The following is a 55,326-nucleotide window of genomic DNA, read 5'->3' as shown; positions in this document are numbered from 1 at the left end:
TCACGTTGGAACGCTTCGTCAACGACGTCAATGGCGTCTGGCAGGAGGCTGTGGTCTGCGACGGCAGCCGGCTGATCCTGTGGCACGGCGAGGACGTGCCGCCGGGCGATGGTCCGGCGGGCGCGATGACGTCGTCGCTGCGGGTGGTGCCGTTGTCGACGGTCACCGAGGTGGGCTGCCGTCGCCGATTGATCCGGATGGACGCGGGCGCGGTCCGGGTCGACACGATCGACGTGTACCTGTTGCTCAGCTCGATGGACGAGGCCGGGCCGGGGGGCGAGTCGGCGTCGGCGCGTCATGACGCGCTGCGCTTCAGCAAGACGCTCGACGACGGCGGCGCCGGCCAGATCGCCCGGCTTGAGGAGTTCGCCAGGGTCGTCGCTTCGGTGGTGGGCCGGCCGCTGCTGTGACGGCGCCGCCGCTACGGACTGCTTCGCGGCGGTGGCTAGCTGGTCGGCGGCGCCTCTGGCCCGGCCACCGCGACGCCGTCGGCGGACCGCCGGACGTGGATGCACTCGCCGGGGCAGTCCCGCGCGGCGTCGATGACGTCCAGACGTAACCGTTCTGGCACGCCGACGGCGCTGCCGCCTGAGGTCAGCAGCTCGCCGGTTTCGTCCTTGACGTAGGCCAGACCGTCGATGTCGAATTCGAAGATGTCGGGGGCGTACTGGACGCAGAGCCCGTCGCCGGTGCACAGGTCCTGGTCTACCGAGACCTGTAGGTGGCTTTCCGACATCCTTTCCTCCTGTCCTGCCAGTCCGGCTTGCACAATCGTGATCTGTTCCCGTTGCGCTCGGCTACTTCGAGGCATTAATTCGTTTTGAAGCCTTTAGTCCGCTTTTAAGGCGGTGGTCTCTCTGGCCACCGGCAACGCCACCGCTATCCGCCGACCGTACCCGACCATCATCCGGGTGGCCCAACGGCGCCGTCTGCCCGGATCAAGGTTGTGGCACACCGAGTGTCGGGTCTGCTCAGAACAGCCCGGGACGGGCTAGTGTGAGACAACGAACGTTCAATCCCCCGGGGAGGTGGGACGTGGCACGCAGCGACGAACCAGATTCGCGCGCCGCGCGGTGGGAGAAGGAAGCGCACGACCTCTCCGCCCAGGTCGCGTTTCTTCAAGAAGAGCTCGCAATGGTCCGGCGCAAGCTGACCGAGAGCCCGCGACACGTCCGGCAGCTCGAGGAGCGCCTCGCGGCAACGCAGGCGCAGCTGGCCCGGACCGCGGAGAACAACGAACGGCTCGTGACCACCCTCAAGGAGGCTCGGGCTCAGATCGTCGCCCTCAAGGAGGAGATCGACAAGCTTGCCCAGCCGCCGAGCGGCTATGGCGTGTTCCTCAGCGCGTACGAGGACGGCACCGTCGACATCTTCACCGGCGGTCGCAAGCTCAGGGTCGCCGTCTCGCCGTCCATCGAGGTCGATGGACTCCAGCGGGGCCAGGAGGTCCTGCTCAACGACGCCATGAACATCGTCGACGCGCTGGGCTTCGAACGAGCGGGCGAGGTCGTGCTGCTCAAAGAGGTCCTCGAGGGCGGCGACCGCGCGCTGGTCATCAGCCACTCCGACGACGAGCGGGTCGTGTACCTCGCCGACAGCCTCACCGGCGAGCGTATCCGCGCCGGTGACTCGCTGCTCATCGAGCCGCGTTCCGCCTATGCCTACGAGCGCATCCCCAAGAGCGAGGTCGAGGAACTCGTTCTTGAGGAGGTCCCCGACATCGACTACACCGCCATCGGCGGCCTGCATTCGCAGATCGAGCAGATCCGGGACGCCGTCGAGCTGCCATTCCTGCACGCGGACCTGTTCCGCGAGCACCAGCTTCGCCCGCCCAAGGGCATTCTTCTTTATGGCCCGCCCGGCTGCGGCAAGACGATGATCGCCAAGGCGGTGGCGAACTCGCTTGCGAAGAAGATCGCCGAACGTCAGGGCAAGGAGAAGCACACCAGCTTCTTCCTCAACATCAAGGGCCCGGAGCTGCTCAACAAGTACGTGGGCGAAACCGAGCGGCACATCCGGCTGATCTTCCAACGGGCCCGCGAGAAGGCCGGCGAAGGCACCCCCGTCATCGTCTTCTTCGACGAGATGGACTCGGTCTTCCGGACCCGTGGCTCCGGCGTCTCCTCCGACGTCGAGACGACGATCGTCCCGCAGCTGCTCAGCGAGATTGACGGCGTCGAAGGCCTGGAAAACGTCATCGTCATCGGCGCCTCCAACCGCGAGGACATGATCGATCCGGCCATTCTGCGCCCCGGCCGGCTCGACGTGAAAATCAAAATTGAGCGTCCGGACGGCGAGGCGGCCAAGGACATCTTCGCCAAGTACATCCTCACCGGCCTGCCCCTGAGCGCCGACGACCTTGCCGAGCACGGCAACGACGCCGACGCCACGGTCGCCGCGATGATCGAGGCGGTCGTGCTGCGGATGTACGCCGAGACCGACGAGAACCGCTTCCTCGAAGTCACCTACGCCAACGGCGACAAGGAAGTCCTGTACTTCAAGGACTTCAACTCCGGCGCGATGATCCAGAACATTGTCGACCGGGGCAAGAAGATGGCTATCAAGGAGTTCCTCTCCTCGGGCCGTAAGGGTCTGCGCCTGCAGCACCTGCTCGACGCCTGCGTCGACGAGTTCCGCGAGAACGAGGACCTTCCCAACACCACCAACCCCGACGACTGGGCTCGCATCTCCGGCAAGAAGGGCGAGCGGATCGTCTACATCCGCACCCTCGTCTCCGGCGGCAAGGGCACCGAGGCGGGCCGCTCCATCGAGACCGCCAGCAACACCGGGCAGTACCTGTAGTCGAGAGCGCATGCGAACGGGGCCGGCGACAACGTCGGCCCCGTTCGCATGCGCCGGGTCCGACCAGCGGTGACCCATCTGATCTCAGGGGGGCACAAACCGCTCAGCGGGGTTTAGGCTCACAGCAGGGCCCTGCATCGAGCCGGGGCCCGACGACGCCGTCACGCGGCGCGTCGTCAGTCACCACCGGGAGGCAGTCAGTTGATCGGGAGCAGGCACCAGCACGGCGCTCGCGCCGCCCGACCGGGCCGGGCCGCCGCATGACCGTCCGCCGCATCATGGGGGTCGAGGTCGAGTACGGCATCTCCGTTCCCGGCCAGCCCGGCGCCAACCCCATGGTCACCTCGTCCCAGATCGTCAACGCGTACGGCGCCCGACCCGAACTCAACCGGGGCGGCCGTGCCCGGTGGGACTACGAGGAGGAGTCGCCGCTGCGCGACGCGCGGGGATTCACCTACGCCGGGGCCGTCTACGATCCGGCCGAGGCGCTCGCCGACGAAGATCTGGGTCTGGCCAACGTCATCCTGACCAATGGCGCCCGCCTGTACGTCGACCACGCCCACCCCGAGTACTCCACGCCCGAGGTGAGCAACCCGCGTGACGTGGTCCTGTGGGACAAGGCCGGGGAGCGGGTGATGGCTGACGCCGCCCGCCGGGCCGCCACCATTCCGGGCGCGCCGCCGATCCAGCTCTACAAGAACAACACCGACAACAAGGGCGCCAGCTACGGCGCCCACGAGAACTACCTGATGAGCCGGCAGACCGCCTTCGCCGACATCGTCACCCACCTGACGCCGTTCTTCGTCACCCGGCAGATCGTCTGTGGCGCGGGCCGCGTCGGCATCGGCCAGGACGGTGGCGGCGAGGGCTTCCAGATCTCCCAGCGTGCTGACTTCTTCGAGGTCGAGGTCGGTCTGGAGACCACCCTCAAGCGGCCGATCATCAACACCCGCGACGAGCCGCACGCCGACGCCGACAAGTACCGGCGCCTGCACGTCATCATCGGCGACGCCAATCTTTCCGAGATCTCCACCTATCTCAAGGTCGGCACGACGGCCCTGGTCCTCACCCTCATCGAGGAGAAGGTTCTCTCCGGCGACCTCGCCATCGCCGATCCGGTCAGCGAGCTGCGCGCGGTCAGCCACGATCCGACGCTCAAGCACCTGATGCGGATGCGCGACGGTCGGCGCCTCACCGCATTGGACCTGCAATGGGCCTACTACGAACGGGCCCGGTCCTACATCGACACCCGCTACGGCGCCGACGCGGACGAGCAGACCGGGGACGTCCTCGCCCGCTGGGAGCGGGTTCTCGACCGGCTCGGGCGTGATCCCATGATGTGCGCGGACGAACTGGACTGGGTCGCCAAGCTCCGGCTGCTCGAGGGCTACCGCGAGCGGGAGTCCCTCGGCTGGTCGTCGCACAAGCTCCAACTGGTGGACCTGCAGTACTCCGATGTCCGCCTCGACAAGGGCCTGTACCACCGGCTCGTCGCCCGTGGGGCGATGAAGAGGATCCTCACCGATGCCCAGACCGAACGGGCGATGGTTGAGCCGCCGGAGGACACCCGGGCGTACTTCCGGGGTCGCTGCCTGGCCCAGTACGCGCCTGAGGTCGTGGCAGCCAGTTGGGACTCGGTGATCTTCGACATCGGCCGTGAGTCCCTGGTCCGCGTGCCGATGATGGAGCCGGAGCGGGGCACCAAGGCTCATGTGGGCGCGTTGTTCGATCGGTGCCCGAGCGCCAAGGATCTACTGGAGGCGCTCTCCGGCCGTTGACGCGTCACCGGGCGGCGATGATGGCGAAACTCCCCATCCAGGGCAGGTGGATTCCTCGCCCCCACGCGGTAGGTTTTGAGGCAACGCGTCGACGGCCCGGGATGCTTGGGCTCCGGTGGTTGGCGGGTTCGGAATGCGGCGCGGGCGAATGTGGCGCGCCGGACAGGCGGTGGCTTCACCACCGCTGGGCGCTGAGGAGGGTCGATGGCAGCGAAGGACAGCGGCGGTCAGTCGCAGGAAGGCCGTTCGAGGCGGGACGAGGAAGTCGCTGAGGCGACCACCGAGACCAACCCGGAGATCGCTGAACGGCACGCCGAAATCACCGAGGACGTCGATGATCTGCTTGATGAGATCGACTCCGTGCTGGAGGAGAACGCCGAGGAGTTCGTCCGGGGTTACGTGCAGAAGGGCGGCCAGTAGCGGGCTGTTCGCCGCGCTGGGCGTTCGTGCCGTCCGCGTGATAGCCCGGCGTGAACACGTTGACCACGGTCCCGACACGGGCTGGGTCCCCGGGATAGGCTGCTCTCACTGCAACGACGGCCTCGGCTGGCTCCGCGACGACGCCGACCGCCTGACGAACGCGATCTCGTACCTGAAAGGAACAACGTGGCAGCGGGTCTCGATCCATCCTGGCGTCTTCCGGCTGTGTTCGCCGCGCCGGCTACGTCCTCCTTCACGGACTTCCTGACCATGTCCGCGCCAGAGCTGCTGCCTGGCCGCCGGCCCCTGCCGCTGGGCGACGCCGGCGACCTGGCCCCGCACGGCACCACGATCGTCGCGGTCGCCTACTCGGACGGCGTGATCATGGCTGGCGACCGCCGGGCCACCATGGGCAACATCATCGCCAGCCGGGACATCGAGAAGGTCCACTCCGCGGACGCGTACTCACTCATCGGTATCGCCGGGACCGCCGGCGTCGGCCTCGAGCTGATGCGTCTGTTCCAGGTGGAACTGGAGCACTACGAGAAGATCGAGGGCGCGATGCTCTCGCTCGACGGCAAGGCCAACCGGCTCGCCACCATGGTCCGCAACAACCTCGGCGCGGCGATGCAGGGGCTTGCGGTGGTGCCGCTGTTCGGTGGCTACGACCTCGACTCCGTGGACCCGAGTCGCAAGGGCCGGATCTTCAGCTTCGACGTCGCCGGCGGGCTCTACGAGGAGTCCGGCGGGTACGACGCGATCGGCTCCGGCTCCCTGTTCGCCAAGTCCGCGCTGAAGAAGCGCTACCGGCCGGGCCTGTCCGCCAGCGAGGCGATCCGCCTGGCGATGGAGGCGTTGTACGACGCGGCCGACGACGACACCGCCACCGGCGGGCCCGATCTGACGCGCAAGATCTTCCCGGTCGTCATGTCGGCTACGGTCGAGGGCACGCACCGGCTCACCGAGGCCGACACCGAGGCGGTCGCCCGGGCCGTCGTCGACGCCCGGATGGTGAACCCCGGCGGGTGACCGCCGCACGTCAGCGCATCCCGTCGTGACCGCAGTGGAGTAAGGAGCACCACCCGACATGGCCATGCAGTTTTACGCCTCGCCCGAACAGATCATGCGCGACCGGTCGGAGTACGCCCGCAAGGGCATCTCCCGTGGCCGGAGCGCGATCGTTCTCAGCCACGAGGGTGGCGTGCTGTTCGTCGCGGAGAACCTCTCCAAGGCGCTGCACAAGGTGAGCGAGATCTACGACCGTATCGGCTTCGCCGCCGTTGGCCGCTACAACGAGTTCGAGAACCTGCGCGCCTCCGGCGTCCGGATGGCCGACCTGCGCGGATACTCCTATGACCGCCGCGACGTGACCGGGCGCGCGCTGGCCAACGCCTACGCCCAGACCCTCGGCGCGATCTTCACCGAGCAGTCCAAGCCGTTCGAGGTGGAGATCTGCGTCGCTGAGGTGGGTCACGTCCCGGAGAAGGACGAGCTGTACCGGCTCACCTACGACGGATCGGTGCAGGACGAGCCCGGCCGGATGGCCATGGGCGGCCAGGCCGAGTCGATCGGCGCGGTTCTGCGTGACCGCCACCGCCGTGACATGCCGTTGCCCGAGGCCCTGCACCTGGCGGTGGAGGCGCTGTGCAGCGTCGGTGGCGAGAACGGGAACCCGCGGTCCCTCGCCGCTGACCAGCTTGAGGTGGCGGTGCTCGACCGTCGTCGTCGCGGTCGCACCTTCCGTCGGATCGTCGGCAACGCGTTGACGTCCCTGCTGGAGAAGCCCGCCGCGAAGCCTGAGGCCGATCCGTCGGCGGACCCGACGACGCAATCAGATCTCGGATCCGCGCAGCAGTGACCAAACCGCTCCAGAGGGCTAATGTCTCACTATGGAGCGTCGCATTTTCGGTCTTGAGACTGAGTACGGTGTCACCTGCACGTACCGCGGTCAGCGTCGCCTGTCTCCGGACGAGGTGGCCAGGTACCTGTTCCGCAGGGTGGTGTCCTGGGGGCGGTCCAGCAACGTCTTCCTGCGTAACGGCGCCCGGCTCTACCTCGACGTCGGCTCCCACCCCGAGTACGCCACCCCGGAGTGCGACTCGGTCGTCAACCTCGTGGCCCATGACCGGGCCGGCGAACGTATCCTCGAAGGGCTTCTCGTCGACGCGGAGAAGCGTCTACACGACGAGGGCATCGCCGGCGAGATCTATCTGTTCAAGAACAACACCGACTCGGCCGGCAACTCCTACGGTTGTCACGAGAACTACCTGGTATCCCGGCACGGCGAGTTCGGTCGGCTGGCCGACGTGCTCATCCCGTTCCTGGTGACCCGGCAGCTCATCTGTGGGGCCGGCAAGGTGCTCCAGACGCCCCGCGGCGCGGTCTACTGCCTCTCGCAGCGGGCTGAGCACATCTGGGAGGGCGTCTCCAGCGCCACCACCCGCAGCCGGCCGATCATCAACACCCGGGACGAGCCGCACGCCGACGCCGAGCGGTACCGACGGCTGCACGTCATCGTCGGCGACTCGAACATGAGCGAGGTGACGACGCTCCTCAAGGTCGGCAGCGCCGACCTGGTGCTCCGGATGATCGAGGCCGGAGTGGTCATGCGGGACCTGACCCTGGAGAACCCCATCCGGGCCATCCGGGAGGTCTCCCACGACGTCACCGGGCGGCGCCTCGTGAAGCTCACCTCGGGCGCCGAGGCGAGCGCGCTGGACATCCAGCGCGAGTACCACGCCCGGGCTGCGGAGTTCGTCCAGCGGGACAGTCAGGATCCGGTCGCGCACCGGGTCATCGCGTTGTGGGGGAAGGTCCTGGACGCGGTCGAGTCGGGCAACCTCGATCCGGTGGCCCGCGAGATCGACTGGGTGGCGAAGCTCAAGCTCATCGAGCGGTACCAGGCCAAGCACGATCTTCCGCTGGGCAACTCGCGCATCGCCCAGCTCGATCTGGCCTACCACGATGTGCGGCGGGGCCGGGGCCTGTTCGGGCTCATGGAGCGCCGCGGCGCCGTCGACAGGATCGTCGGCGACCTCGACGTCTACGAGGCCAAGGAGACTCCGCCGCAGACCACCCGGGCCCGGTTGCGGGGCGAGTTCATCCGCAACGCGCAGGAGAAGCGGCGCGATTTCACCGTCGACTGGGTGCATCTGAAGCTCAACGACCAGGCCCAGCGGACGGTCCTGTGCAAGGATCCGTTCCGATCCCACGACGAGCGCGTCGAGCGGCTCATCGCGAGCATGTGATCGACTGGTGTCGCGCCGCCCCGGACGTCACGCCCCCTGATCCAGCAGCGCGGCGGCGTGACGTCCGGCCGCGGCGGCGGCCAGGAAGTACCAGTAGTCCGCCTCCAGGCCACGGCCCATGGTGCGTAACGGAGCTGGGCTGGTGCGCAGCGCGGCGTCCAGGCCCGTGGTGTCGACCGCGACGATCCGGTGCGGCGGGCTCAGCCGGGCGGCGGCGGGCGCGACGAGCGCCGCGAGCGCCGCCGGCAGTTCGCGCGGCGTCACGAGGTCGGCGGGGCGGAGCGCCACGGTCCCGTAGGCGGTCAGGCTGTGGTGTGAGATGCCGAGGTGGCGGGGGCGTGGGTCGGCGTCGGAGATCCGCAACGATCCGACGGGGCGACCGCCCAGCACCGACACGGCGTTGACGGCCTCACCGACGGCGGCGCCGGAGAAACCCCAGGCGGTGCCGGCGCCGGCGTTGCCCGGCCCTTGGGCGACGATCGTCACCTCGGCGTCGAGCACGGCGCGGGCGGCGATGAGTGCGCTGTGCAGGTTCACCGCCTCCAGGTCGCCACCGAATGCCTGACCAGCGGTGACGACGCCGACGAGTCTGCCCGCGAGCGCGTCCAGGGATCTTGAGAACCAGGCGGGGAGCGCCCCGCCGTCGGTCATGACGTAGGCGACCCTGGCGTCGGGCCGGCCGGCGTGGACGCCGGCGAGGATCGGTGGCAGCGCGGAGTGCAGGTCGGCGAGCACCACCGGCATCGAGTCCAGGGCGGCGCCGCCGAGTGCTTCGGCGGCGAGCATGCGCGGCCGGTGCGGTGAGGCGTCCTCGTCGACGGCCAAACCGATCGTCTGGAGCGGGGTGTACCTGGCTTTGACCAGGTGCCCGTGGTCGCGGTCGGCGCCGAACGGCGGGTCGGCGGGGAGCCGGTCGGGCACCGCGACGACGAAGGCGTAACCGCCGGTGCCGAGGCCCATGTGCAGCGCCCCGGTGTTCAGCAGGACCTGGTCGCCCACCTCGGGCTCGCCGACCAGCGCCGGATAGGCCAATGCCCGCACCTGATCGCCAGCGACGCGCACCGCCAACTCGACCGCGCCACGCCAACGTCGTCGGACCGCCGTCACCTCGCCGCTTCGCCATCGCACCACGCACGGCACGGTAGCCGACCGACGGTAACCGGGCCGCGCCGCCGCGCCAGGGGCGACGTGGGCGCAGCGCGCTGCTAGCGTCGACGCCGTGTCGCGGACCCGCACCGAACGTCTGGTCAACCTGGTGATCTGCCTGCTGTCGACGAGGCGGTTCCTCACGGCTGCCCAGATCGCCGCGACGGTGCCTGGCTACGAGCACGACGCCCGTGACGAGCGTCAGCATGAGGCGTTCCAGCGCAAGTTCGAGCGGGACAAGGCTGAGCTCCGCGATCTGGGAGTGCCGCTGGAGACCGGCACGACCAGCGTGTTCGACACCGAGCCCGGGTACCGGATCGCCCGTCGCGAGTACGCCCTGCCCGAGGTGCGGCTGGAGGCCGACGAGGCGGCGGCCGTCGGCATCGCGGCCCGGCTGTGGCAGCACGCCGGCCTCGCCGCGGCTGCCACTTCGGGCCTGGCGAAGCTGCGCGCCGCGGGCATCGACGTCGACCCGCAGTCGGCGCCCGGGTTGGAGCCGATCGTCACGGTGGACGCGGCGTTCGCGCCGCTCGCCGCCGCCTCCCGGGACCGTCAGAGCGTCACCTTCGACTACCGGGCGCCGGCGGCGGACCAACCGCAGCGGCGACGCCTGCAGCCCTGGGGCGTGGTGTGCTGGCGGGGCCGGTGGTACGTCGTCGGCCATGACCTGGATCGGGCGGCGACCCGCTCTTTCCGCCTGTCCCGCGTGGTCGGCGAGGTGGTGTCGGTGGGGGAGCCACGGGCGTTCGAGGCGCCTGAGGTGGATCTGTTGAGTCAGGTGCGCCGTTGGTCTGGTCCGCCAGAGGTCTCCGGTATCGCGCGGGTGTCGGCGCGCCCAGGCCGGGCGGTGGGTCTTCGCCGGTGGGCGTCCAGTTGTGAGCCGGGCCCCGACGGTGATGTGCTGGAGCTGCGCTTCGGCGACGTGGAGTCGTTCGCCGGATACCTGTGTGGCTTCGGGCCGGATGTCCGGGTGCTGGGTCCGTCCGAACTTCGGGAGGCGGTCGTGTTGCGGCTCAAGGAGATGGTGGCCCGCGCCGAGGCGCCGGCCGGTGACGGCGCCGGCCCGACGCTCCCTGCGGCGCGCCGGTGAGCGCGCCGCGCGGCGGTCCGTCCGCCGAGCGTCTGGCCCGGCTGCTGAATCTGGTCCCGTACCTGCTGGCCCGCCCCGGCATCGCGATCGAGCAGGCGGCGGCCGACCTCGGCGTCACCGAGAAGCAGCTGCGGGAGGACCTGGAGCTGCTGTGGGTGTGTGGCCTACCCGGCTACGGCCCGGGCGACCTCATCGACATGGTGCTCGACAGCGACCGGGTGACGATCACCTACGATGCCGGCATCGACCGTCCGCTGCGGCTCACCCCGGACGAGGCGCTGGCGTTGGTGGTGGCGCTACGGCTGTTGGCGGAGACGCCCGGGGTCGGCGATCGTGGGGCGATCGAACGCGCGCTGGCCAAGATCGAGTCGGCGGCCGGTGAGCTGGCCGGCGCGCCGGTCGCCGTCAGCGCCGGGGCGCCCGACGAGCGGGCGGCGCGGGCCCACGAGGCGCTGCGTTCGGGCCGGGCCATCCAGATGACCTACTACACCGCCAGCCGGGATGCGACGACCCGCCGGATTGTCGACCCGGTCCGCGTTTTCGCCGTCGCCGGCCACACCTACCTGGAGGCGTGGTGCCGCCAGGCGCAGGCGTTGCGGCTGTTCCGGGCGGACCGGATCGACGAGTTGGTCCGGTTGTCGGAGCCCGCCCAGCCGCCGCCGACGCCAGCTGCGCCGATCGAGGGGGCGTTCCGGCCGTCGTCGCAACTGCCCCTGGTGACGCTGCGCGTCGGGCGGGGGGCCCGATGGATCACCGAGTACTACCCGTGCGAGCAGGTCGTCGAGAGCGCCGGGGACTGGCAGGTGTCGCTGCGGGTGTCGGACCTGCCGTGGGCCCGCCGGCTGGTCCTGGGTCTGGGTCCGCAGGTGACGGTGACGAGCCCGACCGAGCTGGTGGAGCTCGTACGGGACGGGGCCCGCGAGGCGCTCGCGGGCTACGCCACACCGTGACCGGCCGGCGCCATCGGCAGCGGCTAGGCTGACCGGGTGCGATGGTGGGTTGCGGTAGCGGTGGCGGTTGTCGGCTTGATCATCCTGGTCGCGGCGGTGATGCCGCTTCTGCCCCGCCTGGCGAGGTTACGCGCCGCCGTTCAGGGGCTCGCGGCGCGGCAGGAGCAGGCCGCGGCGATCCAGATGTCGGCCGAGCGCCTTGCCGTCCGACTCGCTGACGTCCAGCGTCATCCGGCCCTGGCGCGTCGACTGGACGGCGTCCCTTCGCCGGCCGATCAGCCGCCGGCCGGAGGGGTGCCTACCAGATGATCGGGAAGTACCATCGAGGGTGAACGCGCCCTCCCGTTCCTGAGCATCGGAGTTCACATGGGATCCCTTCGGCCCGCCCACATCATCGTTCTGGTGGTGGTTCTGGTGCTGCTGTTCGGCGCCAAGCGGCTGCCGGACGCCGCGCGCGCCCTCGGACGCTCGTTGCGAATCATCAAGGCTGAGACCAAGGGCCTGGTCGACGACAAGCCCAAGGACGACCTGGCTGAGAAGGCCGATGCCCAGGCCGCCCGTGAGCCGCTGACCCCTCAACCGCAGCCCTTCACCCAACCGCAGCCCCAGCCCGAGCCGCGTCCGACGTTCGTCGATCCGGTCGACCGCGTCCGCGACCGCCACTGACCAGCGCCGCCGCCCGCTATGCCGCTGCGACTGCGCCGGCGTAAGCCGGTCGGTTTCGCCCGCGCAGCCGACGGCTCGATGACGCTCATCGAGCACCTGCGCGAACTGCGAAACCGCCTCTTCAAATCGGCCGTGGCGATCGTCCTCGGCTTCTTCGTCGGCCTGTATCTCGCCGACCCGGTGCTCACCATCATCCGTCAGCCCTACTGCGACCTCCCGTCATCGATCATCGACGGGCAGTGCGCCATGGTCATGCTGGGCCCGGCCGACGTGCTGCTGCTCAAGCTCAAGCTGGCGCTCTGGTTGGGGTTGATCATCGCCGGACCGGTCTGGCTGTACCAGCTGTGGGCGTTCATAGCCCCGGGTCTGCACCGCCACGAGCGCCGTTACGCCTACGTCTTCTCGGGCATCGCCGCGCCGCTGTTCGCCGCGGGTTCGATCCTGGCCTACTTCGTGGTGGCGAAGGGCCTGGCGTTCCTGCTGGAATTCGCCGGCGACGACATCCGCACCACCCTGGAAATCACCAGGTACGTCGATTTCGTCATCAATCTCATCCTCATCTTCGGGGTGGCGTTCGAGTTCCCGCTGATGGCCTTCATGCTCAACGCCGTCGGTCTGGTCAGCGCCAAGAAGCTGATGTCGTGGTGGCGTGGGGTGGTGTTCGGTTTCTTCGCGTTCGCCGCCGTCGTGACGCCCACGCCTGACCCGTTCGGGATGACCGCGCTGGCCCTGTGCCTGTCGGCGCTGTACTTCATAGCCGTTGGCGCCGCGTTCCTCAATGACCGGCGGCGGGCCCGCCGCGCTGGCATGGCCGACGACGTCAGCGACGACGAGATCTCCCCGTTGGCCGAGGCGCCGGCGCCGGTCGAGCTGCCGACGCCGGTGGAACTTTCCCAGCCGGTCGGCGGTCCGCCGCCGTTGGAGCGGCCGAGCCCGATTCCGGCGCCCGCGCCGCTGGCCAGCCGGTACGACGAGACCACCTGATGCCGCCGGGCCAGCCCGACCGGCCGGTCCGGGTCGGTCAGCGGACCAGCGCGACGACCGCGTCGAGCCCGTTGGCGGCTCCGGGCTGACCGGCGGGCAGCAGCAGGCTCGTCAGGCCGGCGCTGGCCGCGCCGCCGTCGGTAGGCGTGTCGCCGACCATCAGCGCGCGTTCCGGATCGACCCGTAGTTGCCCGCAGGCGTGCAGGAAGCTCGCCGGGTCAGGCTTGAGCCGCCCGGTCTCGTACGACAACGACCATGCCTGGATGTGGTTGGCCAGACCCCACTGGTCCAGCAGCGGCCGGATGTCGAATCCGACATTGCTGACCACCGCCACCCCGATCCGGGCCGCCCGCAGAGCCGTCAATGTGGCAGAAGCGTCGGTGTACGGGGCCCAGCCGTCGGCGCGCAGGACCCGCTCGTACAACGCCTCAGGCAGGCCCTCGATGCCGCAGGCGACGCCGGAGCTGAGCCCGGTGTATGCGGCCCGGTGCGCCCGAGCGGACAAGTCCCGGTCGGCCCAGTCCATGGCCAGCGCCGGCGGCACCCGGTCCGGCGCTGGCCCGCCGGGGCGGCCGGCGGTGACGAGCCGGTCGGCCAGCACAGTGGCCTGACCCCGGTCGAGCGTCACCCCGCAGTCCCCGGCGGCGAGCTGGACCCAGCGGACCGGGTCCTCCACCTGGGCCAAAGTGCCGTGGAAGTCGAACAGGACCGCGTCGAAACGCCGGTCGGCCGGAGCGGGGAGGGCGCCAGCGGGAGCTTCGGGGTGATCCGACACGTACCGCACCCTACCGACTCCGGGCAGGAACCAAAACATGATCAATAGCCGGTAGGAACCGGGCGCGTCAACGCACTACGCTGGCCGGCATGGCCACCCCCGAGGATCCGCGCCCCACCGCGATCGACGAGCCTGGCCCCTCGGGCGACCCGCATCCGGACGAGCTGGTCGAGGCTTCGCCAGCGGAGCGTCACGCGGCGGCGCGTCGTCGGGCGGCCGAGGCCGCGCGGCTACCGGCGCTCGCCGACTTCGTGCCCCAGGTCGGATTCGACCTCGACGATTTCCAACGCGCGGCGTGCGAGGCGTTGGAGGGCGGCAGCGGTGTGCTCGTGTGCGCGCCCACCGGCGCCGGCAAGACCGTCGTCGGCGAGTTCGCGGTTCATCTGGCGCTGCGCCAGGGACGCAAATGCTTCTACACCACGCCGATCAAGGCCCTGTCGAACCAGAAGTACCACGACCTGGTCGCCAGGCACGGCGCTGACAAGGTCGGCCTGCTCACCGGCGACAACGCCATCAACGGCGACGCCCCGGTCGTGGTGATGACGACCGAGGTGCTGCGCAACATGCTCTACGCCGGCTCGTCGACGCTGACGGGTCTGTCGTACGTGGTCATGGACGAGGTGCACTACCTGGCGGACCGGCTGCGCGGCGCCGTCTGGGAAGAAGTGATCATCCACTTGCCGGAGTCGGTGACGCTGGTGTCGTTGTCGGCGACGGTCTCCAACGCCGAGGAGTTCGCCCAGTGGCTGGTCACGGTGCGCGGCGAGACCGAGGTCGTGGTCTCGGAGCACCGGCCGGTGCCGTTGTGGCAGCACATGCTTGTCGGGCGGCGGATGTTCGACCTGTTCCACGACTCGGACGCCGCCCGGAAACACGACGTGCACCCCGAGCTGCTGCGTCACACCCGGGAGATGCTGCGCCGGGTGGAGCTGACTCCGGCCCGCGGCCGTCCCGGGCGTCCGCGCCGCTGGCTCCCCCAGCCCAGACCCGACGTCATCGACCGGTTGGAACGCGAGGAGCTGCTGCCGGCGATCTTCTTCATCTTCAGCCGGGCCGGTTGCGACGCGGCCGTCCAACAGTGCCTCACCTCCGGGGTCCGACTCACCAGCCCCACCGAACGGGCCGAGGTGCGCCGGATCGTCGAGCGCGGCGCCGCGGCGATCCCGCACGAGGACCTGGCCGCGCTGGGCTACTGGGACTGGCTGGACGCCCTTGAGCGGGGTCTGGCCGCCCACCACGCGGGCATGCTCCCGGCCTTCAAGGAGATTGTCGAGGAGCTGTTCGTCAAGGGCCTGGTCAAGGCGGTCTTCGCCACCGAGACGCTGGCGCTGGGCATCAACATGCCAGCCCGTTGCGTGGTGTTGGAGCGGTTGGTCAAGTTCAACGGCGAGGCCCACGTCGAGCTGACCCCGGGGGAGTACACCCAGCTCACCGGACGCGCCGGCCGTCGCGGCATCGACATCGAGGGCCACGCCGTGGTGCTGTGGGGGCCGGAGGTCGACCCGCGGCACGTCGCCGGCCTCGCGTCCACCCGAACCTACCCGCTGCGCTCCAGTTTCCGACCGTCCTACAACATGGCGGTCAACCTCGTCGCCAGCGTCGGCGCCTTCCGCGCCCGTGAGCTGCTGGAGTCCTCGTTCGCCCAGTTCCAGGCCGACCGCTCGGTGGTGGGCATCGCCCGCCAGGTGCAGCGCAACACCGACACCATGGACGCCTACGAGTCGGAGCTGCGCTGCCACCACGGCGATTTCGCCGAGTACTTCGCTCTCCGGGTGGCGATCGCCGACCGGGAACGGGAGCTGGCGCGTGACTCGGCCCAACTGCGGCGCGTCGCGGCCGTCCAGTCGTTGACGAAACTACGTGCCGGCGACGTCATCCAGGTGCCGTCGGGGCGCCGCGCCGGTCTGGCGATCGTCCTGGACCCAGGCGCCGTCGCGTTCGGCGAGCCGCGCCCGCTGGTGCTCACCGAGGACCGGTGGGCGGGCCGGCTGTCGGTCGCCGACTTCCCCACGCCGGTGCAGGCCCTGGACCGGGTGCGCGTCCCCCGGCACTTCAATCACCGGGCCCCGGCCGCCCGCCGGGACCTGGCCGCGATGCTGCGCGCGGTCGACGCCCCCCGCCGCACCGGCCGCCGGGGCGGGCGCTCGCGTCCCACCGGCGAGGATGAGCAGATCCTGGCTCTACGGGCCCTCATGCGGGCCCACCCGTGCCACGCCTGCGCCGACCGGGAGGAGCACGCGCGGTGGGCCGAACGCCGGCACCGGCTGATGCGTGACACCGAGGCGCTCAGGTCGAAGGTCGCCACCCGCGCCAACTCGCTGGCCCGCACCTTCGACCAGGTCTGCGGCCTGCTGTCGGACCGCGGCTACCTGTCCGCCGACGGCGAGGTCACCGACGCCGGCCGGATGCTGTCGCGGATCTGGACCGAGGCCGACCTGCTGGCCGCCGAGTGCCTGCGGGCCGGCGTCTGGGACGGTCTGAGCCCGGCGGAGCTGGCCGCCGCCGTCTCAGTGCTCGTGTACGAGGCCCGCCGCGAGGGCGACGACCGGGTCTCGTTGCCGCGCGGCCCGGTCGCCGACGCCATCGACGAGACGCTGCGCCGGTGGGGCGGGCTGGAGTCCGCCGAGGCTGCCCGCGGCCTGGACCTGACCCGGGAGCCGGACCTGGGCTTCGTCTGGCCGATGTACCGGTGGGCGCGCGGCGAGGCGCTCGCGCCGGTCCTGGCCAGCCATGGGGACGGGGAGATGCCGGCCGGCGACTTCGTCCGCTGGGCCCGGCAGGTGATGGACCTGCTCGGACAGCTGGCCGAGGCCGCCGGGGCGTCGAGCGCGCTGCGCGCCACGGCCCGGGAGGCGATGACCGCGGTCAAGCGTGGCGTGCTCGCCTACACGTCGATGGCCTGACATCGGCCGGCGGTCAGCGGTCAGCGGTCGGTGGGCGGCGCGGCGTCGGCGAGCGCGTCGACGAGGCGTCGGCACGGGCCGGCCAGGTTCCAGCGTTCGGCCAGCGCCAGCAGACCCTGCTGGTCGACGGGCGCGGCGGGCAGCCGGGGCGCAAACGCCGGTAACGGCACGTCGCACGCCACCTGGGTGACCCGGGTGGCCACCGTGAGGTAGTCGCCGGCGGCCAGCAGCCTGGCGCGCAGGCCGGGGGCGAACGCCGACGCCGGGTCGGCCAGGGCGTCGATGATGCCGGCGACGCTGCCGTAGCGGTCGATGAGTCGGGCGGCGGTCTTCTCACCCACGCCGGCGACTCCGGGCAGCCCGTCGCTGGGGTCGCCGCGTAGCGCGGCGAAGTCGGCGTAGGCGCCCGCGGGCACCCCGTACCGGGCGTGGACGGCGGCCTCGTCGTACACCTCCAGCTTGGCCACGCCCCGGCCGCAGTAGAGCAGCCGCACCGGCCGGGCGTCGTCGACCAGTTGGAACAGGTCCCGGTCGCCGGAGACGACCTCCACCGGGCCGGGTTGCCCGGTGGCCAGTGTGCCCAGCACGTCGTCGGCTTCGAAACCGGCGACGCCGACGACCGGGACGCCGATCGCGGCCAGCGCCTGTTCGATGATCGGCACCTGTGGGCTGAGCGTGTCGGGGACCTGCTCAGCGTCGCCGTCGGCAACCCGGTGTGCCTTGTACGAGGGGATCAGGGCCACCCGGAACGCCGGCCGCCAGTCGGCGTCCATGGCGCAGACCAGCCGGTCGGGCCGTCTGGTCCGCACCAGGGTGGCGAGCATGTCGAGGAAGCCGCGCACGGCGTTGACCGGGGCGCCGTCGGGGGCCAGCGCGGCGGCTTCGGGGATGCCGAAGTAGGCCCGGAAGTACAGGCTCGGCGCGTCGACGGCCAGCAGCGCGGCGGTGGGTTCCACGACGGCGAGCCTAGCCGGGCCCAGGCATTTCCCTGATGCTGGCGGGGCGGTCGCCGGGTGAGTCTGTGCGGGCCGCCGCGGCGTTTCCTCGACGCCGTCGACCGGTCCCACCTATCGGACTCAACTGCCTGGAGGCTCCCGTGATGCTGCTTCGACCTGTACTGGCGGCGGCGTTGTCCGCTGCTGTCCTCTCCAGCCCGTCAGCCGCGAGCGGGTGCCTTAACACATGGTCCAGCAGCTCCAGCGAGCCCGCGTCAGCCCAGCGCACGTCGTCCAACACGACACGACAAGCAACCCTCCCTCGCTGGCGTCGGCCCGCGCCGCGAGCAGCGAGCGCACGGCCCGGCGCCAGCCGAACCGGTGCGTTTCGGGCGGCGGCGTCGTGGCGCGTGGCCCGCTCGTACTCCGACGCCGGTCCCGCGGCCACGGTGACTCCGCTGTCGGCCGCCTGCTCCGCTACGGCGTCGAGCACGTAGCTCGTGCCGATGCCGGGCTCGCCGTAGACGGCGGCGAACCACGTGTCGGCGCAGCCCGTGCCCGAGTTGGCACAACACCTCGGCCCGACCCACCGGCCGGGCCGCTCCCGGCGTGGCGCCGCTCATCGTCGACCGATTACCCGTCAGCGACCGCCTCAACGTGTCGGCGGGGCTGGAGCCAGGCGGGCCAGCTGCCGGTCGTGCCAGCGACTCAACAGCAACAGCGCGGCGATCGCCCCGACCAGGGCCAGCAACATGTCCCACTGCGCGTCCCAGATATCGCCCTGGCTACCGAGGAAGTCATCGGCCGCGGCGCCGCCGATGACAGCGCTCCACCACTCGATCATCTCGAAGAACGCCGAGAACGCCAGGCAGGCGCAGACGGTCAGCGGCGCCAGCCACCGGCTGCCGCGCAGTGGCGACGTCCGCGTCAGCAGCTCCCGGACCAGGATCGCCGGCACGAAGCCCTGGGCCAGGTGGCCGATCCGGTCATACGGGTTGCGCGACAACGCGAACGCGTCCCGGAGCCACTCGCCCACCGGCGTCCGGGCGTAGGTGTAGTGCCCGCCGACGATGAGAACGAGCGCGTGGACGGCCAGCAGCACGCACAGCAGAGTCGTCAGCGGGAACCGTTTCCAGGTCGTCAGCGCGAGCGCCAGCCCGACCATCACCCAGATGGTTTCCAGCAACCACGTGAGCCGGTCGTGCGGCGCGACTCCCGACACCAGCAGAGCCAGGGCGACGACGGCGGCGAGAACCGGGGGAGTGACACGACGGGGCATCCGGTCACCTTAGCGACGGCCGCCCTCCACCGTGGCGGTCGTCGCGGCGTGCCCGTTAGGGTGACCGGGTGATCGAACGCATCCTCCCCACCGACGACGCCCGTGACCTGCTTGATCTGGTCACCGAGCTGGCCGACAAGGAGCTGGCCCCCCGGGCGGCCGACTTCGAGGCCCGCGCCGAGTTCCCCCGCGCGGCGCTGCGCACTCTGGGCCGCGCCGGCCTGCTGGGCCTGCCGTACCCGGAGGAGGTCGGCGGCGCCGGGCAGCCGTACGAGGTCTACCTACAGGTGTTGGAGATCCTGGCGTCCCGGTGGCTGACGGTCGCCGAGGCGGTCAGCGTGCACACCCTGGCCTGCTACCCGGTCGCCGCCTACGGCGACGACGCGCTGCGTGAGCGGCTGCCCGAGATGCTCGGCGGCGAGCTGCTCGGCGCCTACTGCCTGTCCGAGCCGCAGGGCGGCTCCGACGCCGCCGCGCTCACCACCAAAGCCGTCCGCGACGGCGACGACTACCTGGTCTCCGGCGCCAAGGCGTGGATCACCCACGCCCATTCGGCGGACTTCTACAACATCTTCTGCCGCACCGGCGGCCCCGGCCCCGACGGCATCTCCTGCCTGCTGGCCGATGTCCCGGCCGCCGGCATCACCCCGCTCAAGCCTGAGCGGACCATGGGCCTCAACGCCTCCCCGGTCTCCCAGATCGTCTTCGACGGCGCCCGGGTGCCGGCCGGCCGGGTCGTCGGCGGCGAAGGCATCGGTTTCAAGATCGCGATGACGGCGTTGGACTCCGGCCGGCTCGGCATCGCGGCCTGCGCCGTCGGCCTGGCCCAGGCCGCCGTCGACTACGCCGTCGACTACGCCAAGGAACGCCAGCAGTTCGGCAAACCGATCGCCACCTTCCAGGGCCTGGGATTCATGCTCGCCGACATGGCCACCCAGGTCTCGGCCGCCCGCGCCCTCACCCTGGCCGCCGCCAGGCTCCGCGACGCCGGCCGCCCCTACTCGGCGGAGGCCGCCAAGGCCAAGCTGTTCGCCACCGACGCCGCCATGAAGGTCACCACCGACGCGGTACAGGTCCTCGGCGGGTACGGCTACGTCGCCGACCACCCGGTGGAGCGGTACCTGCGCGAGGCGAAGGTATTGCAGATCGTCGAGGGCACCAACCAGATCCAGCGCCTGGTCATCTCCCGCCACCTGACCCGCGCCTGACGCCGCAGCGAACGGCGGTCCGGCCGCCCGCGCCGCAAAGGTGTAGCTTCTCCTCCGTGGAGGAGACAGACCGGGCCATCGTCGCGGCGCTCGCCGGCGACGGGCGAATATCGTTCACCGACCTCGCCGAGAAGGTCGGTTTGTCGGTGTCCGCCGTCCACCAGCGGGTACGCCGGCTCGAACAGCGGGGCGTCATCAATGGCTACGCCGCCCGTGTCTCCTACGAAGCCGTCGGCCTGCCCCTGACGGCTTTCGTGGCGATCCGACCGTTCGACCCGTCGCAGACCGACGACGCCCCCGAACGCCTGGCGCACCTGCCTGAGATCGACTCGTGCTACTCGGTGGCCGGCGACGACTTCTATTTGCTGCTCGTGCGGGTGGCCAGCCCCACCGACCTGGAGCGCCTCCTCCAGGAGATCCGGACGGCCGCCAACGTCACCACCCGTACGACCGTCGTCCTGTCCACCCCGTATGAACGGCGCTCGCCCCGGATCGGTGAGCCGTCCGCAGGCGCCGGCGTCGTCCCGCCAGCGGGCGAGCGGCCCTGAGCCTAGCCCTGCGGCTGTCCGATGTTGACCATCCATGAGATGCCGAACTTGTCCTTACAGGCGCCGAATTCGTCGCCCCACATCTGCTTTTCCAGCGGCACTGACACGGCGCCGTCGGCGGAGAGCTTCTCCCAGTAGCCGCGAAGCTCGGCTCCGTCATCCCCACTGAGGCTCACCGCGATGTTGTCGCCGGGGTGGTACGGCATTCCCGGGGGGCTGTCGGCGCCCATCAGCGCGAAGCCGTTGGGCGTCTTCAACATTGCGTGCATCACCTTGTCCGCGAGGTCCCCTTCGCCGGTGCCGGACTCGCCGAAGGTGTTGATCCGCAGGTCCCCGCCGAAGATGCTCTGGTAGTGCTCCATCGCCTGGCGCGCGTCGCCGTCGAAGCTGATGTACGGGTTGAGAAGTGAGGGCACCGCTCGCTCCTTGCTGTGAGGTTTCGACGTGCCGTCGGTCACATCGGCGTCAGCCTAACGTGGTGGCCGCGGCTGGCCGGGGATTTGTCGCGAGGCGGGCCTCGTTCGGTGACCTGCCAGATGATCGGCCCGAGGTGGGATCACCTGGCATCGTTGAGCCAGTCCAGGCGCTGTCCATGCCCGCCGACCAGCGCCAACGGCGCTCCGTCCAGGGCCAGGAGCATCTGTCGCCAGAGCGGGTCATCGACGCCGGCCGCTGCGCTGACCTCGGGTAGCACGTTGGGCGCCTCCTGTGACAGCCAGTGCCCGGGAAGCGCCCGCACCGTGTCGACAAAGGCGGCCCGCTGGTCATCCGCCACGTACGACAGCACCGCGCTGTGGAACACCACGAGGGTGGCGTCAGCCGGCGCCAGATCCGCGAGGGCAGCGAGGTCCGTCAGAAGGTCGCCGCGGACGAGATGGGGCGGTTCGCGCCGGGCGATGGCCGCCGCGGCCCGCAGGCGTTCGCGTCGGTGTTCGTGTTCGGGCCAGATCAGCGCGTCGAGCCACCGCAGGTGGTCGTCGGAGGCGACATCGAGCGGGTTGAGGTCGAGGCCGGCCCGCCAGACGACTGTCGGCACGGTGGTTGGTGGCGGCGCGGCGCGATTGGTCGCGCACGCCAGCTCCACCGGGCTGTCGGCCGGGCCGACGACGTGGATGTCGTCATAGCGGTACCGGTACCGGTCGGGATACAGGCACAGGCCTGCGGACGCGCCGACCTCGATCAGCGCCAGCGGCTGGGGGAGCGAGGTCAGCACCGGCAGCAGCGTCGCACACCGGCCGGGCTCATTGGTCTGGGTGGCGCGTTCGGCCATCACGGCGCGCGCCGACGTCCAGCGCGCGGCGACCCATGCCAGGAACTGTGGACCGTCGTCCAGCGGCGCGCCGAGCAGCCGTGCGGCGCCGAACAGCAGGTTCGGTTGCCGACGCCGCGACGGCAACTCCAGGAGCCGGCCCAGCGTGGCGGGGTCGTCGGCGACGGAATGCGCCAGCCGGCTGTAGGTGGGCGAGCCGTCGGCCTGCGCCTCGACGGCGAACCTGAGGTACCACTGACGGGTCGACTTCATTCGCTCACGCTGCCCTGTGGGGCGCCGTCTGGCAATGGACCCCTGCTGTGATCCAATCTTCCTAGGACGATTAAGCATTTGTGTAATCCGTCACAGCATGTGACCTTGCGGAGTTCGGGACCGAACGCGCGAACGATGTTCACCAGCCTCTGACCCGACTCCGCACCGTCCCGGGCTTCGAGGGGGCCAGAGCTCGGGACGCTGCCCCTGTTCAGCGGGCGTGGTGGTACGGGTGAACCACGGCGTGGCCCTTACCGCGGGAGATCAGCCACCGGTTGATCGGGGTAGTCAGGACGAACGCGACCAGCAGGGCGAACGCCAATGACGCCCAGAACACCCAGCTACCCGTGCCGGCGTCCATCGCCCCCGGCACGGCGAGCATGACGGCGTTGTCCAGGATCTCCATCACGGCGATCGACACGGTGTCCGCGGCCAAAGCCACCTTCAACGCGGTGCGCATGTCGAGTCCGGCGCGCAGCACCCCGCGCATGGTCAGCGCGTAGCCGAACACGAACGCCAACACCACAGCCAGGGCGACGGTGGGCCACGCCGACCAGCCCAACGCGGTTCCGATGACCATGCCGAGCACCTCACCGATCGCGCAGCCGGTCAAGCAGTGCAGAGTCGCCTGCGCCGCCGTCGCCCATGAGGTGCGCCCGGCGCTCGCCGCCACGCCGTGCGAGGCGTGGCCGTGACGTCTGCCGGTGTGCTGGTGATCGATGGTGTGATCCATGACGAGGCCTCCTTAGGCAACATCAACTATACCCCCGAAGGGTATAGTTGATGAGAGGGTTCCGATGGTCGAGCCTCGGACTTCATCGGACACCTCCCGTCACCCCGCTTCGTGGCCAGGCGGATCCGATAACGCGGCGTCACCGGTGGCCCCGGGTTGCCCAGCTGGACCCTGATCTGATGCCCGGACGGTCACGGGCAATACGTTTTGGGCCCTGGGCGGGGGGTAGCCGTGCCGTCGAGAACTGCCACGGGGACGCCATGCACCGGGAAATGACCGCGCCGGGCATGAGAAAGCAGGTTCCTAAAAGCCAAGACGCAGAGGAGCAGCAATGTCTAACGACAAAACCGAGTCGACAGTCTGGGGCGTTCCACTAGGGGGTCGGCTGACCAATATTGCCATTGCGACGGTAGCTTTCGTTACAGGCGGGGTGCTCGTCGGCTTGTCCCCCGCTGCGGCGGCGAACCGGTCGACGTTGTCCACAGCGTCGACCGAGGCCCGGTACTGCCGAGAAGTGATTAGATCGTCGATTCCAGTCTACGCAAGCGCGACTGGCAGGGTCGTCCGTGGTCGGTTCTACCACGGCGACGTGTTCCAGCATTTCGGCCGCGTCCATGGCCGTTACCAGACGTGGCTGCCTCGCGGTGTGCCACGTCCCCATGGGTACACCGCCTACGCCGCGAGTTCCGGATCCAGGCCAGTACGGTGCCCGTGGTAATCCGGTGACCTGTGCATTGTAGAAGAGCCGGCGACCTTCACCGCGGCTACATCGAAGCCATGTAAACCAACTCGTCGTGGTAGGTCCGGCGCCGACGGAATTACCTTTAGGGCGCCATCTACCTGCTGACACCGAATCCGGCGCAGGTGCTGCTGCCGCAACCAAACTAACCAGGATCAATGATTGGTTTTGTGGATCAGCTACTCAGCGCCGGGCTCACAACACGACGGACCCCATGTACAAGGTTGGGGTTCCGTGTCATCACCATCACCATCACCATCGGTAATGGTGATGGGTGGCGCCGAACGCAGCGGCGATCTGAGCGACGACCGGAGCGCTGCTGGCTACCCATCGGGATAAAGATCGATCAACATCACCAGGACCGGGCATCAAAGGTGAGAACTGCCACCAGCGCGAATCAGCTGCGTCAACTCCGCGCCGCGCGAAGCGCCGGTCACCACCCCACACCTAGTGTCCTAGGACGCCTTAGGCGGGGTGCGCCAGCGCACCCCAAATCACTGAATGAAGCGCTTCGCGCCGACCCCTCAAAACAAGAACTTGGCCGGGCGGGCGGCGCAGACTGGACCCCGAAGGCCCGACCGGCCGACATGTCCTACGACAGGGAGGCAGCGATGGACAGCAATTACCGGATCGTCGTCGGAGTGGACGGCTCCGAGGGTGGACGTCGTGCTCTGGAATGGGCCGTACGGGAGGCCGCCGCACGGCAGGGCACGGTCCAGGCGGTCGCCACCTGGCGTTGGGACAATCTCGAAGGCGGCATGTTGCCCACCTCGGCGGAGCGAGACCTCGCCGAGCAGACCCTGGAACGGGAGGTCCAGAGCCTGTCAGGCCGCCTGCGCTCCACGGTCGCCATCGCCGCGGAGGTGGTCGAAGGCCGCGCCGCCGAGGCGCTGAGCGACGCTGCCCGCGACGCTGATCTGCTCGTTCTCGGCAGCCACGGTCATTCGCGGGTCTGGCACACGGTGTTGGGCTCGGTCAGTGAAGAGTGCATCCGGCGGGCCACCTGCCCGGTGGTGGTGGTCCCGACGCCGAAACCGGCGCCGGCCACGTCGTCGGAGCCGGTGCTGCACGGCTGAGCGTTTGCCGATCATCGGCTCGGGGCATGGTGACTTCGCACCGGAAACCACCTACACGGAGGTTCGATCATGGGCATCGCTGACCGGATCCAGGACAAGACGGACGAGCTCAAGGGCGCGACCAAAGAGAAGGTCGGGTCGGCCACCGATAACCGGGACCTGCAGGCCGAAGGCGCTGGCGAGAAGTTCAAAGGCAAGGCCGGGCAGACGATGGAAGACATCAAGGACGCCGCCCGGCGCGCCGCTGACCGCCACAGCTGACGAGGACTCGGCTTAACCGTACAGAACAATGGGACCGCGCCGGATTCCGGCGCGGTCCCATTGTCGGGCTGCGACCTCTGTGATGCGGCAACCGGGTGGCGCTCCAGGCCGATCAGGCCGCGGCGTCCGACTGCTTTGCCCACCACAGCTGCCCGGACTCCGGCAGGGTGTCGATCGGGTCGTAGTAGACATAGTGCTTGCTGGTCGCCTCGACATCCGCCGCCTCGATGGACGTCCGGTAGTTCTTCGTCCAGTACGACATGCCGTGCTCCCGGTCGTACTCGGTGACCATGTGTACCCACCGCTTGCCGACGAACGGAACGTCGCAGACGATTCGCGGGGTGGCGTACCCGGGCAGGTAGCCCATGATGTCGTGCTGGAGCTGCTGGGCGTGGCCCAGCGACACCCGCCAGTGCTCGGCGTTGGGGATCATGTCGCACATGTAGAAGTAGTACGGCAGGATTCCCGCCTCGCCCTGAAGCCCGAAACACAGGTCGAGCAGGTCGGCGCTGCTGTCGTTGATCCCGCGCATGAGCACGCCCTGGTTACGCACGTCGCGCACGCCTACCTCAAGGAGCATCCGGGTGGCCTTGGCGACCAGGGGCGTCAGCGAGTTCACATGGTTGACGTGGGTATGCACGGCCAGGTTGACGCCGCGCTCGCGGGCGGTGGCGGCGATGCGCCCCATGCCGTCGACGACGTCGTCCTGAAGCCAGTGCTGGGGCAGGCCCATGAGCGCCTTGGTGGCGAGCCTGATGTCCCGGATGGAGTCGATCGCCAGTAGGCGGGTGAGGTAGGACTCCAGGTTCTTCCACGGCACGTTGGCGACATCGCCGCCGGAGACCACGACGTCGCGCACGCCGGGGTTGGCGTTGAGGTACGCGATGTGGGCGTCGTACCGGTCGACGGGTTTGAGGGTCAGCTTGAGCTTGTCGACGGCGGGGGTGGAGTTGCCGACGAGGTCCATCCGGGTGCAGTGCCCGCAGTACTGCGGGCAGGTGGACAGCAGCTCGGCGAGCACCTTGGTCGGGTACCGGTGGGTGAGGCCCTCGGCCACCCACATGTCGTGCTCGTGGAGGGAGTCACGGGTGGCGTGCGGGTGCGACGGCCAGTCGGTGCGCCGGTCGGAGGCCACCGGGATCATGTACCGGCGCACCGGGTCGGCGTAGAACGCCTCGGTGGTCATCGGCGCGTCCGGGACCATGGTGTTGATCATTTGGGGCGGGACGAGCATCGACATGGTCGCGAGCGCCTGCTGGTCGGCTTCGAGGTCGGTGTAGAAGCGTTCGTCGAGGAGGTCGCCCATGATCTTGCGGAGCTGGGTGATGTTCTTGATGCAGTTGACGCGTTGCCACTGGGCGTTCTCCCACTGGGCGTGGGTGATGTCGGCCCAGCCGGGGAAGCGGGTCCAGTCGGGTTCGGCGAGCACGCGGCGGCGGTACTCGTAGGGCTGGCTGACGGTGTGGGGCGCGGGGGGTTCGCTCCACTGGTTGGGGGCGCACGTATTCATGGGCGCCAGCGTAATGGAATGTTCACCCTCCCCAGAGTACTGGAATATTTCTTGCTAACGAAATAGAGTGCCGGAAATTCTGTTGTTTCGAGAGGGTTGGACGATGACTTCGCCGGTTGGTTTGCATCGGGTGTCTGCTCCGTCGGGGGTTTTGCCCCAGGCGGCGGAGCGGTTGGACACCAGCGCGGCGGTTGGCGCGGACGAGATCCGGGTGCGGGTACGGCGGCTGAATCTGGACGCGGCGAGCTTCCGACAGCTGTGGACCAAGCACGGCGGCGATGGGGCGGCGGTGCGTGCCGAGGTGTTGGAGATCGTCGGACGTCGGGGCAAGATGCACAATCCGGTGACGGGTTCGGGCGGGATGCTGCTGGGCGTCGTCGAGGAGGTCGGGCCGCAGTCGCGGTTGGGCCTGGTGGCGGGGGACGAGGTGGCGACGTTGGTGTCGTTGACGTTGACCCCGTTGGTCATCGAGGACGCGCTGCGGGACTGGGACGGCTGTTCCGAGCAGGTCCCGTGTGATGGATACGCGATCCTGTTCGGTCGTTCCGTGGCCGCGAAGCTGCCGGGTGATCTGGCGCCGGAGTTGGCGTTGGCGGTGTTCGACGTGTGCGGGGCGCCGGCGTTGACGGCCCGGGTGGTGGCCGACTGTTTGGCGCGGCGCCCGGGGCGGGCGCCGTCGGTGGCGGTGGTCGGCGGGGCCGGCAAGAGCGGCGCGTTGTCGTTGGTGGCGGCGCGGGCAGCGGGCGCGGCCCGCACGGTGGGCGTGGTGCCGGTGGAGTCGGAGCGGACGTTGTTGGCCGAGGCGGGTCTGGCTGACGAGGTGGCGTTGGCTGACGCGCGTGATCCGGTGGCACTGGCCCGGGCGGTGACGGCGGCGCTGGGCGGCCCGGCGGACGTGACGGTCGTGTGTGTGGACGTTCCGGGCTGTGAGCACGGGGCGATCCTGGCTACCGCCGACGGCGGCACGGTGGTGTTCTTCTCGATGGCGACGAGTTTCGCGGCGGCGGCGTTGGGCGCCGAGGGTCTGGCGGCGGACGTGTCGATGCTCGTCGGCAATGGTTTCGTCCCGGGGCACGCGGAGCAGGCGTTGGGTCTGTTGCGTTCGGACAAGGGCGTGCGGTCTCTGTTCGAGGCGCGTCTGCGGGCAGACTGACGTCCATGACTTCCCCTGTGACGGTGTATCGCAATGGTCGGGTGTATTCGGCGGCTGCCCCTGGCGCGTCGGCGTTGGCGACGTGTGGCGGCGAGGTGACGTGGTTGGGCGCCGGGGAGGACGCCCCGCGTGCTGATGTGGTGGTGGATCTGGCCGGCGGCTGGGTGGGCCCGGCGTTCGTGGACGCGCACGTGCACGCCACGGCGACGGGTCTGGCGTTGACGGGTCTGGATCTGTCGTCGGTGGGTTCGCCGGCGCGGCTGTTGGCGCGGGTGGCGGCGTTCGCCGCCGGGCTGCCGGCGGACGCCACGGTGCTGGGCCACGGTTGGGACGAGTCCCGCTGGGTGGCCGGCGAGATGCCGCCGTCGGCCCGGGACCTTGCGGAGGCGACGGCCGGGCGGCGGGTGTATCTGTCGCAGGCGTCGGTGCATTCGGCGCTGGTGTCGCAGCCGTTGTTGGACGCGGTCCCGCAGGTGGCTTCGGCGGCCGGGTTCGACCGTTCGGGTTGGCTGCGCGGCGCGGCGCATCATGCGGTCCGGCAGGTGGCGTTGGGCAGTGTGTCGCCGCAGCAGCGGGCGGTGGCGCAGCGGGCGATGTTGGAGCGGGCGGCGTCGTTGGGGATCGGGGCGGCGCACGAGTGCGCCGGCCCGGTGATCTCCTCGGAGGCTGATCTGTCAGCGTTGCTGGGGTTGTCCGGCGACGGCCTGCCGGAGGTGTTCGGGTACTGGGGCGAGCTGGGCGGGGCGGCCAAGGCCAGGGAGCTGGGCGCGGTCGGCGCCGGCGGCGACCTGTTCGTCGACGGGGCGTTCGGGTCGCGGACGGCGTGGGTGTCGCGGGCGTACGACACGGGCGGCTGCGGCAACGCCTATCTGGACGCCGGCCAGATCGCCGAGCATGTGCTGGACTGCGCCGCGCACGGTATGCAGGCCGGCTTCCACGCGATCGGCGACGCGGCCCTGGCGGCGGTCGTGGACGGTCTGGCCGCCGCGGCGGCCAAGCTGGGCGTCGAGGCGGTGCGCGCGGCCCGGCACCGGGTGGAGCACGCCGAGCTGGTGGACCGGGCGCTCATCGCCGGGTTCGTGGAGTTCGGGGTGGTGGCCAGCGTGCAGCCGGCGTTCGACCGGCTGTGGGGCGGCGACGGACAGATGTACGCCCAGCGGTTGGGCGTGGAGCGGGCGCTCGCGTCGAACCCGTTGCAGCAGCTGCACACCACCGGGGTGACGTTGGCGTTCGGGTCGGACGCGCCGGTGACGCCGTTGGACCCGTGGGGCGCGGTGGCGGCGGCGGTGGCACACCACGTTCCCGGGCAGCGGATGTCGACACGGTCGGCGTTCGCCGCGCACACCCGCGGTGGTTGGCGGGCGTTGGGGCCGGTGGCCGACGGGGCGCTGCGGCAGGTCCGCGAGCGCGAGGGCGCGTTGGCGCCGGGGGCGCCGGCGACGTTCGCGGTGTGGTCGACCCCGGCTGGGACGTCGGAGGGCCTGCCGGTGTTGGTCGATGGGGCCGGGGCGTTGACGTCGGCGCCGGTGTGTGAGCGGACGGTTGTTCGCGGCAGGACGATTTTTCAGCGGGATGAGGGTTCTTGATGGCGTGTTCGCGCGGCAAGTTGGCGTTGGATCCGGGGGCGGTCCGCCGGGCGCGGGCGTTGGCCCGGCGGGCCGGGCGTCCGGTGGTGGATCTGGCGCGCAGCCACACGACGGTGTCGGTGGAGCGGGCGGTGTTGCGGCTGGCCGGGGTGGCCGGCGCGGACCCGGACGGGATTCCGTGGGTGAATCGGCTGGTCGACGCGGTGCGCGCTGATGTGGGTTTGGAGCACGGGGCGGCGTTGCCGGTGTTCGAGGCGATGGCCCGGGAGGGTCTGACCGAGGTGACGGCGTTGGCGCAGCGGGCGGCGGCCGGATCGGTGCGGTTCGTGTTGCCCCAGGGGAGGGCGTTGACGGCGGCGCGGCGTTCGTCGCGGCGGGCGGTCGGGGCGGGTATCAGACTCATCGACCGGCGGCGGGCGGACCGGGAACGGCTGGTGCGCCGGCACGGGGACCCGAAGCAGCGGCCGTGGGTGTATCTCATCGTCGCCACCGGCGACATCTACGAGGACATTCCGCAGGCGCAGGCGGCGGCCCGGGCGGGCGCGGACGTCATCGCGGTGATCCGGTCGACGGGCCAGTCGTTGCTCGACTACGTGCCTGAGGGCGCGACCCGGGAAGGTTTCGCCGGCACGTACGCCACGCAGGAGAACTTCCGGTTGATGCGGGCGGCGTTGGACGAGTCGTCGAGGGAGCTGGGCCGCTATGTGCGGTTGACCAACTACGCGTCGGGCCTGTGTATGCCGGAGATCGCTGCGTTGGCGGGGATGGAGCGTCTGGACATGATGCTCAACGACTCGATGTACGGGATCTTGTTCCGGGACATCAATCCGATCCGCACGTTCGTCGACCAGCGGTTCTCCCGGCAGGTGCACGCCCGGGCCGGGATCATCATCAACACCGGTGAGGACAACTACCTGACCACCGCCGACGCTGTTGAGGCCGCGCACACGGTGACGGTGTCGCAGCTGCTCAACGAGTACTTCGCCCACGAGGCGGGGTTGGCGGACTGGCAGTTGGGCCTGGGGCACGCTTTCGAGATCAACCCGGAGGCGCCGGAGTCGTTCCGGTTGGAGCTGGCGCATGCGTTGCTGGCCCGGGAGTTGTTCCCGCACGCCCCGTTGAAGTGGATGCCGCCGACCAAGCACATGACCGGGGACGTGTTCCGGGGGAACCTGCTCGACGGGTTCTTCAACCTGATCGGGGCGATGACCGGCCAGTCGATCCTGCTGGTGGGGATGATGACCGAGGCGGTGGTGACGCCGTGGCTGTCGGACCGGGACATCGCGTTGCAGAACGTGCGGTACGTGTTGGGCGCGGCCGGTGGGTTGCACGAGGATTTCGTGCCGGCGCCGGGGGGGTTCATCCAGCAGCGGGGGGCGCGGGTGTTGGGGGAGGCGGTGGAGTTGCTGGAGCGGATCGTCGACGACGGGTTGCTCAACGCCATCGGCGACGGCACGTTCGGGATCATGAAGCGGCCGGCGGACCGTGGCAAGGGCCTGGACGGTGTGGCCAAGCAGGCTGACGGTTACTGGAACCCGGCCACCCACATCCTGGAGGAGCAGCCGTGAGCGGCCCCATCGTGCGCCCGTACGGCGACACCACCGGCGACGGCATGGTGCAGGTGTCGTTCACGTTGCCGGTGCCGTCCGACAAGCGGGCCGAAGGCGCGGCGTTGCAGCTGGCGAACAAGATGGGCCTGGACCCGGCGATGGTGGTGCACGCCAAACCCGTCGGCGACTTCACGTTCTTCGTGGTGTACGGGTCGGCGTCGCATCTGGTGGACCTGTCGCAGGTGCAGGTTGCCGAGCGGGACTTCCCGCTGCTGTCGGCCAAGGAAGTCAACGCGTTGGTGCGGTCGCGGCTGCGTCGCAAGCTGTCCGTGGTGGGGGCGTGCATCGGCACGGACGCCCACACCGTCGGCATCGACGCGATCCTCAACGTCAAGGGCATCGCCGGCGAGAAGGGCCTGGAGTACTACCGGGAGTTGAAGGTGGCGAACCTGGGCGCGCAGGTGACGGTGCCGGAGCTGGTGGAGGCGGCGATCGCCGAGAAGGCCGACGCGGTGCTGGTGTCACAGGTAGTCACCCAACGCGACGCGCACCTGCACAACACCCGGGAGATGTCCGCGGCGTTCCGGGAGGCGATGCCGGCGGCCCGCCGTCCGCTGCTGGTCGTCGGCGGCCCCCGCTTCGACGAGCTGGCCACCGCCGACCTGGGCGTGGACCGGATCTTCGGCCGGGGCACCACCCCCCGCGAGGTGGCCTCGTACCTGGTTGACGCGTTGATCGTCCGTAGGCAGCAGTCGAAGAAGGAGAAGGCCGCGTGAGCGACCCCCGGCAAGGTCTGACCGTCGTCCACCGCCGCTACGTGCCGTACTCGCACGCCCACTACGCCGGGAACCTGGTGGACGGGGCGTACGCGCTGGCCCTGTTCGGCGACGTCGCGACCGAGGTGTGCATCCGGACCGACGGCGACGAGGGCCTGTTCGCCTCGTACTCCGACGTGCAGTTCCGGGCCCCGATGAAAGCCGGGGACGTGCTCGAGGTGACCGCCACGGTCGTCCGGGTCGGGACCCGGTCCCGGACCATCGACTTCCAGGCGGCGGTGGTGTGCCGGGGCACCCCGCAGGCGTCCGAGTCCGCCGCGCAGGTCCTGGACCCGCCGATCGTGGCGGTCACCGCCACCGGCACGGTCGTTGTGCCGCCACGGCCGTGACCGACCGGTTCGCGATCTGCGCGGACGTCGGATCCACGTTCACCAAGGCAGCTGTGGTCGACCTGGACGCTGGGGCGTTGGTCGGGTCGGCGACCCGGCCCACCACCTCCGGCACGGACGTCCTGCACGGCCTGGACGCGGCGGTGGCCGCCGCGAGCGCCGGCCTGCGCGCCACCGGCGCTAAATGGTTGGTGTGTTCGTCCGCTGGCGGTGGTCTGCGTCTGGGGGTGGTGGGTTACGAGCCTCAGGTCAGCGCGCAGGCGGGGCGTCGGGTGGGGTTGTCGGCGGGGGCGCAGGTGGCGCATGTGGCCGCCGGGCGGTTGACGACGGCCTCGGTGGCGCGTTTGCGGGCGGCCCGTCCGGATGTGTTGCTGCTGGTCGGCGGCACCGATGGCGGCGACGGCGACGTGTTGTCGCACAACGCGGCCCGGTTGGCGGCGGCCCGGGTGCGGGTTCCGGTGGTGGTGGCCGGCAACGTCGAGGTGCGGGCGGACGCGGCGGCGGTGTTGGCAGCCCGGGGCGTGCCGGTGGTGACCGCCGACAACGTGCTGCCCCGGCTGGGGGTGTTGGCGCCGGCGTCGGCGCGGGCGGCGATCCGGGAGATCTTCCTGCGCCATGTCATCGGCGGGAAGGGGCTGTCGCGGGGGCGCCGGTTCGCGTCGTTGGTGCGGGCGGCCACCCCGGACGCGGTGCTCGCGGCGGTGGAGTTGGCGGCGGATTCCGGGCTCGGGGACCTGCTGGTGGTCGACATCGGCGGGGCGACCACCGATGTGTATTCGGCGTTGACGCCGGACGCCGAGGCGTTGGCGGGGGTGCGTCGGCAGGTGGCGGGGGTGTTGTGGCGCTCGCGGACCGTCGAGGGTGATCTGGGGATGCGGTGGTCGGCGCCGTCGGTGGTGGCCGCGGCGGCGGTCGAACGGCTGCCGGTGGACGAGGTTCTGGCCGCGCAGGCCCGGTTGCGGGCCGGTGACCCGGGCATGTTGCCGGTGGACGCGGCGGGCCGGGCGGTGGACCGCCGGTTGGCGACGGTGGCGGCGACGGTGGCGGTGCGTCGGCATGCCCGCGTCGACGGCGAGGACGGTCGGGATCTGCGCCGGGTGCGGTTGGTGGTCGGCTCCGGTGGGGTGTTGCGGCACTGCCCGCCCGGTGACGCCCATGAGGTGCTGTCGGCGGTGGTGGCCGACCATGGCGGCGGTTGGGCGTTGCCCAGGGCCGCCCGGACGGTCGTTGACGTCGACTATGTGCTGGCGGCGGCGGGTCTGTTGGCGTCCGAGCACCCGCATGCGGCGGCGGGGCTGCTGCGCCGCCACCTTGCCGTCGGGTGAGCCCGCAAAATGAAACGGCGTGGTGACGCTCAGGTGGCCGGGACGCGCCGACCCGGGCGGGTGACGGCCGCGTGTCCCGGTTGACGGCCCGCTGTCCACATCGCGTACCGTCTGCTAGTCCTACAACGGGAAGCGGCTGTTGTTCGCTTCGTCCCTTCGTCGGCTGGCCGTGTGACGGGTCTAGAACCGTCACCTTCCCAGGTCCAGCGGGCGGGGGTCGGCGGGGCGGCGCGGACCGGCCGCGCTGCGGTGGCGTCACGCCCGGCGGGTTCGTCGGGCGGCGCGGGGCAGGCGAGGGTCGCACGGCCAGTAGACAACGGCGCGGCGGGGGCATCCAGTCTCTGACGGGTCGGTCCGAAGGTCGTCGCGCACGTCGCCTGGCACACCGGCCGGGGCAGGATCTGGGAGCTCGGGGCGTGACCGTGTGGTCACGCCCCGAATCGTTTGGCGCGTTTGGTGGATCCGTCGCGGTGGCGCCTATGCTTGGCGGCCGGAGCCGGCCAAGGGGGAAACGACGCGACGTGCAGCACACCCGAGGAGCGTCGACCCGCCGGTGGGCCGCCTGGGCGCCGCTCGCGGCGGCCGTGGCGGCCGGCGCGGCGCTTATCGTCGCCCTGCCCCCGTACGGGCTGTGGTGGCTGGCGCCGGTGGGCGTGGCGCTGCTGGCGTTCGCCGCCACCGGCCGTGGCGTGCGCGCCGGGGCCGGCCTGGGCCTGGTCGCCGGTGTGGTGTTCTTCACCCCGGTGCTGTCGTGGACGAACCTGCACACCGGGGCGTTGCCGTGGCTGCTGCTGTCGGCGTGCCAGGCGGTGTACTTCGCCGGCCTGGGGGCGTTGACGGCGCTGTCGACCCCGCTGGTGGACCGGTGGCGCTGGATGTGGGCGCCGCTGACCGCGACCCTGTGGGTGGCGCAGGAAGCCGCCCGCGACCGCACCCCCTTCGGTGGTTTCCCCTGGGCCCGGCTGGCGTTCACCCAGGACGAGTCGCCGCTGCTGTACGTGGCCTCGCTCGGTGGCGCCCCGGCGGTGACGTTCGCGGTGGCGTTGGCCGGGGGGCTGCTGGCCGCCGGCGTCCGGGCGGCCTGGCGGTGGCGGGCCGGCCGGGACGAGTGGGTGGCGCTCGCGGCGACCGCCGGGGCCCTCGCCGGCCTGTTCGCGGGGTCGGCGGCGGCGGCGCGCCCACGCCCGCAGGGCCCGACGTCCACGGTGGCGATCGTGCAGGGCAACGTGCCGCGCCTGGGCCTGGACTTCAACGCCCAACGGCGGGCGGTCCTGGACAACCACGTCAACGCCACGACCCGCCTGGCCGCCGAGGTCACCGAGGGGCGGGCCGACCAGCCGGACCTGGTGGTGTGGCCGGAGAACTCCTCGGACATCGACCCGCTGCGCAACGCCGACGCCGCCGCCGTGATCGACCGGGCGGCCCGGGCCATCGGCGCCCCGATCCTGGTCGGGGCGGTGCTGCTGGGGCCCGGTCCCGACCAGGTCCGCAACGCCGGCATCCTGTGGCGGCCGGTCGGTGGCCCGGACCTGGAACAGCTGTACGTCAAACGCCACCCGGTGCCGTTCGCCGAGTACGTGCCGCTGCGGGGCCTGGCCCGGATGGTGTCAGCCGAGGTGGACCGGGTGCGTTTCGACTTCGTGCCCGGGGACCGGCCCGGGGTGGTGCGCGCCGGGGGCGTCGTCGTCGGCGATGTGATCTGCTTCGAGGTCGCCTACGACGAGGTGGTGCGTGACACTGTCCTCGGCGGGGCGCAGGTGTTGGCGGTGCAGACCAACAACGCCACGTTCAACTCCGCCGAGGCCCGCCAGCAGCTGGCGATGGTGCGGCTACGGGCGGTGGAGCACGGCCGGGACGCGTTGATGGCCTCCACCGTGGGGGTGTCGGCGTTCGTCGACGGCGACGGCCGGGTGGTCGGGGCGACCCGATTCAACACCGACGCGGTCGTGCTGCACGAGGTCCGTGCGGGGCGGACGCGTACGCTGGCCACGTCCGCGGGCTACTGGCCCGAGGCGGTGTTGGTGGCGATGGCCGCCGCCGGTGTGTTCACGGCGGTGGTGCTGCGGCGGCGAGGGCCCGCCGGGCGTGACGGAGATGGAGCGCGCGCGTGAGCGAGGAGTACCCCGGGGTCGGTCGGGTGCTGGTAGTGGTGCCCACCTACAACGAGGCGGAGAACGTCCGGCTCATCACCGGTCGGGTGCGCGTGGCCACGCCACAGGTCGATGTCCTCGTCGCCGACGACAACAGCCCCGACGGCACCGGCCGGGTGGCCGACGAGCTGGCCGCCGCCGACCCGCAGATCCACGTCCTGCACCGGCCCGGCAAGGAGGGCCTCGGGGCGGCGTATGTGGCCGGGTTCGCCTGGGCCCGCGAGCGCGGCTACGACGCGGTCGTGGAGATGGACGCCGACGGCTCTCACGCCCCCGAGCAGCTGCCGCGGCTGCTGGACGCGCTCGCCGACGCTGACGTGGTGCTGGGATCGCGGTGGGTTCGCGGCGGGTCGGTGGTCAACTGGCCGCTGCACCGGCTCATCCTGTCCCGCGGCGGGAACCTGTACACCCGGCTGATGCTGGGGGTGCCGTTGCACGACGCCACCGGCGGTTACCGCGCCTACCGGATGCCGGTCCTCGACAAGATCGATATCAGTTCGGTGGCGTCGCAGGGCTACTGCTTCCAGGTCGACCTGGCGTGGCGGGCGTGGCGGGCCGGGTTCCGGGTCGTCGAGGTGCCGATCACGTTCAAGGAGCGGGAGATCGGGGCGAGCAAGATGAGCTCCTCGATCGTCGGCGAGGCCCTGTGGCGGGTCGCGGTGTGGGGCATGAAGGCCCGGCGGGAGTCGCTGACCCGGAGGCTGTCCGGATCGCGTCGACCGGGGCCGGACGAACCCGGCCGGTAGGAGCACGCCCGGTGGGCAAGCTGAGGCGTTACCTGCTGGCCGGAACAGGCGCCACCGCCGGGTGGGTGGCCGTCGAAGCCGCCGCGTTGTGGGCGTGCGCCCAAGTGCTGGGGTGGCCTTGGACGGTGGCCCTGCTGGTCGCGTTGTCAGCCACCGGCCTGGTCCTGCTGCGCCGCGGCGGCGCCGCCATGTGGCGGGCCGCCAGGGCCGGGACCGCCGCCCCCGCTGACCTCGTCGCGGTCGCCGCCGCGCTGCTCGTCGCCATCCCCGGGCTGATCACCGCGGTGGTGGGGTTGGTGATGTGGCTGCCGCCGACGCGCGTGCTGCTGGGGGCGTTGGCCCGCGAACGCGGACCGGCGGCGGTGCGCCGCGCGTTCGGCCCGCGCCGGGTCAGAGCTGACGGCGCCCGACCGCCCGGCCCCGCCGGGGAGGCCATCGACGGGGAGATCGTCTGAAGCCGCGCCGCTGACTGTTCGACGCGAAACGCCGCCGCCAAGCCTGGCTTGGCGGCGGCGTTTCGCGTCGTTGGTCAGACCCCGCCGCGGCGGGCCCGAACCTCCTGGAGACGCTCAGCCAGGATGTCCTCAAGCTCAGCCACCGAACGGCGTTCCAGCAGCATGTCCCAGTGGGTTCGCGGCGGCTTGCTCTTCTTCTGTTCCGGCTCGTTGCCGTCGACCAACCGCGCCACACTGCCGTCGAACTTGCATTCCCAGGTCATTGGCACTTCCGCGTCGACCGCGAACGGCACCTCGAACTGGTGACCCTTGGCGCACAGGTACTCCCGGGTCTGCCGAGGCGCCAACTCCGTGTTGCGGTCGGATTCGTAACTGACCGCTCCTAACCGGCTACCGCGCAGCATACGTTCGCCCATCTCGGTTTCCCCTCGATCGTCGTGTTCTCCTGTGTCAACGACCTTGGTCAGTTCGTCGATTCCCCAAGGCCGCGGCGCCGGCTCAGCGCGTCAACAACACCTGAACCAGGGGCCCCGGGAAGGGTCCACCTGAGCTGGCGTCATGTGCTGAGCTGGATCTACGGTGCGCTCGGGTCGCGCTCGGACTGGATTTCGCACGAACCGAGTTCCGCGAAAGCCGTGGGTGGCTCACGCTGAAATCTCGCTCGGACTGGGCCGTCTGGGTCACCGTTCATGGACACAGAACCTCCATTCTACGCGCAGTCCCGGCCAGGCGCCGTGACGTGCCCACCTACGATGATCACCGGGCGGGTGTCTGGGGGGCCAGACCGGCCAACGCGCCCGCGAGCTGCGTCACCTGAGCGGTCAACTCGACCACCCTGGCGGCGGCGCCCGCGGCGGCGTGGTCGGCGGCCGTGGCGCGGTCCCGGGCGCGGTCGGCGTCTGCCCGGGCGGCGTCCAGGTCACGTTGGGCCTGGTGCAGCAGGTCGGCGCCGGCCCGCCGGTCCCGCCCGGCGGCGTCCAGCTCAGCGCGCAACGCCGTCACCTGTGACGTTGCGGCGGCCAGCTCGGCGCGGGCGGCGTCAGCGTCGGCGCGGGCCGCTTCGGCCAACGCCCCGGCCCGGGCGGCAGCCTGCTGGTGTTCCCCGGCGGCGACCACCGCCGCGTCAGCGCGGGCGCTGTGCCGGGCGGCGTCGGCCCGGGCCGATTCCAGCTCGGCGCGTAGGCCCGCGGCCTGGGCGTCGGCGCGGGCGGCGGCGGCGAGCGCCACGTCCCGTTCCCCGCCAGCGGTCTCAGCGTCAGCGTGGGCGCGTTGGGCGGCGACGATGGCCTCGGCGCGGCGTCGCTCGGCGGTGTCTGCCGCGGCGATGGCGGCGTCGCGGGCCTGCCGGGCGGCGTGCTGGTCGACCTGGGCCGCCTCGGCGTGGGCGGTGGCGTCCCGGGCGTCAGCGAGCGCCCCGGCCTTCGCGGCGAGGGCCTGGGCCGCGGCCTGTTCGGCGTCGCGGGTGGCCCGCTGCGCCTGGGTGGCCTCGGCGCGGCTGCGGTCGGCTTCGGCCCGGGCGTCGTCGCGTTCGGCGTGGGCGGCGGCGATCTGGGCGGCGGTCTCGGCGCGCAGCTGGGCCAGTTGCCGTTCGACGCCAGCGGGGGACAGCTCGGCCTCCAACGCTTCGCTGAGGGTGTCGGTGGTCTGTTCGAGCCGTTCGACGATCTCCCAGGCGCGGGCGACCTGGCCGGCCAGGCCAGGGGAGTTGCGTTGCCGGAGCCGGCCGTTGCGGGATTGGCGTTGGCAGGCGCCGTCGTTGTCGCGGCAGTAGCGGAAGGGGCGCCCGGCGGCGGCCCGCTGCGGCACGGGACGGCCACAGTGGGCGCACGGCCGGGTGACGGCGTCGGCGGCGGTGTCGGCTGCGTCGATTTCGGTGTCCATCGCGGTCGTAGTGTAATGGCGGCCACGCCCGCTGCCAGGCGGCGCGGCCGGCGCGCCGCGCCAGGGGCGCGCCCCAACGGGCGTCGGGGTGTCGAAGGCGAGGTGGACCGGAACGTGACCGACCGCGAACGGCTGCTGGCCGCGTTCGACGCACAGGTCCGGGCCGGCGCCAGCGGCCCGTCGCAGATGCGGGTGGGCTCGCTGACGGTGGCCACCGGCCCGGACGGCGGGCAGGTTGTCGGCGTCGCCGCCACGACGGAGACCGGCTCGTTGGCAGCCCGGCTGCGGGAAGTGTTCGCCGACCGCGGCGAGCAGATCCAGTGGCCCCTGTACGGGCACGACCGGGTCGGTGACCTGGCCAACCGGCTCCGGGACGCCGGGTTCGTGGCCGCCGCGCCCGAGACGCTGATGGTGGCCCGGTCACGGACGGCGGCGCGGGCGGCCACCGACCTGCGTGGGGTGACCGCCCGCGCCGGCGCCGAGCCGGACCTGCCGGCGGTGGCCGCCGCGCACGCCCAACTGCTGGGCGGCGCCCAGGAGCAGCTGTTGCCGGTGTTCACCGCCCGGTTGGCCAGCGACCGGTGGCGGCTGTTCGTCGGCGACGCCGGCGGCCAGGTCGTGTCGGCAGGGTGGCTCGACGTGGCGCCCGGCGGCGACTTCGGCGTCCTGTACGGGGGGATGACGTTGCCGCAGTGGCGTGGCCGCGGCGGGTACCGGGCGGTGGTGGCCGCCCGCGCCCGGGCCGCCGCCCGACGCGCCCCACTGGTGTGCGTCGAGGCGTCCGAAGCCAGCCGGCAGGTCCTCGCGGGCATGGGCTTCGAGGAGCTGACAACGGTCACGACCTGGCGGTGGGCGCCGCGCTGACCGGCCGAATCCTGCCCCACAGCTGCCCTCGCGGTGAATGCTGGACCCATGGGCGCCGGCGGCTCCACGTCGCTGCCCCGCGGCCGCTCCGCCAGCGGGGTCACCGGCGCGCCCACCCCGCTGCGGATCATGCCGCTGGCCGTCGCCGCCGCGCTCAGCGGCGACAACACCCTCAGCCGGGCCGTCGCCGACGTCGTCACCTCCATCGGCCAGGAACTGGCATGCGCCCAGACCGAGCTGTGGCTCGTCGACGCCACCGACGAGGAGATCGCCAGCGCGGCGTCCTGGACCGCGCCGCCAGCGAACCCGGTCACCACCCTCGCGCCGGTCGGCCGGCTGCCGCGCGGCCAGAGCCTGCCGGGACGCATCTGGTCAACCGCGCGACCCGTGTGGGCCACCGACATCACCCACCCCAGCATCACCGAACTCGCCCCCGGCGCCGCCCGGCTCGGCGCCCGCGCCGCCTGGGGCCTGCCGATCATCAGCGGCGACCAGGTCCTGGGCGCGCTCATCCTGTTCGCCCGGCGCATCGACCCACTGGACGAAGCCGTCACCGTCGCCATCGACAGCGTTCTGGCGCAGCTGGGCCAACGACTCGAACGCCACCGCGCCGAAAACCTCACCGCCGAGCTGCAATCGGCCCACCAGAATCTGGCCCGGGTCGTCAAACTCGTCCAGGACAACATCTGGTCGGTCGAGATCCTCGCCGACGGCACCAGCGTCTCGGTCTTCGCCAGCCCCGACGGCGCCGGCGTCTTCGGCGGTCTGCTGCCCCGCGACGGAGACATGGCCACCATGATGATCCAACGCACCCACCACGACGACCAGCCGCTGTTCATGGCCTTCCACCAGACCCTGGCCGCCGGGCAGCCCGCCGAGATCGAAAACCGGATCATCGGACTGGACGGGGTCACCCGCTGGGTCTGGACCCGCGCCGTCCCGCGCCGGGAAAACGCCCGCCTGTTCGTCGACGGCATCAGCACCAACGTCACCGACCGCCACCGCCTCGCCGAAGAACGCGAACAGGTCCTGGCCGACCAACGCCAGCAGGTCGACAAACTCCGGGAGCTAGACCGGATGAAGGACGACCTGGTGGCGTTGGTCAGCCACGAGCTGCGCACCCCCATCGCCACCATCCGCGGCTGCGTTGAGCTGCTACGCGACGCAGCCGACCTCAACGACCAGACCAGGTCGCTGGCCACCGTCATCGACCGGCAGAGCGCCCAACTCCAGGTCCTCGTCGACGACCTGCTGGCGCTCGCCGAGATCGAGGCGGGCGCCGGGGCGGCCGCGCGGCCCTGCTCAGTCACCGACATCCTCAACGAGACCGTCGCCGACCACCGGTGGGCCGCCGACCGCGCCGGCATGAGCCTGGTCGCCCGCATCGACGAGGGTTTGCGCGCCCGGGTGGACCGCAGGCGGGTGCGCCAGGCGTTGGACAACCTGCTGTCCAACGCCGTCAAGTACAACCGCGAGAACGGGACGGTCGAGGTCACCGCAGCCCGGCAGGACGGGCAGATCGTCATCCAGATCGCCGACACCGGCATCGGCGTCGACCCGCAGGACTATCCGCGGCTGTTCGCCCGCTTCTTCCGGGCCCGCACCGCGCTGGAACGCAACATCAAAGGAACGGGGCTGGGGCTGGCCATCGTGCGGGCGATCGTCGAGGCGCACAACGGTTCGATCCGGGCCCGGCCCCGCGCCGGCGGCGGGACCTGCATGGAGCTGCGGATACCGGTCGAGGGCCCCCCGCCGCCGTGACGCGGCGCCCGGGGCGAATCTGGCGGACCGCAGCGGTTCGGCAACCCTGGGCCGGTACGGTTCTTGCGATCTTTCCGATCGTGGATCGCGAGCCGTCATGCGGGTGTCAGCGTGGGTGTTGGCGGCCGCCGCCTTCCTCGCCGTCATCTTCTTCCGGGCGGCGTGGGGGTACGCGCGCCGGCGGGATGTCGTCCAGGGCGGCATCGCGCTGCTGTTCCTGCCCGCGACGCTGCTGCTGGCGCGTGAGCTCGCCCAGCTGGCTGGCCTCGTCCTGCCCCGGCCGTTGCTCGCTGTCGTCGGGGCGCTGACACTGCTGATCCCGTACCAGCTGCTACGCCTGGCCAACCAGATGCGCCGGGTGCCCCGTTGGGTGATGGCGTCCGCTGTCGGGCTGTTCGTCCTGGCGGCGCTGCCGGTGGTGTTTGTGCCGCCGCCGCTGCCGCCGGCCATGGAACTGCTGTTCCAGCTCGGCTTCGCCTTCCCCGGCGCGGTGTCGGCCGGCTACCAGCTGGCCGAGGCGCGGCGCCGGCGTGGCTCCTCGCGCGTGCGCCTGGCCGTCGCCGCTGCTGCCACCGGCCTGATGACCGTCGGGATCGTCTGGTCGGTGGCCACCTGGGGCGAACAGCTGGCGACGCCGCAGCTCATGCTCGTCGCCGCGGCGCTCGGGTTCCTCGTCGCGTTCATGCCCCCGGTCTGGTTACGGCAGCTGTGGGCCACCCGCGCCGCCCACACCGTCAGCCTGCGGCTGAGTCAGGCGCCGGCGGACGAGCCAGCCGAGCGGATCTGGCGGCGCTACGGCGCTGTCGTGTGCGAGGTCGCCGGGGTCGACGCCACCGTCGTGGTCATCAGCCGCGCCGGCATCCTCACCCAGGTCGCCCACGCCGGCCTCGCCGACGGCTCCCTCACCGGCGCGCCGAGCGACCAACTCGACGCGCTCCTGGGCGCCCCCCAACCGGTGAGCCTGATCACCCGACGCTGTCGCCGTCTGCCCTTCGCCGAACGGGTCCTGCACGCCGTTCCCGGCGCCACCTACATGACCGCGGCCCCGCTGCGGGTCCCGCCGGATGAGGCCGGCGCGTTGCTGCTGGTCAGTCGGCGGTGGCCCCTGTTCGTCGAGGACGACGTCCGCCTGCTCGCCGACCTCGGCGGCCAGGCCGGCATCCTGGCCGAACGCGCCCACGTCATCGCCGCCGCCAGAGCGGCCAGCAGCGCCAAGAGCGACTTCCTGGCGAACATGAGCCATGAGCTGCGGACCCCGCTCAACGCCATCCTCGGCTTCAGCGACCTGGCCCTCACCGGCCCCACCGAAGCCGGCCAGGTCACCATCCCCGTCGAGTGGGTCGAGCACATCTTCGCCAGCGGGCAACGGCTGCTCGACCTCATCAACGACGTCCTTGACCTCAGCAAGGTCGAAGCCGGACACCTGGAGCTGCGGCGCGAGCCGCTGTCGATGGAGGCCGCCGCCGCCGACGCCCTCGTCGCCCTGCGGCTGATGCTCGACCGCAAGAGCCTCACCGCCCAGCTCCAACACGACGGCGACGTGCTCGCCTACGCCGACCCGAAACGACTCCGGCAGATGATCGACAATCTGCTCAGCAACGCCATCAAGCACACCCCGGCCGGGGGGCGGATCACCGTGCGCGCGCACCGGCTGCGGGGCACCGCCTACCTGACGGTCACCGACACCGGACCCGGCATCAACCACACCGACCAGGCCCGGTTGTTCGAACAGTTCCAGCAGGTCGGCGACCCCGCCACGCGACAACCAGGCACCGGCCTGGGCCTGGCGCTGACCCGGCGCCTGGCCCGCGCGCACGGCGGCGACATCACCGTCCACTCCCAGCCCGGCGCCGGCAGCAGCTTCACCATCTGTTTGCCGGCCGTCGACACTGCGACCGACGCCACCGACGGGACGCCCCCTACCAACGTGGAAGCGATCGCGGACCATGAACCTGAGCGCCCAACGCGGTGACCCGCTCCCGGAGCTGCCGGTCCGAGGTCACCACCACACAAGGGACCGACGCCGCGGCCACCACGTCCACAATCGTGTCGTCGCCCGAACCGGCGGCGGCGACGACACGCACGCCGTCCACACCCGGCACGCCCCGGGCCGCGCCCTCGACGACCAGGACCACCTGCGTGGCGCCGTCGGCCAGCGCCGCGAGCGCGTCACGTAGCCGGGTCACCGCGCCGGCCCGATCCCGCCACCAACCGTCAGGTTGGGACCCGACGGTGTTCGCCGCATCGACGACCAGCAACTGACCCACCACCCAAGAATGCCACCGATCTGCGGCCGCGACTGGCTGGCCATTGTCCGAGAACCGGCTAACGTAGCGGCAGATGCCGCGGACGCGGTCATCCCGGACGAGGACGAGTCGTACCCGGCCCGCAAAGACGACCGTCGTAAAGGTGGTCGCTGTCATGGCCTGGCTGGTGCTCGTCCTGTCCGGGGTGCTGGAAGCCGTCTGGGCGGTAGCGCTCGCCCGCTCTGCCGGTTTTACCCGCCTGGCGCCGTCGGTCGTCTTCGTCGTCGCTCTCGCTCTGAGCATGATAGGTCTCGGCTACGCCCTGCGGACCATCCCCGTCGGCGCCGGCTACGCGGTGTGGGTGGGAGTCGGCGTCGCGGGCACCGCGCTCGCCGGGATGCTGATGCTCGGCGAATCGACGAGCGCACTGCGAGTGCTGTCACTGGTGTTGGTGCTGGCCGGAGTCATCGGTTTGAAGATGTTCCACTGAAGCAGCCACGGCGCTCGCCTCGCGTTTGCAGCGAGACGAGCGCCGTGGCTGATGAGCGTTTGCTCAGTTGACCTTCGCGAACCCGGTCTCGGGGGCGACGTCGTACGCGGCGAGCGAGCTGTCGTCGTCGACGTCCTGGTCGTACACCGTCTCCACCCGGTAGCCGAGGCTGGACGGGTTGCCGAGGCAGGACAGCGGCACGGTCGCGGAGTGTGTGCCGCTGGTGAACGCCGCGACGCCGGAGCACAGCGCCGGCGGGTCATCCTGGTCGTCGACCTGGTACACGTCGACGTACTGCTCACCGTCGAGGACCGCGTACTCGACGGTGAAGTCGGCGTCGCCGTCCGCGTTGGTGTCGAGGAGGAAGTCGGTGAAGGTGTTGTCGCTCTCCCAGTTGGGGTCATCCAACGGGCTGAGCGCCTTGGCCGTCTTGTAGGTCAGGACGAGGTTGCCCGCGCCGGACCTGCCGTTGGCCGACACGATGTCGGCGTACGGGGCGTCGGTCGGCTCGTCATCGTCGTCATACACGTCGCCTGCCGGGTCGGTGATGGCCGCTGGGACGAACTTGGTGGCGGGGGAGGCGTTGGCGGGTGCCGCTACGCCAACGCCGAGCGTGAGGATGGCGACCGCCAGTATGCGGTAACGCCCGGTGCTGCTTTTCATCATGTCTCCCTAATCGCCCCGCGGCCAGGGTCCACAATATGAAGACGGCCAATGTTTAGGCAAGGGAAAACTGGCCCCAGTGCTTCCCCTGTCGAACCACTGTCGCAAGTCGATGGCCCTCGCAGCTCATGGCGAAGCCCAGGACGGGCCTGACGTTTCCTGGGCGGTGGGTGGGAATTCGGATGGTGTAGGTGGTCACCGGGTCGGTGGTGTCGTTGAGGGACATGTCGCCGTCGTGTGCTTCCACGATGGCTCGGACCAGGTGAACCCGAGGGCGGTATCCGGCACGCCGGGCCCGGGAGCGTCCGGGGGGGCGATGACGGTGCTCAGCTCGTCGGATTGCAGGTTGAGCCCGATGTGGCCGCCGTTGTCGGCGGCGCGGCGGAGTTCGTCGAGGACCTGTCGTAGGCGGGTGGGGTCGTCGTCGGGGTGTTGAGGTTCACCGGCACGCTGGCCGCCTGCGCGGATCGCGCGGCGTCGCGGCAGATCGCGGTCAGGTCGGTCGGTTGTCGGGTGACGGCGATGTCTCCGGCGCGTAGGGTGGCCATGCCGAGCAGCTTGTCGATCATGTTGTGCATGTTCTTGGTGTTGCGCCGCATCACCGCCAGCAGCTCGTTCTGGTCATCGGTCAGCTGGGGGTCTTCCGCGGCAGGTCGGTGCACGACTCGATGGCCGTCAGCGGGCCCGAACCTCGTGTCCGATCAGGTGGACGAACTCGGCGCGGCTCTTGTCCAGTTCGGTGTCGAGGCGTTCGGCGCGGCGCCGTTCCGGCATCTGCCCGATCATGGCCGCCAGCCTTGATCCCGGCGGGAATCTGATCGTCAGGGTCCCAGATGACTGCCGACGCAGCACCGGACCGACACCCACGGCGCGACCCTGGCCAAACTTCGCCCTGTTCGACTGGTCGGCAAGCAGCTGTCCCCGCGCATCCGCGACCTCGGCAAAATCACGCTCTACCGCACCGGAGGTAGGGCTGATTTCGAGACTTGATGGCCGCGGGCCGGCGCGCTGCTGAGCCGCCGCCTCAACACCGACCTGATTACTCCTGCATGTGGGACGACCTGCTGCCGTGTGGCGGCCTCCGTCAAGGGCGGCCACGCCACCGCCGGCCTGGTCGTGGGGAGTCGCGCTCCACCCGACGGCAGCAGAACACCCTCGCCGCGGCGATCAAGGAGCACGAGGCGCTGCGCCGCACCCTCTACGCGGGCCGCTACCTGGCCGATGAAACTTATCGGCGCCGCATTGCCCGGCAGCTGAACAAGGGCGAGAGCCTGCACGCTCTGCGCCGACCATGCTAGGACGCCGACCCGATGTTCATGGAGGAAGGCGGCGACATCGACGCTGCCCGCGAGATCGTTGCTGCGGCGGCGGAGGGGGAGCTGTATCTCTACCCCGGTGACCAGCACCTGTTCACAGATTCCAGCCTGCCGTCGTCGTGAACATGTGGTATCGCTAGATTTCACGTTTCGTATGCCGTGATGTTTGTCGTTTGGTATATCAGCTTCGCTGACTGTGTATTACAGTTGGTCACATGACAGTGATTACCGTTCGGGCCGACACGGATGTGGAGCGGGCCCTGGCCGACCTGGGCGCGACCGCTGGCACCCGCTCGCAGATCGTGCGTGAGGCGATCCTGGCTGCCGCCCGCACCGCCCGCAGTGAACGGCTACGCGCCGAGGCCGCCGCCCTGGCCGCCAACGACGCCGACCGGGCCGAGGTCGCCGCGGTCCAGCACGACCTGGACGACATCCGTGCGTGGTGAGGTCTACGAGCTGAGCCGGCCCAAGGACGTCCTCGGCCACGAGCAGCGCGGCGAGCGGTACGCCGTCGTCGTGCAGGCCAGCGAGCTGGCCGCGTTGTCCACCTGGATCGTGTGCCCCACCTCCACCCGCGCCCAGCCGGCCAGCTTTCGCCCGGTCATCGACTTCGGGGCGGGGGAGACCCTGGTCATGGTCGACGAGATGACCGTCATCAGCCCACCGTCACGGCTCGGCCGCCAGGTCGGTTACCTGCCCGCCGGCGGCCCGGAGATGCGCGCCATCGACGCCGCCATCGCCGTCGTGCTCAACCTGGACTGACCCAGGTGGCCATCGCGTCGCCGCGCCGAGTCCGGCCGGTCCGCAACCCCATGCCGGCGACACCGCCCGCCGGCATGGTCCACGATCAGGTCGATGCAGCCGCCAACTACCTGCGCCACCTCGCCGGGCACCCCGATCTGCTCGCGCCGGCCCGGCACGAGCTGCGCGGCCGTGACCTGGCCTGCTGGTGTTGTCCCGAGGTCGCGCCCTGCCATGCCGAGATCCTGCTCAGGCGTCGGCGTCGACGGCGCGGACGGCGCGGGTCGACGCCGACGTGATGGTCGCTGCGGCGATACCCGGACCGGCCGCAGAACGCCTCGCGCAGCTGGACACCGACGAGGTCGTCGCTCACGCCTTCCGGGCGGAGAGGGTCTGACGGCGCACCGGAAGGTGACGGGGGTTGAGGAGGATTGGTACAGGATCCTCCCCAACCCCCCGAAAGGCTCACCGCCTGCGTCGAGTGACCACGAAGAGCGCTACTGCAGCAGACGAAATTGCAGCAAGAACCAAAGGAACGGCGGGAGAGCCGATCAATGACGTAAATGAAGCGATGGCCGCGATGATCGTCAAGATTCCCAAGATTAAGGCAAGCCAACCGAAGATGCCGAGCTGCCAGTATCTCTTTCTCATACCATCCCCCTCCCCAAGGGCTAAACCCAAGGTAAATAGTGTTGCGAGACTACTCCTTCACCTTGCCCGACCTGGCCGGCGGGACGCCGAACTGCTGGGTAACCTTTGCTGAGCTTTGGTACGCCGCAACTGGACGCCCTCTCCTGCGTGCCGGAATTTTGACAGGGGCCGTAGATGGCGGGCTGCTACGGTTATCGATACGCCCATAGTCGATGGGGAGGAGGCGATGGTGACTAAGGTTCGAATGGTGGTGTCGCTCGGAGTAGTGCTCTGGGCGGCATCGCCGCTTTTAGCAGTCGCGGGACTCCTGAGTTACCCAACAAGCTTCTTCCTCGGCACGACGGTATTGCTTGCATGCCGTTTGATCGCCGACCACATCGCGAAGAAGGCAGGACTGCGCGGAGTCGTTTTTCGTGAACCAGATAGAGATAAATGACTGTCTCCAAACGATCCCGAAGCCGGGACTGTCAATTGCTCCTCTGTCCCGGTCGTAGACGGGGCTGAGGAGAATCTGTTCCGGGCTAATCTTCTTTTCGGTCGTTCGACAACATTAACAAAAGGAAAGCAAGGACGACCACGAGGAGAGTGGTGATTCCTCCGGCGACGCTTCCTTTATCGGAAATCAAAGTACCGATCCCAAGCACCAACAGGACGACGCTAACGATAATAGCCAATATACGAATAAGGGTAGACTTTGGCATCAACACCAACCTAGGCTTCTGAAAAGGTTTAGTGAGCGTTGGGGTTACATTCAATTTTGGTCAGTCGGCGACTACCAACCGGCACCGACTCCTACCGCCTGGTCACTACCGCCGCCGCCATCCCCCGTACCCGCTGGACCTGCAGAGCCCCGGACCAAAATCCGGGGCTCATCGCAGGCCTCCCAGGACGACGCCAGCCCCTCTTCTGTCAACTCTGGGTGAGTCGCCTGCTTGCTGAGAATCAGTGATGTGCGGGCGTGCGGGGACACGGCGACAACCAAAATCTACGCCACCACATCAAGCCGGGCATCGCGCGACTATGCCGGGCCCTGGGTCTATACCGATCAGGATCGATTGCGGTCACGCCACAGCAGCGCCAGAGCCAGAATCCCGGTGATCATCGTCATAACCCCTAGTGTGATCTCGACGGCCTCCGGTACATGCACCCAGCGTGTGGCCAGGTACAACGCGAGCAACACCAGGAAAGCACCCGAGACCCACGAGGGCTTCATGTCGACATCCTCTGCTAGATGTGCTGATTTGCTGCGATCCGGTCTGTGTCACACGCTCAGAAACATTCCTTGACAACCTTGTCGATAACGAATAGGGAGAGCAGCGCAGCGACGGTCTCGCCACCCAGGCCCTTGCCCATCTCGATGCCGGCGTACCGGATGGCGTCCCACTTGTTCATGCCACCCTTCCGGGCGTATTTGTATGCAGCGATGGTCTTCTTCGCGAACTTGGCCGAACCGCCGGCGACCTTGATGGCCGCGCGGATCTTCAAGACCTTTGCCACGGTGAAGACATTGGACAGGATCGCCACTCCGACCGCCACGGCGCAAGCCCAGGCTCCGCGTACTGCCGCGTTCTCTGCGTCCTGGAGCTTGCCGACCTCGACTTCCAGGTGAGCGCGGACCGCCTCGTCACCGGCTGCAATGACGTCTTCCGGGATGTCCTCGATGACCTGCATCGCCGGTAGCAGCTGCGCCTCGGTCAGGTCGTCGTAGTCGTTGTCCTCAATCATGGCCATGCTCGAGGTGGACGTGGTGGCGGGTGCCGGTGCGGGTGCCGCCGACGCACGATGGGCGAGTCCGGTGAGTACGACGGCGGATGCGGTTACAGCGATCAACGCATGGCGAAGAACCATGATCTCCTCTTTCTATTTTTGGATGCGCTGCTACCCTGACGTCTTCCTGCAGGCATGGACAGGCGTAAGTCGTCTTCCCGACTCTCATTCCGCGCTGGTCTGCGAGTCAAGCGGGTCCCAAGCAGCAGCGACGTGGGGGAGATGACGTCGATCGGGCCGCACTGGCCGCCGCCCGCGAGCAGACCGCCGCCCAGTCCGTCCGCGCCCAGCACGCCGAAACCACCGCCGCAGCCGCCACCGACCGGGCCGCCGACGCCGAACGGCAGGCCCGCGACCTCGCCGCCCAGCTGGCACCGCCCGCGCCGAACGAGACGCCGCGGCCGCCGACCTGCAAGCAGAGTTTTGGAAGGCTTGCTGGCGCCATGATTTCGGAAGAAGAAATTATAAAAAACTTCGAGAAAAAACAGGTATTACCTGAACAAGATTGATGATAATTTTTACAGGGACCTCAGGAACCAGTGCACTAAGGTGGGATGGCTGTATAAGTACACTTGCCAAAAAACGGGGTTTGCAATGTACATGGCTGTGAATACGTGGGGTTGGTGACCATGGCCGATCGACGCAATCGTCGTCCGGGGGTTGCGACATTTTCAGCAAAGCGACGTTGGGTGATGGTAGGGGCCGCGGTCGCGATTGTAGTTGGCGTTTCCTTCACGGCGGCTGTCGTGAGTGATTCCTCTCACGAGGTGGTGGCGGTGTATGGCGTCGGCGATCTCGCGGGAGAGGTGTTGAATAAGCCCGCACTGCCGCGCCGACTTACGGGAGAGTGCGACGAAGGAACCCCTTACCGGTCCTACCGAGGTCATCACTACTGCGTCGCGATGGGGCCCGCTGAGGGTATGCCTTCGACCACCATTTCTAAGACCTTAGTGCGAACGACGAAGCACCGGGTCACCGTTTCGGCGGACCTTGGGCGTGATGTAAGCACCGCGACCGCCCAGTGGCCGCCGCCTGCCTCCAGCATTACGCCTGGCTCCAGTGCCGTAGGTGTCGCCTACGTGCAAGGACTTGTTGCCCTGATCGATGAAGACGATGACTTGGTCGCTGTTCTTCGGCTGGAGGATTTCCCACGCTCCGGAGATGCGAAGGTGTCCCGATGGGAAGCTCTTTCGACCCTGCCACTGATTACCTGGGATCCCTCGCGTCCAGGATGGATCCCTTCATAAAGCTCGACTTTTTGGCTGACCGATGATGTCAAACCTAGATGTGCTAACTGAAATAGGCGTGGCCTTCTTCGTTCAGGCTCTGGCCACAGACTCGGCCCATGAGAGAGACTGGCAGCGGAACCGATAGTCACGCTAAGCCTGTTGCTGCTTGTTTAGGTGTCGGTAGATGGTGGGGCGGGTGGCGCCGAATTCGGCGGCGATTTGGGCGACGGTGTGGACGCGGCGGCCGGTGTCGTCGGCTTCCTCGTACTGCCTGTGTGACCAGTAGCGCGCGGTCGAGTTCGGGGCGGCGGGCCAGCTTGCCTGATGCCTTGTCGATGAAGATCTGCTCACAGCCCGCCGCGGTGAGGGCGTCGTGTTGGGCGTCAGGGTTCTGATCGCGGGTGGAGACCCGCCCGTAGCCGATTCGCATGGCCGGACTGTATGCGAACCTCCGACAGCGTTACGAAGGCGCGTACACGGGTTCCGTTACACCGTTGGCCTGCGGTCGAGTCGAGTTGATCTTCATGTCTCGTGAACGAACGTTTACGGACACTTCGATGGCTTTCACGTGGAACTGATCATGATCGACCCCGTTTGGATCTGGTGACACGTTTTTACCGGCGCCCCTTGCAGAGCGCCCTCGACCGGTCGGCGAAATCGGGACGAAGTGCCGCCGTGGGTGCGACGCTGGTCGACGCCGAACGAGTTTCGAAGGAGCAACTCATGGTCAAGATCGCGATTGTCATCGGGAGCACACGGCCCGGCCGCAAGGGGGAAGCTGTCGCCCGGTGGGTGCACGAGCTCGCCAGCAAGCGCACCGATGCGCAGTTTGAGCTGGTCGACATCGCCAGCTTCAACCTGCCGCTGCTGGACGAGCCGGTTCCGCCGTCGATGGGCCAGTACAGCAAGGAACACACCCAGCGGTGGGCCGCCAAGATCGCCGAGTTCGACGGCTACGTGTTCGTCACTCCGGAGTACAACCACAGCACCTCCGGCGCTCTGAAGAACGCCCTTGACTACCTGTACGCCGAATGGAACAACAAGGCGGCCGGGTTCGTGGGCTACGGCAGCGTAGGAGGCGCCCGAGCCGTGGAACAGCTGCGGCTGATCGCGGCCGAACTGCAGATGGCCACCGTCCGAGCCCAGGTGTCGCTGTCGCTGTTCACCGACTTCGAGAACTTCAGCACCTTCACACCTGCCGGTCATCACGAGATGGCGATGAACAACCTGTTTGACCAGCTCATCTCCTGGAGCCGGGCCATGAAGTCCACCCGGGAGACCGACAGGATGACGACGGCCTACCAGTCCTGACTCGCCTACAGGTCGCCGTCGACCCGCCAGTGTCCTGGAACCGGTGGGGCGGGCTCACGACCGGTGGTGCGCATGAGAGGCGTTTTGGCCACGCGGTCTGCCGCTCCGCAACAGCGCTCTAACGGCACCGGGTTGGTGGCGCTCTAACGGCTCTAACGGTGCAGGTCAGCGCCGTGCAGCCGGGGCGCGGCCGCCGTCGAGCGCGGGGCGTCCGGCTCGCCGCTTCCGCTCCTCGCCGCGGGCTGCGGTGCGGGTCGGCTTGCCATGGGCGAAGCCGCTGCTGCCAGCCGCGTCGTGCGCGAGCTCGTGGGCCAAGCCCTCGAACACTTGTGGGGGTTGTGAGCGCGGATGTCCTTGCGGGAGGTCTGCTGCGAAAGCAGGGGATTGCCGCTGGTCGGCGGGTTTCTGTCAGTACCGGCTGGTCGTGGCGTACACGCTCTTGGACCAGGCGCCCCAGCCGGCGGAGTTCTTGGCCCGGACCTTGAATTGGTAGCGGGTGCCCGAGCGCAGTCTGTTGACGTCGGCCTGGCTGCTCCAGGAGCTGACGGTCCGCGAGGACGCCAGCGTCCCGCTGGTGTAGAAGGCGCCCACCTCATAGCCGGAAACACCCGCCGTGCCGAACCATCCCCGGGACCAGGTGACGCGGACAGCATTCGACCACACGCAGGTCGTCCGCACGCCGTAGGGAGCGGCGGGGGTGCTCACCGGGGTCGGCTCCATACCCCCGGCCACGGCCGCGGAGGCGGGAGTCGCGGTGACCGTGACGGCGCCCAGCCCGGCGGTCAGGGCGAGCGCGGTGGTGGCCAGCGATCGGACAGTTACCGACGTGTTCCGCATGGTTGCCTCCGGCGCGTATCGGGGTGGAACACCAGATTCCCGACAAGCCCTCAAGCCGCGCCAAGCGAAACCTGTGGTCTGGCTGAAATACGCCCTGCCCACCACTGCTGACGCCGGAATAGTCCGAATGGACGACAGCCCCGACTGGATGGCGGCCGGCGACGCGCCGGGGCCGCCGCCTGGGGTGAGGACAGTTACCCCAGCAGGCGGGTCAGCCGATGGCGAAGGTGGTGGCGCTGCCGGTGCCGCCGGCGTAGACCAGCCCGGTGCGGCCGGGCCCGAGCTGAGGAAGACATTAACGTCACGCCAGCGAGTGTGATGCTTGCATGGCGACACCATAAACAAAAGTATGATGGCCGCATTTCGGGCACTCGACGAACTGCCCTGTGCACTTGGATGGTGCATTGTTGGTGTTCTAGTATTGGAGCATGGCTAGTGAGCGAGTGAATCTGACGATGGAGAGCGCCGCGCTCACCGCGGCGCGGTCCGCCGCGGCGCAGGCCGGCACGTCTCTGTCGGAGTGGATGAGCCGGGCCGCCTGGGACCGGGCCGTGGCCCAGGCCGCCCGCATCAGCGCCGAACAGGACCGCCAGCTCGGCGGCGAACTGCCCGGCTGGGACGACGACGGCGCCGACCGGGTGTTCGGGGACGCGGCGTGAAGCGAGGCCAGGTCTGGACCGCCAGCCGCGCCGGCCACGACCGCCTGGTCGTCATCGTCGGCCATGACGCGCTCACCGACGTCCGCGACGGCGTGTTGGTCGTGCCGGTCTCCGACGTCCGCGCCGCCACCCTCATCGAACCGACCGTCACCCTGGTCGGCGGCGACCCGCTCGGCGTGGCCATGACCCCCCGAGTCGGGGAGATCGCCAAGACCTACCTCACCGAGGCCCGCGGCAACCTGGACCCGGCCAGCGCCGAGGCCCTGGACGTGGCCCTGCGCGCCGTGCTCGACCTGTAAGGCGCATCCCCGAAACGCAGCGCCAAAGGCCGACGGCGCCCGACTCCTGCGAACCTGCAGGGCGAGGCGCCGTCGTCTTCGTTCACTCGCCGACGTAGCGGGCACCCGTGAGAAACAGTCACGGGCGCCGCCTCGCGTTCGCCGTTTGGTCTGTTATCCGGCTGCTACGTGGGGCTCGGTGCGGCGCTGCCGGCAGCACGCCAGAGCTGTCCGAGCTGCTTTTTGCCAGCGTCGCGCAGCGTGAGCAGATCGCCGTTGATCTCGACGGTTTGGGTCGCCTCTAGCCAGGGACCGATATTGAAGTTCTCACAGAGCTTCTCTTGATCGCCCTCGAAAGTTGCCTTGAATGTTCCGGCGGTGTCGACGCTCCAGGTGCCCTTCTGGCGGTTGCATCCGTCTGCGCCGGTCCAGGTGCCATCGTCCGCGAACTGTAGGTACGGCGGTTCCGGCCAGCCGATGAGTGGGGCGGTGGTGCCGGGTGGAGGAGTCCATCGACCCACCAGCATGGCTCTATCGGCAGTTGTCGCCGCCGTAGCCGTGGCTGACGGACCGAGCGTCCCGGTCGGCGACCTGTCGGAGGGTTCCGACCCCGTGCATCCCACGACAGCGGCAGGAACCAGAAGCACACTGCTGACCAGCGCACCCAGACGCATCGCGTCCACCTTCTCCCTCTGTTGCGCCCGCCCAGCCAGGCGACCAGGCGGTGAAGCGGCGCCCGAGTAGGTCTTGCACTTGACGGCGCTGGAAGTGGAACAACGCCCCACGCTTCCTCCGAAGCCTCAGTGATGGGCTCGCTGCCCGTAACGCTGACGGGCAGCTTCTCCGGAGGTACCAAGCCGGCGGCCAATGGCATCCCAAGAAACCTGGAACTCGCGCGCCTGGTCAACCGCAGTTGCGATCTCGGCCTCCACCTCTGCGCGGCGCAGAGCGGCACGGTGTAGGGCGGCGAGCGCTTCGGCAGCGTCACTCTCTTTCGGGTCGATCTCGAAGTTCTCGAACTTTGCGGCAAGCGTCTTAGCCTGCTCCATGATGTCCTTCACGCTTCTGGGCATGACTACCGCCTTCGGGGAAAGTTTTTGGACTTCGCGGGAGGAAGATATTTGGGTCTTTCGGGTCGATCTCCATGGACGATGAGGGGCCCACCGTCGTAAGCCTCGACTACGCCAACTTCGATGAGTGCCGCGTCGCGGGCAGGGCCGACAAACATATCGAGGCCGTCACCGTCGACGTCTTCCCAAATCTTGACTGGGCTTCGGTAGGCGTGCAGCAGGTCCTCGTCGGGAACACCGTGCTTCGTCGATGATCTGCGGCTGATCAATCTGCGGCTTACTCATGCGCCGTCATCCCAAGGTAACTTGGAACGGGCATCATCGCAAGCTAACTTGCGATCAAAAGAACTTCCCATATGGGACTAATACCTTATTTGTGCCTTCAGGTGGCCGTGTTCAAGGGGTTGAGGTGAACCTGTTCCACTTCCAAGGATGCAGAACGGTCCGCTGGTCAGACATCGACGGACCCGCGGCGGCTGCTTAAAGCAGCTGCGACTGCATCCGGCGCTGCGGTTGTCGTCACACCACCATCGTGCCGCCGGTGCAGTCGTGCGCCTGGCACGTCGTACGCGACACACGCGAACGGCGTACGAACCGCATGTGGCGTCCACCGGTCAGACGAGCCGGAGCAAGGCCCGGCGGTGCGTGTTGCGCGCCAGCTAAATGTCACGGCTTGCGCCGGGTAAATGTCGCGGGCGCAGTCGAGGTGTTGGTACACCGAGCTAGCACCGCGCCACCGGACACGACGAAGGGCCTCGTGCTGGTTCGGCGCTCTGCTACCCGGAAGAAGCGTGCGCCTCAGGTTGACATCAAGCTGGTTGAGCTTGGAGGGTGATCGTCTAGTGAGGACGGAGTTACT

Annotated in this window: 61 protein-coding genes, 2 pseudogenes and 1 riboswitch (1 of these 64 only partly in view); of the genes and pseudogenes, 42 read left to right on the top strand and 21 right to left on the bottom strand. The window is 69.7% G+C overall.

The features are described from left to right. Positions 1 to 410 carry the 3' portion of a hypothetical protein gene (locus ABD287_RS12750; protein ID WP_344172581.1) on the top strand. Its footprint begins 163 nt before the window's first position, so the window shows 410 of its 573 coding nt (coding positions 164-573); its start codon lies beyond the left edge, outside the window; its stop codon occupies positions 408 to 410. A 35-nt stretch (positions 411 to 445) separates the two neighbouring features. On the opposite strand, the gene ABD287_RS12745 is transcribed toward ABD287_RS12750, so the two are convergent. Continuing rightward, a complete protein-coding gene (locus tag ABD287_RS12745; protein ID WP_344172579.1) occupies positions 446 to 736 on the bottom strand; it encodes a ferredoxin in 291 nt (96 codons plus the stop codon). A gap of 299 nt (positions 737 to 1,035) precedes the next feature. Here ABD287_RS12745 and arc point away from each other — a divergent pair, with 299 nt between their 5' ends. From arc to pafA, 7 genes are all read left to right on the top strand, one after another. Further along, a complete protein-coding gene (gene arc, locus ABD287_RS12740; protein ID WP_344172577.1) occupies positions 1,036 to 2,802 on the top strand; it encodes a proteasome ATPase in 1,767 nt (588 codons plus the stop codon). A 260-nt stretch (positions 2,803 to 3,062) separates the two neighbouring features. After that, a complete protein-coding gene (gene dop / locus ABD287_RS12735) occupies positions 3,063 to 4,580 on the top strand; it encodes a depupylase/deamidase Dop (protein ID WP_344172575.1) in 1,518 nt (505 codons plus the stop codon). Between the two features lie 204 nt (positions 4,581 to 4,784). Beyond that, positions 4,785 to 5,000: a ubiquitin-like protein Pup gene (locus ABD287_RS12730; protein ID WP_344172572.1), complete on the top strand. Its 216-nt coding sequence runs from the start codon at positions 4,785 to 4,787 to the stop codon at positions 4,998 to 5,000. After that, positions 4,915 to 5,268: an endonuclease domain-containing protein gene (locus tag ABD287_RS12725; RefSeq protein ID WP_344172570.1), complete on the top strand. Its 354-nt coding sequence runs from the start codon at positions 4,915 to 4,917 to the stop codon at positions 5,266 to 5,268. The genes ABD287_RS12730 and ABD287_RS12725 overlap by 86 nt, the downstream gene beginning before the upstream one ends. Then, positions 5,187 to 6,029, top strand: coding sequence for a proteasome subunit beta (prcB, locus tag ABD287_RS12720; protein WP_344172568.1), 843 nt, complete (start codon positions 5,187 to 5,189; stop codon positions 6,027 to 6,029). Before ABD287_RS12725 ends, prcB begins: the two co-directional genes overlap by 82 nt. Positions 6,030 to 6,087: 58 nt before the next feature. After that, the gene (gene prcA / locus ABD287_RS12715) at positions 6,088 to 6,858 is read left to right on the top strand and encodes a proteasome subunit alpha (RefSeq protein ID WP_344172566.1); all 771 of its coding nucleotides are present in this window, start codon (positions 6,088 to 6,090) and stop codon (positions 6,856 to 6,858) included. Between the two features lie 31 nt (positions 6,859 to 6,889). Then, a complete protein-coding gene (gene pafA / locus ABD287_RS12710; protein WP_344172564.1) occupies positions 6,890 to 8,248 on the top strand; it encodes a Pup--protein ligase in 1,359 nt (452 codons plus the stop codon). Between the two features lie 27 nt (positions 8,249 to 8,275). On the opposite strand, the gene ABD287_RS12705 is transcribed toward pafA, so the two are convergent. Next, complete coding sequence (locus tag ABD287_RS12705) at positions 8,276 to 9,379, bottom strand: DUF3866 family protein (RefSeq protein WP_344172562.1); 1,104 nt, start codon at positions 9,377 to 9,379, stop codon at positions 8,276 to 8,278. A gap of 88 nt (positions 9,380 to 9,467) precedes the next feature. Here ABD287_RS12705 and ABD287_RS12700 point away from each other — a divergent pair, with 88 nt between their 5' ends. Genes ABD287_RS12700 through tatC form a run of 5 tightly spaced genes read left to right on the top strand, consistent with a single transcriptional unit; the run spans position 9,468 to position 13,084 of the window. Continuing rightward, the gene (locus ABD287_RS12700; protein ID WP_344172560.1) at positions 9,468 to 10,484 is read left to right on the top strand and encodes a helix-turn-helix transcriptional regulator; all 1,017 of its coding nucleotides are present in this window, start codon (positions 9,468 to 9,470) and stop codon (positions 10,482 to 10,484) included. Then, positions 10,481 to 11,434 (top strand): helix-turn-helix transcriptional regulator, encoded by a 954-nt coding sequence (locus ABD287_RS12695; RefSeq protein ID WP_344172558.1) that lies wholly within the window; start codon positions 10,481 to 10,483, stop codon positions 11,432 to 11,434. The genes ABD287_RS12700 and ABD287_RS12695 overlap by 4 nt, the downstream gene beginning before the upstream one ends. A 36-nt stretch (positions 11,435 to 11,470) precedes the next feature. Next, the gene (locus tag ABD287_RS12690) at positions 11,471 to 11,743 is read left to right on the top strand and encodes a hypothetical protein (RefSeq protein ID WP_344172556.1); all 273 of its coding nucleotides are present in this window, start codon (positions 11,471 to 11,473) and stop codon (positions 11,741 to 11,743) included. Between the two features lie 57 nt (positions 11,744 to 11,800). Continuing rightward, positions 11,801 to 12,100 (top strand): Sec-independent protein translocase subunit TatA, encoded by a 300-nt coding sequence (gene tatA, locus ABD287_RS12685; RefSeq protein ID WP_344172554.1) that lies wholly within the window; start codon positions 11,801 to 11,803, stop codon positions 12,098 to 12,100. 18 nt (positions 12,101 to 12,118) lie between these two features. Beyond that, complete coding sequence (gene tatC / locus ABD287_RS12680) at positions 12,119 to 13,084, top strand: twin-arginine translocase subunit TatC (protein WP_344172552.1); 966 nt, start codon at positions 12,119 to 12,121, stop codon at positions 13,082 to 13,084. Between the two features lie 37 nt (positions 13,085 to 13,121). Here tatC and ABD287_RS12675 read toward each other — a convergent pair whose 3' ends face one another. Beyond that, positions 13,122 to 13,859 (bottom strand): HAD family hydrolase, encoded by a 738-nt coding sequence (locus tag ABD287_RS12675; RefSeq protein ID WP_425565611.1) that lies wholly within the window; start codon positions 13,857 to 13,859, stop codon positions 13,122 to 13,124. Between the two features lie 89 nt (positions 13,860 to 13,948). On the opposite strand from ABD287_RS12675, the gene ABD287_RS12670 reads away from it, so the two are divergent. Further along, complete coding sequence (locus ABD287_RS12670) at positions 13,949 to 16,762, top strand: DEAD/DEAH box helicase (RefSeq protein ID WP_344172548.1); 2,814 nt, start codon at positions 13,949 to 13,951, stop codon at positions 16,760 to 16,762. Positions 16,763 to 16,782: 20 nt separating this feature from the next. Here the strand turns inward: ABD287_RS12670 and ABD287_RS12665 are convergent, their stop codons facing one another. Both ABD287_RS12665 and ABD287_RS12660 read right to left on the bottom strand, forming a co-directional pair. Further along, positions 16,783 to 17,718 (bottom strand): 5'-3' exonuclease, encoded by a 936-nt coding sequence (locus ABD287_RS12665; RefSeq protein ID WP_344172546.1) that lies wholly within the window; start codon positions 17,716 to 17,718, stop codon positions 16,783 to 16,785. A 631-nt stretch (positions 17,719 to 18,349) separates the two neighbouring features. Further along, complete coding sequence (locus ABD287_RS12660; RefSeq protein WP_344172544.1) at positions 18,350 to 18,976, bottom strand: DUF2238 domain-containing protein; 627 nt, start codon at positions 18,974 to 18,976, stop codon at positions 18,350 to 18,352. A gap of 71 nt (positions 18,977 to 19,047) precedes the next feature. Between ABD287_RS12660 and ABD287_RS12655 the strand changes: the two genes are divergently transcribed. After that, the gene (locus tag ABD287_RS12655; RefSeq protein ID WP_344172712.1) at positions 19,048 to 20,184 is read left to right on the top strand and encodes an acyl-CoA dehydrogenase family protein; all 1,137 of its coding nucleotides are present in this window, start codon (positions 19,048 to 19,050) and stop codon (positions 20,182 to 20,184) included. A gap of 56 nt (positions 20,185 to 20,240) precedes the next feature. After that, positions 20,241 to 20,732 (top strand): Lrp/AsnC family transcriptional regulator, encoded by a 492-nt coding sequence (locus tag ABD287_RS12650; protein ID WP_344172542.1) that lies wholly within the window; start codon positions 20,241 to 20,243, stop codon positions 20,730 to 20,732. Between the two features lie 2 nt (positions 20,733 to 20,734). On the opposite strand, the gene ABD287_RS12645 is transcribed toward ABD287_RS12650, so the two are convergent. The 3 genes from ABD287_RS12645 to ABD287_RS12635 all read right to left on the bottom strand — a co-directional run bounded on the left by ABD287_RS12645 (position 20,735) and on the right by ABD287_RS12635 (position 22,987). Then, a complete protein-coding gene (locus ABD287_RS12645) occupies positions 20,735 to 21,148 on the bottom strand; it encodes a VOC family protein (RefSeq protein WP_344172540.1) in 414 nt (137 codons plus the stop codon). 140 nt (positions 21,149 to 21,288) lie between these two features. After that, positions 21,289 to 22,254: a DUF2332 family protein gene (locus ABD287_RS12640; RefSeq protein WP_344172538.1), complete on the bottom strand. Its 966-nt coding sequence runs from the start codon at positions 22,252 to 22,254 to the stop codon at positions 21,289 to 21,291. Between the two features lie 211 nt (positions 22,255 to 22,465). Then, on the bottom strand, positions 22,466 to 22,987 hold the full coding sequence (locus tag ABD287_RS12635; protein WP_344172536.1) for a DUF4396 domain-containing protein: 522 nt from the start codon (positions 22,985 to 22,987) through the stop codon (positions 22,466 to 22,468). A gap of 1,350 nt (positions 22,988 to 24,337) precedes the next feature. Between ABD287_RS12635 and ABD287_RS12630 the strand changes: the two genes are divergently transcribed. Next, positions 24,338 to 24,802, top strand: coding sequence for a universal stress protein (locus tag ABD287_RS12630; protein WP_344172534.1), 465 nt, complete (start codon positions 24,338 to 24,340; stop codon positions 24,800 to 24,802). A 69-nt stretch (positions 24,803 to 24,871) separates the two neighbouring features. Then, positions 24,872 to 25,063 carry a CsbD family protein gene (locus ABD287_RS12625; protein ID WP_344172532.1) on the top strand — a complete coding sequence of 64 codons (192 nt, stop codon included), beginning with the start codon at positions 24,872 to 24,874 and terminating at the stop codon, positions 25,061 to 25,063. Between the two features lie 112 nt (positions 25,064 to 25,175). On the opposite strand, the gene ABD287_RS12620 is transcribed toward ABD287_RS12625, so the two are convergent. Continuing rightward, the gene (locus ABD287_RS12620) at positions 25,176 to 26,573 is read right to left on the bottom strand and encodes a KamA family radical SAM protein (RefSeq protein WP_344172530.1); all 1,398 of its coding nucleotides are present in this window, start codon (positions 26,571 to 26,573) and stop codon (positions 25,176 to 25,178) included. Between the two features lie 103 nt (positions 26,574 to 26,676). Here ABD287_RS12620 and kdd point away from each other — a divergent pair, with 103 nt between their 5' ends. The 9 genes from kdd (at position 26,677) to ABD287_RS12575 (ending at position 36,703) form a co-directional block, all read left to right on the top strand. After that, complete coding sequence (kdd, locus tag ABD287_RS12615) at positions 26,677 to 27,726, top strand: L-erythro-3,5-diaminohexanoate dehydrogenase (RefSeq protein ID WP_344172528.1); 1,050 nt, start codon at positions 26,677 to 26,679, stop codon at positions 27,724 to 27,726. Between the two features lie 5 nt (positions 27,727 to 27,731). Continuing rightward, on the top strand, positions 27,732 to 29,312 hold the full coding sequence (locus ABD287_RS12610) for an amidohydrolase (RefSeq protein WP_344172526.1): 1,581 nt from the start codon (positions 27,732 to 27,734) through the stop codon (positions 29,310 to 29,312). Continuing rightward, on the top strand, positions 29,312 to 30,880 hold the full coding sequence (gene kamD, locus ABD287_RS12605) for a lysine 5,6-aminomutase subunit alpha (protein WP_344172524.1): 1,569 nt from the start codon (positions 29,312 to 29,314) through the stop codon (positions 30,878 to 30,880). Before ABD287_RS12610 ends, kamD begins: the two co-directional genes overlap by 1 nt. Next, complete coding sequence (gene kamE, locus ABD287_RS12600) at positions 30,877 to 31,638, top strand: lysine 5,6-aminomutase subunit beta (protein WP_344172522.1); 762 nt, start codon at positions 30,877 to 30,879, stop codon at positions 31,636 to 31,638. The genes kamD and kamE overlap by 4 nt, the downstream gene beginning before the upstream one ends. After that, positions 31,635 to 32,027 carry a 3-aminobutyryl-CoA ammonia lyase gene (gene kal, locus ABD287_RS12595; protein ID WP_344172520.1) on the top strand — a complete coding sequence of 131 codons (393 nt, stop codon included), beginning with the start codon at positions 31,635 to 31,637 and terminating at the stop codon, positions 32,025 to 32,027. The genes kamE and kal overlap by 4 nt, the downstream gene beginning before the upstream one ends. Continuing rightward, positions 32,024 to 33,352 carry a glutamate mutase L gene (locus ABD287_RS12590; protein ID WP_344172518.1) on the top strand — a complete coding sequence of 443 codons (1,329 nt, stop codon included), beginning with the start codon at positions 32,024 to 32,026 and terminating at the stop codon, positions 33,350 to 33,352. Before kal ends, ABD287_RS12590 begins: the two co-directional genes overlap by 4 nt. A 521-nt stretch (positions 33,353 to 33,873) precedes the next feature. Further along, positions 33,874 to 35,463, top strand: a complete 1,590-nt coding sequence (lnt, locus tag ABD287_RS12585; protein WP_344172516.1) for an apolipoprotein N-acyltransferase — start codon at positions 33,874 to 33,876, stop codon at positions 35,461 to 35,463. Then, positions 35,460 to 36,248 carry a polyprenol monophosphomannose synthase gene (locus ABD287_RS12580; RefSeq protein ID WP_344172514.1) on the top strand — a complete coding sequence of 263 codons (789 nt, stop codon included), beginning with the start codon at positions 35,460 to 35,462 and terminating at the stop codon, positions 36,246 to 36,248. Before lnt ends, ABD287_RS12580 begins: the two co-directional genes overlap by 4 nt. An 11-nt stretch (positions 36,249 to 36,259) precedes the next feature. After that, entirely contained in the window at positions 36,260 to 36,703 is a 444-nt protein-coding gene (locus ABD287_RS12575) for an FxsA family protein (RefSeq protein WP_344172512.1), read from the top strand. 74 nt (positions 36,704 to 36,777) lie between these two features. Here the strand turns inward: ABD287_RS12575 and ABD287_RS12570 are convergent, their stop codons facing one another. Both ABD287_RS12570 and ABD287_RS12565 read right to left on the bottom strand, forming a co-directional pair. Continuing rightward, positions 36,778 to 37,119 carry an RNA polymerase-binding protein RbpA gene (locus ABD287_RS12570; protein WP_344172510.1) on the bottom strand — a complete coding sequence of 114 codons (342 nt, stop codon included), beginning with the start codon at positions 37,117 to 37,119 and terminating at the stop codon, positions 36,778 to 36,780. Positions 37,120 to 37,459: 340 nt separating this feature from the next. Further along, complete coding sequence (locus ABD287_RS12565; protein ID WP_344172508.1) at positions 37,460 to 38,584, bottom strand: coiled-coil domain-containing protein; 1,125 nt, start codon at positions 38,582 to 38,584, stop codon at positions 37,460 to 37,462. Between the two features lie 114 nt (positions 38,585 to 38,698). Between ABD287_RS12565 and ABD287_RS12560 the strand changes: the two genes are divergently transcribed. The 3 genes from ABD287_RS12560 to ABD287_RS12550 all read left to right on the top strand — a co-directional run bounded on the left by ABD287_RS12560 (position 38,699) and on the right by ABD287_RS12550 (position 43,181). Next, positions 38,699 to 39,448, top strand: coding sequence for a hypothetical protein (locus ABD287_RS12560; RefSeq protein WP_344172506.1), 750 nt, complete (start codon positions 38,699 to 38,701; stop codon positions 39,446 to 39,448). Between the two features lie 33 nt (positions 39,449 to 39,481). Next, entirely contained in the window at positions 39,482 to 41,209 is a 1,728-nt protein-coding gene (locus ABD287_RS12555) for an ATP-binding protein (RefSeq protein WP_344172504.1), read from the top strand. 97 nt (positions 41,210 to 41,306) lie between these two features. Continuing rightward, positions 41,307 to 43,181, top strand: a complete 1,875-nt coding sequence (locus tag ABD287_RS12550; RefSeq protein ID WP_344172502.1) for a sensor histidine kinase — start codon at positions 41,307 to 41,309, stop codon at positions 43,179 to 43,181. Here the strand turns inward: ABD287_RS12550 and ABD287_RS12545 are convergent. Next, entirely contained in the window at positions 43,129 to 43,476 is a 348-nt protein-coding gene (locus tag ABD287_RS12545; RefSeq protein ID WP_425565610.1) for a PIN domain-containing protein, read from the bottom strand. The genes ABD287_RS12550 and ABD287_RS12545 overlap by 53 nt on opposite strands. A gap of 70 nt (positions 43,477 to 43,546) precedes the next feature. After that, a riboswitch (guanidine-III (ykkC-III) riboswitch) is annotated at positions 43,547 to 43,613 on the top strand. Positions 43,614 to 43,630: 17 nt separating this feature from the next. On the opposite strand from ABD287_RS12545, the gene ABD287_RS12540 reads away from it, so the two are divergent. Continuing rightward, positions 43,631 to 43,945, top strand: a complete 315-nt coding sequence (locus ABD287_RS12540; RefSeq protein WP_344172710.1) for a DMT family transporter — start codon at positions 43,631 to 43,633, stop codon at positions 43,943 to 43,945. Positions 43,946 to 44,008: 63 nt separating this feature from the next. Here ABD287_RS12540 and ABD287_RS12535 read toward each other — a convergent pair whose 3' ends face one another. Next, positions 44,009 to 44,608, bottom strand: a complete 600-nt coding sequence (locus tag ABD287_RS12535) for a hypothetical protein (RefSeq protein WP_344172498.1) — start codon at positions 44,606 to 44,608, stop codon at positions 44,009 to 44,011. Positions 44,609 to 44,934: 326 nt separating this feature from the next. Then, the gene (locus ABD287_RS12530; protein WP_344172496.1) at positions 44,935 to 45,270 is read right to left on the bottom strand and encodes an ATP-binding protein; all 336 of its coding nucleotides are present in this window, start codon (positions 45,268 to 45,270) and stop codon (positions 44,935 to 44,937) included. A 181-nt stretch (positions 45,271 to 45,451) separates the two neighbouring features. Between ABD287_RS12530 and ABD287_RS12525 the strand changes: the two are divergent. From ABD287_RS12525 to ABD287_RS12500, 6 genes and pseudogenes are all read left to right on the top strand, one after another. Further along, positions 45,452 to 45,897: pseudogene (locus ABD287_RS12525) on the top strand (Tn3 family transposase); the annotation flags it as partial. A 21-nt stretch (positions 45,898 to 45,918) separates the two neighbouring features. Further along, positions 45,919 to 46,047, top strand: coding sequence for a hypothetical protein (locus ABD287_RS12520; RefSeq protein ID WP_344172494.1), 129 nt, complete (start codon positions 45,919 to 45,921; stop codon positions 46,045 to 46,047). A gap of 92 nt (positions 46,048 to 46,139) precedes the next feature. Continuing rightward, positions 46,140 to 46,370, top strand: coding sequence for a hypothetical protein (locus ABD287_RS12515; protein ID WP_344172492.1), 231 nt, complete (start codon positions 46,140 to 46,142; stop codon positions 46,368 to 46,370). Then, positions 46,360 to 46,686 carry a type II toxin-antitoxin system PemK/MazF family toxin gene (locus ABD287_RS12510; protein WP_344172490.1) on the top strand — a complete coding sequence of 109 codons (327 nt, stop codon included), beginning with the start codon at positions 46,360 to 46,362 and terminating at the stop codon, positions 46,684 to 46,686. The genes ABD287_RS12515 and ABD287_RS12510 overlap by 11 nt, the downstream gene beginning before the upstream one ends. Positions 46,687 to 46,691: 5 nt before the next feature. Continuing rightward, positions 46,692 to 46,964, top strand: a complete 273-nt coding sequence (locus tag ABD287_RS12505; protein WP_344172488.1) for a DUF4326 domain-containing protein — start codon at positions 46,692 to 46,694, stop codon at positions 46,962 to 46,964. Between the two features lie 581 nt (positions 46,965 to 47,545). Further along, positions 47,546 to 47,752: a hypothetical protein gene (locus ABD287_RS12500; RefSeq protein ID WP_344172486.1), complete on the top strand. Its 207-nt coding sequence runs from the start codon at positions 47,546 to 47,548 to the stop codon at positions 47,750 to 47,752. A 609-nt stretch (positions 47,753 to 48,361) separates the two neighbouring features. Here the strand turns inward: ABD287_RS12500 and ABD287_RS12495 are convergent. Next, positions 48,362 to 48,529, bottom strand: a complete 168-nt coding sequence (locus tag ABD287_RS12495; RefSeq protein ID WP_344172484.1) for a hypothetical protein — start codon at positions 48,527 to 48,529, stop codon at positions 48,362 to 48,364. Between the two features lie 56 nt (positions 48,530 to 48,585). After that, complete coding sequence (locus tag ABD287_RS12490; RefSeq protein ID WP_344172482.1) at positions 48,586 to 49,164, bottom strand: hypothetical protein; 579 nt, start codon at positions 49,162 to 49,164, stop codon at positions 48,586 to 48,588. Positions 49,165 to 49,572: 408 nt separating this feature from the next. Between ABD287_RS12490 and ABD287_RS18550 the strand changes: the two are divergent. After that, positions 49,573 to 49,710: pseudogene (locus ABD287_RS18550) on the top strand (phospholipase A2 family protein); the annotation flags it as partial. Between the two features lie 747 nt (positions 49,711 to 50,457). On the opposite strand, the gene ABD287_RS18545 reads toward ABD287_RS18550, so the two are convergent. After that, complete coding sequence (locus tag ABD287_RS18545; RefSeq protein WP_425565609.1) at positions 50,458 to 50,742, bottom strand: recombinase family protein; 285 nt, start codon at positions 50,740 to 50,742, stop codon at positions 50,458 to 50,460. Between the two features lie 293 nt (positions 50,743 to 51,035). Between ABD287_RS18545 and ABD287_RS12480 the strand changes: the two genes are divergently transcribed. Then, positions 51,036 to 51,623, top strand: coding sequence for an NADPH-dependent FMN reductase (locus tag ABD287_RS12480; RefSeq protein ID WP_344172708.1), 588 nt, complete (start codon positions 51,036 to 51,038; stop codon positions 51,621 to 51,623). 165 nt (positions 51,624 to 51,788) lie between these two features. Here ABD287_RS12480 and ABD287_RS12475 read toward each other — a convergent pair whose 3' ends face one another. Next, complete coding sequence (locus ABD287_RS12475; RefSeq protein WP_344172480.1) at positions 51,789 to 51,950, bottom strand: hypothetical protein; 162 nt, start codon at positions 51,948 to 51,950, stop codon at positions 51,789 to 51,791. Between the two features lie 81 nt (positions 51,951 to 52,031). Next, positions 52,032 to 52,460, bottom strand: coding sequence for a fibronectin type III domain-containing protein (locus ABD287_RS12470; protein ID WP_344172478.1), 429 nt, complete (start codon positions 52,458 to 52,460; stop codon positions 52,032 to 52,034). Between the two features lie 428 nt (positions 52,461 to 52,888). Between ABD287_RS12470 and ABD287_RS12465 the strand changes: the two genes are divergently transcribed. Then, positions 52,889 to 53,119, top strand: a complete 231-nt coding sequence (locus ABD287_RS12465) for a hypothetical protein (protein ID WP_344172476.1) — start codon at positions 52,889 to 52,891, stop codon at positions 53,117 to 53,119. Continuing rightward, positions 53,116 to 53,418 carry a type II toxin-antitoxin system PemK/MazF family toxin gene (locus ABD287_RS12460; RefSeq protein ID WP_344172474.1) on the top strand — a complete coding sequence of 101 codons (303 nt, stop codon included), beginning with the start codon at positions 53,116 to 53,118 and terminating at the stop codon, positions 53,416 to 53,418. The genes ABD287_RS12465 and ABD287_RS12460 overlap by 4 nt, the downstream gene beginning before the upstream one ends. A 164-nt stretch (positions 53,419 to 53,582) precedes the next feature. Here the strand turns inward: ABD287_RS12460 and ABD287_RS12455 are convergent, their stop codons facing one another. Further along, positions 53,583 to 53,918 carry an META domain-containing protein gene (locus ABD287_RS12455; protein ID WP_344172472.1) on the bottom strand — a complete coding sequence of 112 codons (336 nt, stop codon included), beginning with the start codon at positions 53,916 to 53,918 and terminating at the stop codon, positions 53,583 to 53,585. A 279-nt stretch (positions 53,919 to 54,197) separates the two neighbouring features. Then, complete coding sequence (locus ABD287_RS12450; RefSeq protein WP_344172470.1) at positions 54,198 to 54,458, bottom strand: hypothetical protein; 261 nt, start codon at positions 54,456 to 54,458, stop codon at positions 54,198 to 54,200. A gap of 83 nt (positions 54,459 to 54,541) precedes the next feature. Here ABD287_RS12450 and ABD287_RS12445 point away from each other — a divergent pair, with 83 nt between their 5' ends. After that, a complete protein-coding gene (locus tag ABD287_RS12445) occupies positions 54,542 to 54,721 on the top strand; it encodes a hypothetical protein (protein ID WP_344172468.1) in 180 nt (59 codons plus the stop codon). Positions 54,722 to 55,326 lie beyond the last annotated feature (605 nt).

The sequence above is a fragment of the Pilimelia columellifera subsp. columellifera genome, from assembly GCF_039532605.1.
GTDB lineage: Bacteria > Actinomycetota > Actinomycetes > Mycobacteriales > Micromonosporaceae > Pilimelia > Pilimelia columellifera.
The sequence above is the reverse complement of the archived record's forward strand: the minus strand, read 5'-3'. Positions and strand labels throughout refer to the sequence as shown.

Coding starts and splice junctions, on each gene's coding strand:
- ABD287_RS12745 (WP_344172579.1), bottom strand. CDS start 736: ATGTCGGAAAGCCACCTACAGGTCTCGGTAGACCAGGACCTGTGCACC.
- dop (WP_344172575.1), top strand. CDS start 3,063: ATGACCGTCCGCCGCATCATGGGGGTCGAGGTCGAGTACGGCATCTCC.
- ABD287_RS12730 (WP_344172572.1), top strand. CDS start 4,785: ATGGCAGCGAAGGACAGCGGCGGTCAGTCGCAGGAAGGCCGTTCGAGG.
- ABD287_RS12725 (WP_344172570.1), top strand. CDS start 4,915: ATGATCTGCTTGATGAGATCGACTCCGTGCTGGAGGAGAACGCCGAGG.
- prcA (WP_344172566.1), top strand. CDS start 6,088: ATGGCCATGCAGTTTTACGCCTCGCCCGAACAGATCATGCGCGACCGG.
- pafA (WP_344172564.1), top strand. CDS start 6,890: ATGGAGCGTCGCATTTTCGGTCTTGAGACTGAGTACGGTGTCACCTGC.
- tatA (WP_344172554.1), top strand. CDS start 11,801: ATGGGATCCCTTCGGCCCGCCCACATCATCGTTCTGGTGGTGGTTCTG.
- tatC (WP_344172552.1), top strand. CDS start 12,119: ATGCCGCTGCGACTGCGCCGGCGTAAGCCGGTCGGTTTCGCCCGCGCA.
- ABD287_RS12670 (WP_344172548.1), top strand. CDS start 13,949: ATGGCCACCCCCGAGGATCCGCGCCCCACCGCGATCGACGAGCCTGGC.
- ABD287_RS12660 (WP_344172544.1), bottom strand. CDS start 18,976: ATGCCCCGTCGTGTCACTCCCCCGGTTCTCGCCGCCGTCGTCGCCCTG.
- ABD287_RS12640 (WP_344172538.1), bottom strand. CDS start 22,254: ATGAAGTCGACCCGTCAGTGGTACCTCAGGTTCGCCGTCGAGGCGCAG.
- ABD287_RS12635 (WP_344172536.1), bottom strand. CDS start 22,987: ATGGATCACACCATCGATCACCAGCACACCGGCAGACGTCACGGCCAC.
- ABD287_RS12630 (WP_344172534.1), top strand. CDS start 24,338: ATGGACAGCAATTACCGGATCGTCGTCGGAGTGGACGGCTCCGAGGGT.
- ABD287_RS12625 (WP_344172532.1), top strand. CDS start 24,872: ATGGGCATCGCTGACCGGATCCAGGACAAGACGGACGAGCTCAAGGGC.
- ABD287_RS12620 (WP_344172530.1), bottom strand. CDS start 26,573: ATGAATACGTGCGCCCCCAACCAGTGGAGCGAACCCCCCGCGCCCCAC.
- kdd (WP_344172528.1), top strand. CDS start 26,677: ATGACTTCGCCGGTTGGTTTGCATCGGGTGTCTGCTCCGTCGGGGGTT.
- ABD287_RS12610 (WP_344172526.1), top strand. CDS start 27,732: ATGACTTCCCCTGTGACGGTGTATCGCAATGGTCGGGTGTATTCGGCG.
- kamD (WP_344172524.1), top strand. CDS start 29,312: ATGGCGTGTTCGCGCGGCAAGTTGGCGTTGGATCCGGGGGCGGTCCGC.
- ABD287_RS12570 (WP_344172510.1), bottom strand. CDS start 37,119: ATGGGCGAACGTATGCTGCGCGGTAGCCGGTTAGGAGCGGTCAGTTAC.
- ABD287_RS12565 (WP_344172508.1), bottom strand. CDS start 38,584: ATGGACACCGAAATCGACGCAGCCGACACCGCCGCCGACGCCGTCACC.
- ABD287_RS12550 (WP_344172502.1), top strand. CDS start 41,307: ATGCGGGTGTCAGCGTGGGTGTTGGCGGCCGCCGCCTTCCTCGCCGTC.
- ABD287_RS12540 (WP_344172710.1), top strand. CDS start 43,631: ATGGCCTGGCTGGTGCTCGTCCTGTCCGGGGTGCTGGAAGCCGTCTGG.
- ABD287_RS12535 (WP_344172498.1), bottom strand. CDS start 44,608: ATGAAAAGCAGCACCGGGCGTTACCGCATACTGGCGGTCGCCATCCTC.
- ABD287_RS12520 (WP_344172494.1), top strand. CDS start 45,919: ATGTTCATGGAGGAAGGCGGCGACATCGACGCTGCCCGCGAGATCGTT.
- ABD287_RS12515 (WP_344172492.1), top strand. CDS start 46,140: ATGACAGTGATTACCGTTCGGGCCGACACGGATGTGGAGCGGGCCCTG.
- ABD287_RS12495 (WP_344172484.1), bottom strand. CDS start 48,529: ATGAAGCCCTCGTGGGTCTCGGGTGCTTTCCTGGTGTTGCTCGCGTTG.
- ABD287_RS12490 (WP_344172482.1), bottom strand. CDS start 49,164: ATGGTTCTTCGCCATGCGTTGATCGCTGTAACCGCATCCGCCGTCGTA.
- ABD287_RS18545 (WP_425565609.1), bottom strand. CDS start 50,742: ATGCGAATCGGCTACGGGCGGGTCTCCACCCGCGATCAGAACCCTGAC.
- ABD287_RS12480 (WP_344172708.1), top strand. CDS start 51,036: ATGGTCAAGATCGCGATTGTCATCGGGAGCACACGGCCCGGCCGCAAG.
- ABD287_RS12470 (WP_344172478.1), bottom strand. CDS start 52,460: ATGCGGAACACGTCGGTAACTGTCCGATCGCTGGCCACCACCGCGCTC.
- ABD287_RS12465 (WP_344172476.1), top strand. CDS start 52,889: ATGGCTAGTGAGCGAGTGAATCTGACGATGGAGAGCGCCGCGCTCACC.
- ABD287_RS12445 (WP_344172468.1), top strand. CDS start 54,542: ATGGACGATGAGGGGCCCACCGTCGTAAGCCTCGACTACGCCAACTTC.